62 protein-coding genes and 1 pseudogene (2 of these 63 running past the window's edge) are annotated in these 53548 nt (G+C 63.2%); 25 read left to right on the top strand and 38 right to left on the bottom strand.

Features of this window, described 5'->3' with window-relative positions; translation table 11 throughout:
• Positions 1-1320: the 5' portion of a long-chain-fatty-acid--CoA ligase FadD2 gene (gene fadD2, locus AC05QJ_RS09585; protein WP_476746631.1), read on the bottom strand. It extends 369 nt beyond the left edge of the window; only the first 1320 of its 1689 coding nucleotides appear in the window; it begins with the start codon at positions 1318-1320; its stop codon lies off the left edge, out of view.
• A gap of 213 nt (positions 1321-1533) precedes the next feature.
• On the opposite strand from fadD2, the gene AC05QJ_RS09580 reads away from it, so the two are divergent.
• Entirely contained in the window at positions 1534-2478 is a 945-nt protein-coding gene (locus AC05QJ_RS09580; protein WP_476746630.1) for a lysophospholipase, read from the top strand.
• 40 nt (positions 2479-2518) lie between these two features.
• Positions 2519-2989 (top strand): MaoC family dehydratase, encoded by a 471-nt coding sequence (locus AC05QJ_RS09575; RefSeq protein ID WP_476746629.1) that lies wholly within the window; start codon positions 2519-2521, stop codon positions 2987-2989.
• Here the strand turns inward: AC05QJ_RS09575 and AC05QJ_RS09570 are convergent.
• The 5 genes from AC05QJ_RS09570 to AC05QJ_RS09550 all read right to left on the bottom strand — a co-directional run bounded on the left by AC05QJ_RS09570 (position 2976) and on the right by AC05QJ_RS09550 (position 6117).
• Complete coding sequence (locus AC05QJ_RS09570) at positions 2976-4229, bottom strand: RNA polymerase sigma factor (protein WP_476746628.1); 1254 nt, start codon at positions 4227-4229, stop codon at positions 2976-2978. The two genes, AC05QJ_RS09575 and AC05QJ_RS09570, sit on opposite strands and share 14 nt — an antisense overlap.
• Complete coding sequence (locus AC05QJ_RS09565) at positions 4229-4720, bottom strand: SRPBCC family protein (protein WP_476746627.1); 492 nt, start codon at positions 4718-4720, stop codon at positions 4229-4231. Before AC05QJ_RS09565 ends, AC05QJ_RS09570 begins: the two co-directional genes overlap by 1 nt.
• Positions 4721-4738: 18 nt before the next feature.
• Positions 4739-5083, bottom strand: a complete 345-nt coding sequence (locus AC05QJ_RS09560; RefSeq protein WP_476746626.1) for a YciI family protein — start codon at positions 5081-5083, stop codon at positions 4739-4741.
• A 19-nt stretch (positions 5084-5102) separates the two neighbouring features.
• Positions 5103-5528, bottom strand: coding sequence for a YybH family protein (locus AC05QJ_RS09555; RefSeq protein WP_476746625.1), 426 nt, complete (start codon positions 5526-5528; stop codon positions 5103-5105).
• A gap of 103 nt (positions 5529-5631) precedes the next feature.
• Entirely contained in the window at positions 5632-6117 is a 486-nt protein-coding gene (locus tag AC05QJ_RS09550; RefSeq protein ID WP_476746624.1) for a GyrI-like domain-containing protein, read from the bottom strand.
• A 116-nt stretch (positions 6118-6233) separates the two neighbouring features.
• Here AC05QJ_RS09550 and AC05QJ_RS09545 point away from each other — a divergent pair, with 116 nt between their 5' ends.
• Positions 6234-7037: a helix-turn-helix transcriptional regulator gene (locus AC05QJ_RS09545; RefSeq protein WP_476746622.1), complete on the top strand. Its 804-nt coding sequence runs from the start codon at positions 6234-6236 to the stop codon at positions 7035-7037.
• On the opposite strand, the gene AC05QJ_RS09540 is transcribed toward AC05QJ_RS09545, so the two are convergent.
• Both AC05QJ_RS09540 and AC05QJ_RS09535 read right to left on the bottom strand, forming a co-directional pair.
• Positions 7015-7659 carry a LysE family translocator gene (locus AC05QJ_RS09540; RefSeq protein ID WP_476746621.1) on the bottom strand — a complete coding sequence of 215 codons (645 nt, stop codon included), beginning with the start codon at positions 7657-7659 and terminating at the stop codon, positions 7015-7017. The genes AC05QJ_RS09545 and AC05QJ_RS09540 overlap by 23 nt on opposite strands.
• Positions 7660-7803: 144 nt before the next feature.
• Positions 7804-8769 carry a threonine dehydratase gene (locus AC05QJ_RS09535; RefSeq protein ID WP_476746620.1) on the bottom strand — a complete coding sequence of 322 codons (966 nt, stop codon included), beginning with the start codon at positions 8767-8769 and terminating at the stop codon, positions 7804-7806.
• Between the two features lie 87 nt (positions 8770-8856).
• On the opposite strand from AC05QJ_RS09535, the gene AC05QJ_RS09530 reads away from it, so the two are divergent.
• Complete coding sequence (locus AC05QJ_RS09530; RefSeq protein WP_476747900.1) at positions 8857-10209, top strand: aminotransferase-like domain-containing protein; 1353 nt, start codon at positions 8857-8859, stop codon at positions 10207-10209.
• 93 nt (positions 10210-10302) lie between these two features.
• On the opposite strand, the gene AC05QJ_RS09525 is transcribed toward AC05QJ_RS09530, so the two are convergent.
• On the bottom strand, positions 10303-10557 hold the full coding sequence (locus AC05QJ_RS09525; protein WP_476746619.1) for a DUF2790 domain-containing protein: 255 nt from the start codon (positions 10555-10557) through the stop codon (positions 10303-10305).
• Positions 10558-10833: 276 nt separating this feature from the next.
• Between AC05QJ_RS09525 and AC05QJ_RS09520 the strand changes: the two genes are divergently transcribed.
• The gene (locus AC05QJ_RS09520) at positions 10834-11295 is read left to right on the top strand and encodes a GNAT family N-acetyltransferase (protein ID WP_476746618.1); all 462 of its coding nucleotides are present in this window, start codon (positions 10834-10836) and stop codon (positions 11293-11295) included.
• On the opposite strand, the gene def is transcribed toward AC05QJ_RS09520, so the two are convergent.
• The 3 genes from def to AC05QJ_RS09505 form a co-directional block, all read right to left on the bottom strand.
• Positions 11247-11786 (bottom strand): peptide deformylase, encoded by a 540-nt coding sequence (def, locus tag AC05QJ_RS09515; RefSeq protein WP_476746617.1) that lies wholly within the window; start codon positions 11784-11786, stop codon positions 11247-11249. The genes AC05QJ_RS09520 and def overlap by 49 nt on opposite strands.
• Positions 11776-12750 carry a YihY/virulence factor BrkB family protein gene (locus tag AC05QJ_RS09510; protein ID WP_476746616.1) on the bottom strand — a complete coding sequence of 325 codons (975 nt, stop codon included), beginning with the start codon at positions 12748-12750 and terminating at the stop codon, positions 11776-11778. The genes def and AC05QJ_RS09510 overlap by 11 nt, the downstream gene beginning before the upstream one ends.
• A 154-nt stretch (positions 12751-12904) precedes the next feature.
• Positions 12905-13084: a CsbD family protein gene (locus AC05QJ_RS09505; RefSeq protein WP_009405214.1), complete on the bottom strand. Its 180-nt coding sequence runs from the start codon at positions 13082-13084 to the stop codon at positions 12905-12907.
• Positions 13085-13254: 170 nt separating this feature from the next.
• Here AC05QJ_RS09505 and AC05QJ_RS09500 point away from each other — a divergent pair, with 170 nt between their 5' ends.
• Positions 13255-13632 (top strand): hypothetical protein, encoded by a 378-nt coding sequence (locus tag AC05QJ_RS09500; protein WP_476746615.1) that lies wholly within the window; start codon positions 13255-13257, stop codon positions 13630-13632.
• On the opposite strand, the gene AC05QJ_RS09495 is transcribed toward AC05QJ_RS09500, so the two are convergent.
• Entirely contained in the window at positions 13633-14469 is an 837-nt protein-coding gene (locus tag AC05QJ_RS09495; RefSeq protein WP_476746614.1) for a CvfB family protein, read from the bottom strand.
• A 157-nt stretch (positions 14470-14626) separates the two neighbouring features.
• Here AC05QJ_RS09495 and AC05QJ_RS09490 point away from each other — a divergent pair.
• Positions 14627-15493: pseudogene (locus AC05QJ_RS09490) on the top strand (DUF6279 family lipoprotein).
• A gap of 3 nt (positions 15494-15496) precedes the next feature.
• On the opposite strand, the gene aceK reads toward AC05QJ_RS09490, so the two are convergent.
• A complete protein-coding gene (gene aceK, locus AC05QJ_RS09485) occupies positions 15497-17227 on the bottom strand; it encodes a bifunctional isocitrate dehydrogenase kinase/phosphatase (protein ID WP_476746613.1) in 1731 nt (576 codons plus the stop codon).
• A 253-nt stretch (positions 17228-17480) separates the two neighbouring features.
• Between aceK and AC05QJ_RS09480 the strand changes: the two genes are divergently transcribed.
• Positions 17481-18389, top strand: a complete 909-nt coding sequence (locus AC05QJ_RS09480; RefSeq protein ID WP_476746612.1) for a DMT family transporter — start codon at positions 17481-17483, stop codon at positions 18387-18389.
• Here AC05QJ_RS09480 and AC05QJ_RS09475 read toward each other — a convergent pair.
• The 3 genes from AC05QJ_RS09475 to cysK all read right to left on the bottom strand — a co-directional run bounded on the left by AC05QJ_RS09475 (position 18346) and on the right by cysK (position 21681).
• Complete coding sequence (locus AC05QJ_RS09475) at positions 18346-19215, bottom strand: DMT family transporter (RefSeq protein ID WP_476746611.1); 870 nt, start codon at positions 19213-19215, stop codon at positions 18346-18348. The two genes, AC05QJ_RS09480 and AC05QJ_RS09475, sit on opposite strands and share 44 nt — an antisense overlap.
• 384 nt (positions 19216-19599) lie before the next feature.
• Complete coding sequence (locus tag AC05QJ_RS09470) at positions 19600-20535, bottom strand: aspartyl/asparaginyl beta-hydroxylase domain-containing protein (protein WP_476746610.1); 936 nt, start codon at positions 20533-20535, stop codon at positions 19600-19602.
• A 171-nt stretch (positions 20536-20706) separates the two neighbouring features.
• Positions 20707-21681, bottom strand: coding sequence for a cysteine synthase A (gene cysK, locus AC05QJ_RS09465; protein WP_476746609.1), 975 nt, complete (start codon positions 21679-21681; stop codon positions 20707-20709).
• Between the two features lie 127 nt (positions 21682-21808).
• On the opposite strand from cysK, the gene AC05QJ_RS09460 reads away from it, so the two are divergent.
• The 3 genes from AC05QJ_RS09460 (at position 21809) to AC05QJ_RS09450 (ending at position 25062) form a co-directional block, all read left to right on the top strand.
• Positions 21809-22882 carry a DUF748 domain-containing protein gene (locus AC05QJ_RS09460; protein WP_476746608.1) on the top strand — a complete coding sequence of 358 codons (1074 nt, stop codon included), beginning with the start codon at positions 21809-21811 and terminating at the stop codon, positions 22880-22882.
• 136 nt (positions 22883-23018) lie between these two features.
• The gene (locus tag AC05QJ_RS09455; protein WP_476746607.1) at positions 23019-23864 is read left to right on the top strand and encodes an AAA family ATPase; all 846 of its coding nucleotides are present in this window, start codon (positions 23019-23021) and stop codon (positions 23862-23864) included.
• A gap of 19 nt (positions 23865-23883) precedes the next feature.
• Positions 23884-25062, top strand: coding sequence for a vWA domain-containing protein (locus tag AC05QJ_RS09450; protein WP_476746606.1), 1179 nt, complete (start codon positions 23884-23886; stop codon positions 25060-25062).
• A 57-nt stretch (positions 25063-25119) separates the two neighbouring features.
• Here AC05QJ_RS09450 and AC05QJ_RS09445 read toward each other — a convergent pair whose 3' ends face one another.
• From AC05QJ_RS09445 to AC05QJ_RS09420, 6 genes are read right to left on the bottom strand one after another with little or no spacing between them, the layout of a single operon-like run.
• Positions 25120-26040 carry a 5-oxoprolinase subunit C family protein gene (locus AC05QJ_RS09445; RefSeq protein WP_476746605.1) on the bottom strand — a complete coding sequence of 307 codons (921 nt, stop codon included), beginning with the start codon at positions 26038-26040 and terminating at the stop codon, positions 25120-25122.
• A complete protein-coding gene (gene pxpB, locus AC05QJ_RS09440; RefSeq protein ID WP_476746604.1) occupies positions 26037-26732 on the bottom strand; it encodes a 5-oxoprolinase subunit PxpB in 696 nt (231 codons plus the stop codon). Before pxpB ends, AC05QJ_RS09445 begins: the two co-directional genes overlap by 4 nt.
• Positions 26729-27478 (bottom strand): 5-oxoprolinase subunit PxpA, encoded by a 750-nt coding sequence (locus tag AC05QJ_RS09435; protein WP_476746603.1) that lies wholly within the window; start codon positions 27476-27478, stop codon positions 26729-26731. Before AC05QJ_RS09435 ends, pxpB begins: the two co-directional genes overlap by 4 nt.
• A gap of 22 nt (positions 27479-27500) precedes the next feature.
• A complete protein-coding gene (locus AC05QJ_RS09430) occupies positions 27501-28022 on the bottom strand; it encodes a DUF2937 family protein (RefSeq protein WP_476746602.1) in 522 nt (173 codons plus the stop codon).
• Positions 28023-28034: 12 nt separating this feature from the next.
• Positions 28035-28814, bottom strand: coding sequence for a class II glutamine amidotransferase (locus tag AC05QJ_RS09425; protein ID WP_476746601.1), 780 nt, complete (start codon positions 28812-28814; stop codon positions 28035-28037).
• 19 nt (positions 28815-28833) lie between these two features.
• Positions 28834-29316 carry an MFS transporter gene (locus tag AC05QJ_RS09420; RefSeq protein WP_476746600.1) on the bottom strand — a complete coding sequence of 161 codons (483 nt, stop codon included), beginning with the start codon at positions 29314-29316 and terminating at the stop codon, positions 28834-28836.
• Positions 29317-29400: 84 nt separating this feature from the next.
• Between AC05QJ_RS09420 and AC05QJ_RS09415 the strand changes: the two genes are divergently transcribed.
• Positions 29401-31452 carry a S9 family peptidase gene (locus AC05QJ_RS09415; protein ID WP_476746599.1) on the top strand — a complete coding sequence of 684 codons (2052 nt, stop codon included), beginning with the start codon at positions 29401-29403 and terminating at the stop codon, positions 31450-31452.
• 84 nt (positions 31453-31536) lie between these two features.
• Positions 31537-32010 (top strand): Crp/Fnr family transcriptional regulator, encoded by a 474-nt coding sequence (locus tag AC05QJ_RS09410; RefSeq protein ID WP_476746598.1) that lies wholly within the window; start codon positions 31537-31539, stop codon positions 32008-32010.
• Here AC05QJ_RS09410 and AC05QJ_RS09405 read toward each other — a convergent pair.
• A complete protein-coding gene (locus AC05QJ_RS09405; protein ID WP_476746597.1) occupies positions 32007-32282 on the bottom strand; it encodes a hypothetical protein in 276 nt (91 codons plus the stop codon). The two genes, AC05QJ_RS09410 and AC05QJ_RS09405, sit on opposite strands and share 4 nt — an antisense overlap.
• A gap of 124 nt (positions 32283-32406) precedes the next feature.
• On the opposite strand from AC05QJ_RS09405, the gene AC05QJ_RS09400 reads away from it, so the two are divergent.
• The 3 genes from AC05QJ_RS09400 to AC05QJ_RS09390 all read left to right on the top strand — a co-directional run bounded on the left by AC05QJ_RS09400 (position 32407) and on the right by AC05QJ_RS09390 (position 33744).
• Complete coding sequence (locus AC05QJ_RS09400) at positions 32407-32781, top strand: YajD family HNH nuclease (protein ID WP_476746596.1); 375 nt, start codon at positions 32407-32409, stop codon at positions 32779-32781.
• Positions 32782-32842: 61 nt separating this feature from the next.
• Positions 32843-33313: an RNA methyltransferase gene (locus tag AC05QJ_RS09395; protein ID WP_075806095.1), complete on the top strand. Its 471-nt coding sequence runs from the start codon at positions 32843-32845 to the stop codon at positions 33311-33313.
• Positions 33314-33381: 68 nt separating this feature from the next.
• A complete protein-coding gene (locus AC05QJ_RS09390) occupies positions 33382-33744 on the top strand; it encodes a YgaP family membrane protein (protein ID WP_476746595.1) in 363 nt (120 codons plus the stop codon).
• A 158-nt stretch (positions 33745-33902) separates the two neighbouring features.
• Here AC05QJ_RS09390 and AC05QJ_RS09385 read toward each other — a convergent pair whose 3' ends face one another.
• Positions 33903-35123, bottom strand: a complete 1221-nt coding sequence (locus AC05QJ_RS09385) for a hypothetical protein (RefSeq protein WP_476746594.1) — start codon at positions 35121-35123, stop codon at positions 33903-33905.
• 54 nt (positions 35124-35177) lie between these two features.
• On the bottom strand, positions 35178-35627 hold the full coding sequence (locus AC05QJ_RS09380) for a YcgN family cysteine cluster protein (RefSeq protein WP_476746593.1): 450 nt from the start codon (positions 35625-35627) through the stop codon (positions 35178-35180).
• Positions 35628-35778: 151 nt separating this feature from the next.
• Between AC05QJ_RS09380 and AC05QJ_RS09375 the strand changes: the two genes are divergently transcribed.
• Complete coding sequence (locus AC05QJ_RS09375) at positions 35779-36372, top strand: nitroreductase family protein (RefSeq protein WP_476746592.1); 594 nt, start codon at positions 35779-35781, stop codon at positions 36370-36372.
• Positions 36373-36426: 54 nt separating this feature from the next.
• On the opposite strand, the gene AC05QJ_RS09370 is transcribed toward AC05QJ_RS09375, so the two are convergent.
• From AC05QJ_RS09370 to AC05QJ_RS09350, 5 genes are all read right to left on the bottom strand, one after another.
• Positions 36427-37359, bottom strand: a complete 933-nt coding sequence (locus AC05QJ_RS09370; protein WP_476746591.1) for a D-2-hydroxyacid dehydrogenase — start codon at positions 37357-37359, stop codon at positions 36427-36429.
• A gap of 78 nt (positions 37360-37437) precedes the next feature.
• A complete protein-coding gene (locus AC05QJ_RS09365; RefSeq protein ID WP_476746590.1) occupies positions 37438-37731 on the bottom strand; it encodes a YcgL domain-containing protein in 294 nt (97 codons plus the stop codon).
• Positions 37728-38861: a ribonuclease D gene (gene rnd / locus AC05QJ_RS09360; protein WP_476746589.1), complete on the bottom strand. Its 1134-nt coding sequence runs from the start codon at positions 38859-38861 to the stop codon at positions 37728-37730. The genes AC05QJ_RS09365 and rnd overlap by 4 nt, the downstream gene beginning before the upstream one ends.
• 123 nt (positions 38862-38984) lie before the next feature.
• Positions 38985-40619: a phosphoethanolamine transferase gene (locus AC05QJ_RS09355; RefSeq protein ID WP_476746588.1), complete on the bottom strand. Its 1635-nt coding sequence runs from the start codon at positions 40617-40619 to the stop codon at positions 38985-38987.
• Between the two features lie 195 nt (positions 40620-40814).
• Positions 40815-41180 carry a 5-carboxymethyl-2-hydroxymuconate Delta-isomerase gene (locus AC05QJ_RS09350; RefSeq protein WP_476746587.1) on the bottom strand — a complete coding sequence of 122 codons (366 nt, stop codon included), beginning with the start codon at positions 41178-41180 and terminating at the stop codon, positions 40815-40817.
• A 111-nt stretch (positions 41181-41291) separates the two neighbouring features.
• Here AC05QJ_RS09350 and AC05QJ_RS09345 point away from each other — a divergent pair, with 111 nt between their 5' ends.
• Entirely contained in the window at positions 41292-41522 is a 231-nt protein-coding gene (locus AC05QJ_RS09345; RefSeq protein WP_476746586.1) for an HP1242/YdcH family protein, read from the top strand.
• 35 nt (positions 41523-41557) lie between these two features.
• Here AC05QJ_RS09345 and AC05QJ_RS09340 read toward each other — a convergent pair whose 3' ends face one another.
• On the bottom strand, positions 41558-42367 hold the full coding sequence (locus AC05QJ_RS09340) for an aspartyl/asparaginyl beta-hydroxylase domain-containing protein (RefSeq protein ID WP_476746585.1): 810 nt from the start codon (positions 42365-42367) through the stop codon (positions 41558-41560).
• Between the two features lie 231 nt (positions 42368-42598).
• On the opposite strand from AC05QJ_RS09340, the gene AC05QJ_RS09335 reads away from it, so the two are divergent.
• The 3 genes from AC05QJ_RS09335 to AC05QJ_RS09325 all read left to right on the top strand — a co-directional run bounded on the left by AC05QJ_RS09335 (position 42599) and on the right by AC05QJ_RS09325 (position 45822).
• Positions 42599-43912, top strand: a complete 1314-nt coding sequence (locus AC05QJ_RS09335) for a glycosyltransferase (protein WP_476746584.1) — start codon at positions 42599-42601, stop codon at positions 43910-43912.
• 90 nt (positions 43913-44002) lie between these two features.
• Positions 44003-45124 carry a DegT/DnrJ/EryC1/StrS family aminotransferase gene (locus AC05QJ_RS09330; protein ID WP_476746583.1) on the top strand — a complete coding sequence of 374 codons (1122 nt, stop codon included), beginning with the start codon at positions 44003-44005 and terminating at the stop codon, positions 45122-45124.
• Positions 45121-45822, top strand: a complete 702-nt coding sequence (locus AC05QJ_RS09325) for a WbqC family protein (protein ID WP_476746582.1) — start codon at positions 45121-45123, stop codon at positions 45820-45822. The genes AC05QJ_RS09330 and AC05QJ_RS09325 overlap by 4 nt, the downstream gene beginning before the upstream one ends.
• A 3-nt stretch (positions 45823-45825) precedes the next feature.
• Here AC05QJ_RS09325 and AC05QJ_RS09320 read toward each other — a convergent pair whose 3' ends face one another.
• The 5 genes from AC05QJ_RS09320 to AC05QJ_RS09300 are packed head-to-tail and all read right to left on the bottom strand — an operon-like array spanning position 45826 to position 49697.
• Positions 45826-46551, bottom strand: coding sequence for a class I SAM-dependent methyltransferase (locus AC05QJ_RS09320; RefSeq protein ID WP_476746581.1), 726 nt, complete (start codon positions 46549-46551; stop codon positions 45826-45828).
• A gap of 2 nt (positions 46552-46553) precedes the next feature.
• The gene (locus tag AC05QJ_RS09315; protein WP_476746580.1) at positions 46554-47333 is read right to left on the bottom strand and encodes a phytanoyl-CoA dioxygenase family protein; all 780 of its coding nucleotides are present in this window, start codon (positions 47331-47333) and stop codon (positions 46554-46556) included.
• An 8-nt stretch (positions 47334-47341) separates the two neighbouring features.
• Positions 47342-48121, bottom strand: a complete 780-nt coding sequence (locus tag AC05QJ_RS09310) for a TylF/MycF/NovP-related O-methyltransferase (RefSeq protein ID WP_476746579.1) — start codon at positions 48119-48121, stop codon at positions 47342-47344.
• Positions 48114-49037 (bottom strand): glycoside hydrolase family protein, encoded by a 924-nt coding sequence (locus tag AC05QJ_RS09305; protein ID WP_476746578.1) that lies wholly within the window; start codon positions 49035-49037, stop codon positions 48114-48116. Before AC05QJ_RS09305 ends, AC05QJ_RS09310 begins: the two co-directional genes overlap by 8 nt.
• 3 nt (positions 49038-49040) lie before the next feature.
• The gene (locus AC05QJ_RS09300; RefSeq protein WP_476746577.1) at positions 49041-49697 is read right to left on the bottom strand and encodes an acetyltransferase; all 657 of its coding nucleotides are present in this window, start codon (positions 49695-49697) and stop codon (positions 49041-49043) included.
• Positions 49698-49813: 116 nt separating this feature from the next.
• Here AC05QJ_RS09300 and AC05QJ_RS09295 point away from each other — a divergent pair, with 116 nt between their 5' ends.
• Positions 49814-50659: a phytanoyl-CoA dioxygenase family protein gene (locus tag AC05QJ_RS09295; RefSeq protein ID WP_476746576.1), complete on the top strand. Its 846-nt coding sequence runs from the start codon at positions 49814-49816 to the stop codon at positions 50657-50659.
• Positions 50659-51498 carry a hypothetical protein gene (locus AC05QJ_RS09290; RefSeq protein WP_476746575.1) on the top strand — a complete coding sequence of 280 codons (840 nt, stop codon included), beginning with the start codon at positions 50659-50661 and terminating at the stop codon, positions 51496-51498. The genes AC05QJ_RS09295 and AC05QJ_RS09290 overlap by 1 nt, the downstream gene beginning before the upstream one ends.
• Here the strand turns inward: AC05QJ_RS09290 and AC05QJ_RS09285 are convergent.
• Complete coding sequence (locus AC05QJ_RS09285) at positions 51485-52261, bottom strand: IclR family transcriptional regulator (protein ID WP_476746574.1); 777 nt, start codon at positions 52259-52261, stop codon at positions 51485-51487. The genes AC05QJ_RS09290 and AC05QJ_RS09285 overlap by 14 nt on opposite strands.
• Before the next feature lie 169 nt (positions 52262-52430).
• Between AC05QJ_RS09285 and AC05QJ_RS09280 the strand changes: the two genes are divergently transcribed.
• Positions 52431-53189, top strand: a complete 759-nt coding sequence (locus AC05QJ_RS09280; protein ID WP_476746573.1) for an ABC transporter substrate-binding protein — start codon at positions 52431-52433, stop codon at positions 53187-53189.
• A 63-nt stretch (positions 53190-53252) separates the two neighbouring features.
• Positions 53253-53548: the 5' end (the start) of an amino acid ABC transporter permease gene (locus AC05QJ_RS09275; protein ID WP_476746572.1), read on the top strand. 361 nt of this gene lie beyond the right edge of the window; only the first 296 of its 657 coding nucleotides appear in the window; its start codon is at positions 53253-53255; its stop codon lies off the right edge, out of view.

Genomic DNA, 53548 nt, shown 5'->3' with positions numbered 1-53548 from the left:
CTCGGCATCGAAGGCTTCGGCAGTGGCCTCAGGGCGGTTCCAGTAGCCTTTCATCACTTGCGGGCCCTTGATGCACAACTCGCCACGCTCGCCCAAAGGCATTTCGTTGCCGTCATCGTCGGTGACCTTGAAACCGGTGCCCGCCACCGGAATGCCTACCGTGCCCAGCCGGGCCAACTGGCCGTAGGGGTTGGTGCTGGCTACCGGCGAGGTTTCGGTGAGGCCATAGCCTTCGACGATACGACAGCCGGTGATCTGCTCCCAGCGCTCGGCGGTGGCCTTGACCAAGGCCGTGCCACCGGAGTTGGTGACTTTCAGCGCGGAGAAGTCCAGGTCCTTGAAACCGGGGTTGTCCATCAGCGCGACGAACAGGGTGTTGAGCCCCAGCAGCGCCGAGAACCGCCACTTCTTCAGTTCCTTGACGAAGCCGGGAATGTCCCGCGGGTTGGTGATCAGCACGTTGTGGTTACCGGTGACCATCATGCACATGCAGTTCGCGGTAAAGGCATAGATGTGGTACAGCGGCAGCGGCGCGATCATCACCTCCTGGCCGTCCTTGAGCAGTTTCTGCCCGTCCGGGCCGATCTGCGAGAAGCACGCCAGCACCTGCAGCATGTTCGCCACCAGGTTGCCGTGGGTGAGCATCGCGCCCTTGGCGACGCCCGTGGTGCCGCCGGTGTACTGCAGCACAGCGATGTCGTCGTGACTCGACTGCACGGGCTTCAGCGCATGGCCCTTGCCCTGGCGCAGCACCTGCTTGAACGGCAATGCCTGGGGCAAGTGATAGTCGGGGACCATCTTCTTCACCTTGGCCACCACGGTATTGACCAGCCAGCCCTTGGCTGTGGGCAGCATGTCGCCCATCTTTGCCTCGATCAGCACCTCGATGCCGGTATCGGGCAGCACTTCCTGCACCAGCTTGCCGAACATGTTCAGGTAGACCAGTGCACGCGCGCCGGAGTCCTTGAACTGGTGGCGCATTTCCCGGGCAGTGTACAGCGGGTTGGTGTTGACCACGATCAGCCCGGCGCGCAGCGCGCCGAACACGGCAATGGGGTATTGCAGGACGTTGGGCATCTGCACGGCGATGCGATCGCCCGGTTTGAGATCGGTGTATTGCTGGAGCCAGGCGGCGAAGGCCGCGGAATAGCGGTCCAGTTCAGCGTAGGTGAGGGTCACGCCCAGGTTGGTGAAGGCCGGCCGGTCGGCGAACTTCTTGCAGGATCGCTCGAACACTTCGATCACCGATTTGTAGGTGCTCATGTCGATCTGCGAGGGGACGCCCGCGGGGCGCTTGTCGTTCCAGAAATCGGCGTGCATTTATTATTGTCCTCGTTCCTGAGCCTTTGGCGGGGCCGGATTGCCTGCTTGCAAAACGGCATTCTGCCGACGTTAGCAGCTATGCCACAGGTGGCAAATACGCCAAGGACCGTCATTGACCGTGTGAATCACCCCGCCCCGCGTGGCTCGATCCGGGCGCTGGCTATAGGCTATACAGTAGCTGCAACCGCGCGACCCACAGGGAACTCCGACATGCGCTACGACGCCTTCTGGCTGCCGGCCAGCAATCACTGCAGCCTGTATGTCCACCACTGGCTGCCCGCCACGCCCGTGCGCGCCGTGGTGCTGCTGGCCCACGGCATGGCCGAGCACGCCGGACGCTACCAGCGCCTGGGCGAAGCGCTCGCCGGTGCCGGATTCGCCCTTTACGCCCACGACCAGCGCGGCCATGGGCGCACCGCTGAGCTGGGCACCCTAGGCCTGTTCGCCCGGGACGATGGCTGGAACACCGTGGTCAATGACCTGGGACTGCTCAACCAGCACATCGGCCAGCAACACCCGGGCACTCCGGTTTTCCTGCTCGGCCACAGTATGGGCAGCTACATCGCACAGGCCTACCTGCTGCACCACAGCGCCAGCCTCCAGGGTGCGGTGCTCAGCGGTTCGAATTTCCAGCCTCCGGCGCTGTACCGTGCGGCACGACAGATCGCCCGCCTGGAAAGCTGGCGCCAGGGCCCCGACGGGCGCAGCGCACTGATCGAGTGGCTGTCGTTCGGCTCGTTCAACAAGGCCTTCAAGCCGACCCGCACGGCCTTCGACTGGCTCAGCCGCGATCCCGCCGAAGTGGACAAGTACGTGGCCGACCCGCTGTGCGGCTTCCGTTGCTGCAACCGGCTGTGGATCGACCTGCTCACCGGCCTTGAACAGATCAGTCGCCCGGCCAACCTGGCGCAGATCGATCCGAACCTGCCGATCCTGGTGATGGGCGGAGAATGTGATCCGGTCAGTGCCGGCAAGCGTCTGAAGGATCTGACCGGCGCCCTGCGGCTGTCCGGGAACCGGAACGTGCAACTGCGGCTTTACCCACAGGCCCGCCACGAACTGCTCAACGAAACCAACCGCGATGAAGTCACCGCGTATCTGATCGACTGGCTGGAGCAGACCCTGGCCCTTGGCCGGCCCGCCCGCAGCGAGTGATACTTGGCGCCTCCATCGAGACTTGAAGGAATCTGTCTGCATGACCCAGGTCACCAACACCCCTTACGAAGCCCTCGAAGTCGGCCAGAAAGCCAGCTTCAGCAAGACCGTCGAAGAACGCGATATCCAGCTGTTCGCCGCCATGTCGGGTGACCACAACCCCGTGCACCTGGACGCCGAGTTCGCCGCCAAGAGCATGTTCAAGGAGCGCATCGCCCACGGCATGTTCAGCGGCGCCCTGATCAGCGCCGCCGTCGCCTGCGAACTGCCAGGCCCCGGCACCATCTACCTGGGCCAGCAGATGAGCTTCCAGAAGCCCGTGAAGATTGGCGACACCCTGACCGTACGCCTGGAAATCCTCGAAAAACTGCCGAAATTCCGCGTGCGCATCGCCACCCGCGTGTTCAACCAGAACGAAGAACTGGTCGTGGATGGCGAAGCCGAGATCCTCGCCCCGCGCAAACAGCAGACCGTCGATCTGGTCAGCCCGCCTCCGATCACGGTTGGCTGAGGTCTCGCATCGCCCGCAGGCGACGTTCGATGAAGCGTCGCTCGGGCTCCTGGCGGGTCAGGTCCAGGGCCGTGCGGTAGGCGTCCGTGGCCTGTGCGTGGCGCCCCAACTGCCGGCACAACTCGGCCCGCGCGCAATGGGCCGGCTGATAGTCCCGCAACTCCCCCCGCTCGAGAATCGCTTCGACGGCTTCCAGCCCGATCGACGCACCATCTCGCCGGGCCAGCGCCGCCGCACGGTTGAGCTCGATCACCGGCGATGGCCAACCGCGCAGCAGCACGTCATACAGACCGACGATCTGCGCCCAGTCGGTATCCTGCGCACTGGCAGCCTCGGCATGCACCGCAGCGATCGCGGCCTGCAGACTGTAGAGGCCGAAACGACGGCTGCGCAGGGCCTGCTGCACCAGCCCGCAACCCTCGACGATCAGCGCCTGGTCCCACAGCGAACGGTCCTGCTCGTCCAGCAGCACCAACTCGCCCTCCTCCACGCTGCGCGCCCGCGAGCGCGAGGCCTGCAACAGCATCAGGGCCAAAAGGCCGAGCACTTCCGGGTCCGGCAACAACTGGCGCAGCAGGCGCGCCAGGCGAATGGCCTCGGCGCATAATTCGTCGCGTACCACGCTGGCCCCGGACGAGGCGCTGTAGCCTTCGTTGAACACCAGGTAAATGACCCGCAAGACGCTGTCGAGGCGCTCGGGCAATTCGTCCAGCGACGGCACCTGATAGGGAATGCCGGCCTCGCGGATCTTGGCCTTGGCCCGAACGATGCGCTGGGCAATGGTCGCCGGCGCCAGCAGAAAGGCCCGGGCGATTTCTTCGGTAGTGAGGCCGCAGACTTCCCGCAGCGTCAGCGGCACCTGGGCATCCGCGGCCAGCGCCGGATGGCAGCAGGTAAAGATCAACCGCAGCCGGTCGTCCTCCAGCTCTTCCTCGTTCACGTCCTCGGCCTCCAGACGCTCCAGGGCTTCACGCAGCAACGCCGGGGAACGCTCGAAACGGGCCCGGCGGCGCAGCCCGTCGATGGCCTTGAAACGCCCGGTGGATACCAGCCAGGCTCTGGGACTGGCGGGAATGCCGTCGCGCTGCCAGCGCTCCACGGCGATATAGAAGGCCTCGTGCATGGCCTCTTCGGCGAGATCGAAATCGCCCAGCAGACGGATCAGCGTGGCGAGGATACGCCGCGACTCGTCGCGATACACCGCCTCGACCCGTACCCGGACGTCCTCGGCCACCGTCATCAGTCGTCCAGCGGGCCGCTGACCAGAGCCACCAGGCGGTCGAGGCTTTCGCCCCAGCCGCGGTGGAAACCCATCGCTTCATGGGCCTGTCGGTCGCCGGCGCTCCAGTGCCAGGCGCGGGCGGTGTAGAGCGTTTTGCCCTGGAGGTCGTCAAGGGTCACCACGGCGGTCATGAAAGCCTTGTTCGACGGCACCCAGCCTGGGCCGAACGCGTCGGTGAAGACGATCCGCTCCGGCGCGACGATATCGAGGAAAACGCCCTGGTTCGGGTACTCGCTGCCGTCGGCAGCACGCAGGACGGTGCGGAACAGGCCGCCGACCCACAACTGCATTTCACACAACGGCGTGGTCATGCCCTCGGGGCCCCACCAACGGGCCAGCAGGTGCGGATCGGTCCAGGCGCGAAACACCCGGGTCCGTGGCGCATCGATCAGGCGGCTGATCGACAGTTCATGCGGCACCGCTCCCTGGCCCGTTTGCAGAGGGCTCATTGTTGTTCTCCTCGGTTGTCAGGGTTGCAACTCGCGCACCGGCCGCACCTCGACGCTGCCGACCCGCGCCGCCGGAATGCCCCTGGCGATGTTCAACGCCTCGTTGAGGTCACGGGCATCGACCAGGTAAAAGCCGGCCAGTTGCTCCTTGGTTTCGGCGAACGGGCCGTCGGTCAGGCTGACCCGGCCGCTGCGCACGCGCACCGTGGTGGCGGTCTGTACCGGCTTGAGCGCCTCGGCGGCGAGCATTCGTCCGCTGTCGTGGATCGAGCTGGCATACGCCAGGCATTCGGCGTCCTCGGGGCTCTCGGGCAGGCCATGCAACAGGGTTTCATCACAGTAGACCAGGCACAGGTATTTCATGGCGCTCTCCGACGCAGGGTCAGGGTTGCAGACTGAAAATGGCTTTCTGGGTTTCCATGTCGAACGGCGCCGACCAGTGCTCGTGGATCACCTGCCATTGCCCGCCGCTACGGCGATAGCCGACCGTGGCCCGCATGTAGCCACACTGGCTTTCGTCGTCAGCCGGGCCGCAGCGGTTGAGCCAGTGGGCGAGCGCCAGGTCGCCATCGGCGTGCACGGTCAGTTGCGCCACCTCGAACACCATGGGCCCGGTACAGAAGCCCATGCACATCTTCCAGTGCTCGCTGTAGGCGGCCTTGCCTTTGAATTGCAGCGCCTTGATGGCATCGAAGGCGACGATGTCATCGGCATAGGGGGCGACGATGCGCTCGATGTCGCGGTCGCGCACAGCGTCGATCCAGCGCTCGATGAGTTGACGGATTTCGGTTTCGGCTGCGGTGTTCATCGGTACGTCCTCCGAAGAAGCTTCAGTGCGGCGCCGGACAATTGCGGCGCCTTCCACACTGGTCGAACGGAGGCTCGATGAATCGACAGCGGCGGGAAAAAATTCAGGATTCCAGTGGAATCCAGATTTCCACCAGACCACTGGCGGTATGCGGATCGAATTCGCGGCCATAGCGCTCGAACTCCGGCGCATCGGCGGCCCGCTCGCCTGACTTCGGCAACCAGTGCTTCCAGATTTTTTCGAAGGTATGGCCCAGGCCGCTGACTTTGCCCCGGTGTTCGAACACCGCATAGCGCTGCGGCATCAGCGTCTGGACGGTGTAGTAGGAGGGCAGCACACTGGTACTGCGTACTTCCACTCCGGCGATATAGAGGAATCCGCCCCGGCCATCGAACTCGCAGCAAACGCCGTAGGTATCGTTATCGATCTGTCCCGGCACATTGCCGACGTGACTGGCGAATCGCTGCCACAGTGCGGGAATTCTGCCGTTGGTTTGCTGGGTGAAGCGCTCGCCGAACCCGGCGATGGTGAACGAGCGACCAGTCTCGATTCTGACGGGAGCGAACCCGGCTTCCGTAAGGGGCGACATATCCATGCCTCGCTAGATCTGTTTCAAGGATCCCACGGCGATCGGCGCTTGCCGTTGCCGCGCTTGCCATCATTGCGCTAGCGTATCTGGCTTGCGTTCTTCGGGAAACCTGCCAAATGGGATTAGTCAGCCAGCCGCTCCAGGCCTACGGTCTTGTGGAGTCGTCCTGGGTCAGGGCCAACGCAGCCAGTTTCGACCGGCACACCCATGACGAGTTCGTGCTGGGCGCGAACCTGCATGGCCATGAGCGCATCTGGCTGGACGGCCGCAGCCTGGAGGTGCCTGCCGGTGCTGTCACCCTGTACAACCCGCTGGCCGTCCAGGCATCCGAATTCGCTCCCCAGGGCGTGGAATACATCAGCCTTCACCTGGCTCCGGAGGCCCTGCGGCAGGTGTCTTCGGATAACAACTTGAAACAATTTGATGGCTGCCCGCGCTTCGAACAGGGGGTACTGCAGCACCCGGGGCTTTACCGTGCCATCGTCGGTTTTGCCCTCGCCGATCCCGCGCAACCGGCGCATCAGGAAGAAGCCCTGCTGGCCCTGTTCAGCCAGTTGCTGGAGCAACCCGCCGGCGCGGCCGTGGAGCAAGCCGGTGCACTGCGCCTGACGATGCAGTTCATGCGCGACACCCCGCACGGCAAACTGGCCCTGGACGACCTCGCGGCGGTGGCGGGCCTGAGCAAGTACCATTTCGTGCGCTGCTTCAAGAAGGCCACCGGACTGACGCCGCTGCAGTACCACATGCAAGTGCGCCTGAGCGAAGCCCGACAGCGCCTGCGTCGCGGCATTCATCCCGGCGAGGTGGCCGGTGCCCTGGGCTTCTACGACCAGAGCCACTTCATCAACGCGTTTCGCCGGGTCATGGGGGTGACGCCGAATACCTACTGGCAGGCGTTCAGAGGGCCGGGGCGAGGATGAACTCGCGATAGCCGGACACAATCACGTAGACCGCGAAGTAGCAGAAGATCCCTGCCGAGGCCAGGTACGACCAGGTCAGCAGCCGATCACCCAGCAAGCGCCCGCCATGGCTGGCCACCCCGCACACGGCCATGCACCACAGCACGCCAGCGCTGAAGAACCCACCGAGGAACAGCCCCGCCTCCACTGGCCCGCCAGCCCCGGAACGGGAAATCAGCACGCCCCCCACCGCCGCGAACCAGAGGATCGCACTGGGCGAAGACATCGCCAGGAAAATGCCGCGCAGGAATTCCCGCCAGGGCGACTCGCGCACCACCTTCACGTCGGTGTCCAGATGCGCGTCGCCACGAAGGGCCGCCAGCAACATCTTCACCGCGAACCACACCAGCAGCAGCGAACCGCCGATCCACAGCACCCAGCGCACGGCGCTGAATTGCAGCAGTACGGTCATGCCCGCCAAGGCCGCCAGGGCGTAGAGCAGGTCACCGATGCACGTCCCCAACCCCAGCCACATGCCCTGCATGAAACCTCGCTGCATGGCCAGGGTGATCATGGCGATATTGGCCACGCCGATATCCAGGCACAGCGACAGACTCAGAAGAAATCCATTTGAAAAAGGCATGAACGATCCACTACCGGCTACGAGAAAAGGCAGCCGGCATTAAAACGGATGATCGGGGGAATGTATTGGAAGAAATTGCGCGATCCACACCCGCGCGGCCTCTCCTCATGCCGGGCGCTGAGCCCGTTGTCCATGGCGACCCGCTCAGGCTATTTCAGCCCCTGCCAGCACCTGCGCATACCGCTCCCGGTCCACGTTCGCGCCGCTCAGCACCACCGCCACTTTGCGCCCACGCTGCCGTTCGCGTTCCTGACACAGCGCCGCCAGCCCCGCCGCACCGGCACCTTCGGCAGTGTTGTGAGTGTCTTCGTGGTAGATGCGCATCGCCTGGGCGATCTCATCGTCGGTGACCCGCACGATGCGCGCCGCGCCCTCGCGAATGATCTCGAAGGCTTCCGGCAGCGGCATGCGGCAGGCCATGCCGTCGGCGAAGGTGTCGGCGGTCTCGGTGGTGACGATACGGCCCTGCTCCACGCTCCGGGCGAAGGCATCGGCCTCGCTCGATACCACCCCGATGATCTCGGTGCTCAACCCGAGCAGGTCGCGGGTGCGGATCAGACCGCAGATACCCGAGCCCATGCCGATCGGCACATACACCGCATCCAGCGCCGACACCGCCTCGAACAGCTCCAGCGCGTAGGTGGCCACGCCACGGATCAGCTCGGGATGGAACGCCGGCACGCTCTCGTAGCCATGCAACTGCGCCAGCCGTGCCGCCTCGCCTCGGGCCTGGTCGAAGTCGCTGCCATGCTCCACCAGCTCGGCGCCCAACGCGCGCATGGCCGCGTTCTTCTCTCGGGAGTTGCCTTGCGGCACCACGATGATGATCGGCAGGCCAGCATTGCGTGCCGCCAGCGCCAGGCTCTGGCCATGGTTGCCACGGGTGGCCGTGACCAGACCACGCACCGCCGGGGTGCGGCCCGCCAGCGACTGTACATAGAGCAAGCCGCCGCGCACCTTGAATGCACCGGTCGGGGCATGGTTCTCATGCTTGACCCACACCTCGCAGCCCAGCCGCTCGGCCAGGCGCGGCCAGGCATATTGCGGGGTCGCGGGGACCTGGGCACGGACCAGGCGGGCGGCATCGCGCAGAGCAGGCAGATCGAACATGGAACACCTCGGGTCAGGGAATTTGACCCGATCCTATTCGCCACGCATTGTATGGGCCAAATCATAAATTGCATGGCCGACAATAAAATGTGGACGCCCACCCTCGCCGACGATGGACAACCGCGCTACCTCGCCCTGGTCGATGCCATCGCCCGGGCCATCGAAAGTGGCGAGCTGAAGGTGGGCGAACGCCTGCCTCCACAGCGCCGCCTGGCCTGGAACCTGGGCCTCAATCCGAGCACCACGCAACAGGCCTACCGCGAAGCCGCCGCCCGGCACCTGGTGTCCGGCGAGGTCGGCCGCGGCACCTACGTGCTGGCCGGCAGCAAGGAGGCCACGCTGTTTCGCCTCAAGCAACGGGACCAGGGCGCTCGCATCGACCTGTCCACCAACGTGCCGGTCGTGGACGACACCAACCGCGACCTGGAGCACAGCCTGCGCGAGCGGCTGCAGGATCCGGCCCATGTACTGGAGCATTACCTCGGCGCCGAACAGCTGCTGCAGGGGCGTGCCCACGGCGCCCATTGGTTGTCCCGTCGCGGCCTGCAATTGACTGCGGCGCAGGTACTGCTCTGCGGCGGTGCCCAGCAGGGCCTGTTCAGCGTGCTGTTGTCGCTGTGCCAGCCAGGCGAGGCCGTGATGGTGGAGGCCCTGACCGCTCCCGGCATCAAGGCGGCTTGCAGGCAATTGCGCCTGCCGCTGCACGGCATCGCCCTGGACCACGAAGGCATCCTGCCCGACGACCTCGACCGCGTAGCCCGAGCCTGCGGCGCCCGGGTGCTGGTGCTGACCCCGGCACTGCACAACCCCACCGGCGCCTGCATGGGCGAGCGACGCCGGCGCGAGATCGCCGCAGTGGTGGAACGGCTGGACCTGCTGGTGGTGGAAGACGATGTCTACGGCGCCCTCGGCGATCAGCCGCCCCTGCTGCCGCTGCTGGGGCACCGCGGCCTGCTGGTGAGCAGCCTGTCGAAGACCGTCTGCGCCGGCCTGCGCCTGGGCTGGATCGCTGGCGAGGCAGGTCTGCTGAGCCGCATCGATCCGTATGCCCAGGCCACCCATTGGCCCATCGCCCCGCTGATCCTGGATATCGCCTGCCGCTGGATCGACGACGGCACTGCGGCGCGCAGGCTGGCCTGGCAACGCGAGGAAGTCACCCAGCGCTGGCGCCTGGCGAGCAAGCTGCTGGGCCCCGCGCTGTCTCATCAGGACAGGCCCTCGCCGCATATCTGGATCAACGGCCCACGCCCCGGCGACGAACTGGCGGCGGCCTGCCGGGACAAGGGCGTGGAAGTGGTGCCGGCACAGGTGTTCGCGGTCAAGCAGGGCCAGTTGCCGGCGATCCGCGTGAGCCTCACCGCTGCCCGCAGCCGCGCCGAACTGAAACAGGCGCTGGAACGGGTGGCGACAGTACTGGATGAACTATCAACCGAGGATTAACAATCCCGACTTCTCCCGTCCAGCCACGCTATAAATTCCAGGCAATAAAAAGCCCCCATTTACCAGGGGGCTTTGAATGAACGATTACAACTTTCAGCCTTGGCTGCAACCATCACCCATCACACGGTATTCAACCGTATGACGCTGGCCTTGATGATCTTCATAGACCATGGTGGCCGGCACGACTTCACAGACATTGGCAACTTTCGACAGGCTGATGACCTTGGCGATATCCAGCGTGGTGCCATAGCTGTACTGCTCAACTGCAGGCTTTGCAGCGTCGGCGGCCTGGTCGGCAAGGGCGAACGAAGAAACGGCAACCAGAGCCAGTGCAATTAATGCTTTCATGATATAGGGCCTTTAAAGCAATCGAACCAACAGATTGACTTCATATGCCGAGGTGGCGCGGAGAAGTTGTTATATCAATCACAGGACATAACACGAAGTACCGATCCCGGTAGAGTTTTGTTCACTGGGGATGCGCTCAGTTTACTGATCTGCTAACTTCGTTGAATCGCGAAGCCTGACATTCACTGTTACCGTTTTCGCAACAATAACCTCAGATCCTTACCTGCCGCTGATCTGTCCGCCAGTCGCAAAAGCCCGCCCCAGAGCCATCGCCAAGTGCCCAACGCTGCTTCGATCTGCATCAATCCGCTGACCGCCACCGAGCGGCCATTGCTGAACAAATTCTACAAGGCCAATGGCTCGGCCATGCGTGCCGGCGAAGGCGGCACTGCCTGGGTGGCCCGTGCAGGGGAAATCGTCGCGGCGCTGAATCTCACGCCGGTGCCTGGCGGCCACTGGCTGACAGGTCTTCTGGTAGCGCCGTCCTGGCGCAATCGCCAGGTGGCGCGGCAACTGATCGAACAGGCCTGCCAGACTGCCGACGGCGTCATCTGGCTGTTCTGTCATCCGGATCTGCAGGGATTCTACGAGCGTCTGGGCTTCGCCATCGACGAAGCCCTGCCGGCCACCTTGAGCGACCGTCTGGCCCGCTACCGACGCAGCAAGCCGTTGCTGGCGATGGCGAGAAATCAATCGTCGCTGGCGGGATCCAGGCCAGGGAACAGCACCTCGGTGTAGCCGAAGCGGCTGAAATCGTGGATGCGCGACGGATACAGGCGACCGATCAGGTGATCGCACTCGTGCTGCACCACCCGGGCATGAAAGCCGTCGGCAGTACGCTGGATCGGCCGGCCATCCGGATCGACGCCCTCGTAGTAGATGCTTTTGTAGCGGCTGACTACCCCGCGCAGGCCAGGCACCGACAGGCAGCCTTCCCAGCCCTCTTCCAGTTCGGTGCCTGCGGGCGTGATGACGGGATTGAGCAGAATGGTCTGCGGCACCGGTTCGGCGTCCGGATAGCGCTCGCTGCGCTCGAAGCCGAAGATCACCAGTTGCAGGTCGACGCCGATCTGCGGCGCCGCCAGCCCCACCCCGCCGACATGGCGCATGGTGTCGAACATGTCCTCGATCAATTGCGCCAGCTCGGCACTGCCGAACAGTTCCGGCGGTACCGGCGGGGCGATGCGCAGCAGACGCTCATCGCCCATTTTCAGGATTTCACGAATCATGGGAGGCTCGATTGGCAGGTTCTGTCTCGTGAGCCAGGGCGTGATCGCGCCCCAACCCGGAAACCTGCTTTTTATCATGCTCGCCGGCGTTTTCCCCGGCTTCTTTTTCCCCGGGATTCTTGCCTTCGTCGGACATGTGCTCGATCACTGCATTCATTTCCGCGCCCAGCAGCAGCACCGCGGCGGAAATATAGAAATACAGCAGCAGCACGATGATCGCGCCGATGCTGCCGTACATGGCGTTGTAATCGGCGAAGGTCTTCACGTAATAGCCAAAGCCCAGCGAGGCAATGATCCACACCACCACCGCCAGCACCGAACCGGGGGTGATGAAGCGGAATTCCTGCTTCACGTCCGGCATCACGTAATAGATCAGCGCCACCGCTACCATCATCAGGATGACGATGGCGGGCCAGCGCAATACGGTCCAGACGGTGACGATGATCTCTTCCATGCCCACCTGGGACGCGACCCAGCTCATCACCTGCGGGCCGAGCACCATCAGCGCCGCGGCGGCCAGCAACATGCCGGCGATGCCAATGGTGTAGAAGATCGACAGTGGAATGCGCTTCCACACAGGACGCCCCTCGGGCACGTCGTAGGCGGCGTTCATCGCGCTCATCATCAGACGCACACCGGCCGAGGCGGTCCACAGCGCGATGACGATACCCACCGACAGCAAACCACCCTTGGACTGCTGCAACTGGTCGATCACCGGATTCACCTGCTCCAGCGCCTGGGGCGGCAGCACCAGTTCCGACTGCAGGCGCAACCAGGAGAAAAAGTCCGGTAGGTGCAGGAAACCGATCAGGGCGATCAGGAACAACAGGAAGGGGAACAGCGAGAAGAGCATCTGGTAAGCCAGCGCCGAGGCGTAGGTGGACATCTCGTCGTCGAGAAATTCACTGACGGTGCGCACCAGCACACGGTGAAGTGGCGTACCACGCAGATGGGGAACAATCATGGCGTCTCCTTTCGCTGCCCGAAGCTTATTCCCGGGTCGAAGTGGGAAAAGTTACAAAACAGTCTAATAGACCCCGGCGACAAGGTCGCGATTCCCTTTCCCCGGACAAAAAAACGGCCATCCGAAGATGGCCGTCATCCGGCAGGTACGCCGATCAAGGCTTCTTCACGGCATCCTTGACCTTGCCCACAGTTTGCTGGGCCTCGCCTTTCAGCTCCTGGGCCTTGCCCTCGGCGCGCAGGCGGTCGTTATCAGTCGCCTTGCCGACGCCTTGCTTGATGTTGCCGACCGCTTCGTTGGCCATGCCTTTGACTTTGTCTTTAGTGCCGCTCATGGGATTTCTCCTGCAAAGGGAACGTCAGAATTGACATGGTGGTTGAGTGGCGAGCGAAGCGGAGAGTTTCATTTTTTTTGCCGGACGGTTGGAGAACAGGCAGCTTTATGTTTCAGACCATTGCCAGCACAATAGCCGCCCCTCTCCAGCGTCACCCGTAGGAACCGCGCATGAAACTCGACAAAGCCACCGCCATCGCCCGCCGCAACGAGGCGCTGGGGATCCCCGTGCTGAACAGCGACAACACCCTGTTCGCCGTGCTCGACGGCAAGCGCAGCCTGTGGTGGTTCGATGTACCGGTGGCCTGGCTGCGCAACGGTGCCGGCTGGGTCAATCTGCTGCTGCACACCCCGGAAGGCGACAAACTGCAGCACCTGAAAGTGCCGGCGCGCTTCTTCAGCAACCATCTGAAGGAACTGGAAGTGCGCAACGCCGGCAAACGCCGCTCCACCATCAGCATCGCCCTGTCCGCCGACCGCGACTCGCTGCTGCGCGACCTGCGCCCAGGCGGCGAAAACCTGGACTTCTCCGGTTTCCGCCAGCGCTGATCAGGCCAGTTCGATGCGGTTGTCGTGGATCACGATCTGACCGCTCTTGTACAAGGCGCCGATGGCCTTCTTGAAGTTGCCCTTGCTCACCCCGAACATGTCGCTGATCACCTGCGGGTCGCTCTTGTCGCTCAGCGGCAGCACGCCATCGGCGGCCTTGAGCTTTTCCAGGATCTGCTCGTGCAGGCCCACCGCGGCATCCTGGCCCACCGGCTGCAGGCTCAGGGCGATCTTGCCGTCTTCGCGGATTTCCTTGATGTAACCCTTCTCCTGCTTGCCCGAACGCAGGAACTTGAACACTTCGTTCTTGTGGATCAGGCCCCAGTGCTTGTTGTTGATGATGGCCTTGAAGCCCATCGGGCTCTGCTCGACCACCAGCAGGTCCACCTGCTGGCCAACCCGATAGCTGGCCGGGGTCTTGTCCAGGTAGCGGTCCAGCTTGGCGGTGGCGGTGATGCGACGGGTGCGGCGGTCGAGGTAGACGTGCACCACGCAGTACTCGCCAGCCCGCATCTGGCGCTTTTCCTCGGAGTACGGCATCAGCAGGTCCTTGGGCAGGCCCCAGTCGAGGAAGATGCCGATGCTGTTGATCTCCACGACCTTGAGGCTGGCGAACTCGCCGACCTGGACCTTGGTCTTTTCCGTGGTGGCGATGAGCTTGTCTTCGCTGTCCAGATAGACGAAGACGTTCAGCCACTCGTCGACCTCGGTGGGGGTGTCCTTGGGGATGTAGCGGTTGGGCAGGAGAATCTCGCCATCCGCGCCGCCATCCAGGTACAGACCGAAGTCCGTGTGCTTGACCACCTGCAAAGTGTTGTAACGCCCAACTAAAGCCATGTCCGAAAATCCTCGCTGCGAGCCGCGCATTCTACACCCGAACGGCCAGTATCGCCCGACAGATAGGCGCCGTTCGCCACAACGGACATTCGGTTGAACCGGGTCTGCCCTGCCTGTTCTATAACCAGTAAGGATGACAACCGAAGGGACTCGCCCCATGTCCGCTCGTCTACTCCGCTGCCTGCGCCCTGTTCTGCTGCTCCTGTCGTGCCTCGCGCTGCTGTCGTGCACCCGCCTGGATCTGGCCTACCGCAACCTCGACGTGCTGGTGCCCTGGTCGCTGAATGACTACCTGGCGATGAACCGCCAGCAGAAGAACTGGCTCAACGACCGCCTCAAGCAACAACTGGCCTGGCACTGCAAGACGCAGTTGCCGGGCTATCTGGACTGGCTCGACGGCGTCCGACAGATGGTCGCCAGCAACACCGTCACCGAGCAGGGACTGGAAGAACGCACCGAGCAGGCGCGCCAGGCCGTGGCCCAGGTTGCCGAGCAGATCACGCCGTCGGCAGCGCAGTTGCTGCGCGGCATGAGCGACGAGCAGGTACGGGAAATGCGCCAGAACTTCGCCGACGACATTCGCGAGCGCCAGGCCAAATACGTGCAGACACCGCTGGCCAGACAGATCGAGCAACGCAGCGAGCGCATGGAAAAACGCCTGTCGCCCTGGTTCGGCGGCCTGAGTCCTGAACAACGCCAGCGGGTAGCCGCCTGGTCGGCGGGGCTGGGCGAGCAGAACCACCAGTGGATCGCCAACCGCGCCCATTGGCAGGCGCAGTTCAGCGCCCTGATGGATGAGCGGCAGAGTCCCGGCTTCGAACCGCGCCTGGGCCAGTTGCTCAAGGACCGCGAACAGTTCTGGACAACGGAATAACGCGCCGCCTTCCAGAACACCGAAGCGCAGTTGCGCAGCCTGCTGGTGGACCTGATGGCCCAGAGCAGCGCCGAACAGCGCGAGCACCTGGACAACCGCCTGGGCCAGGTACGCCGCGACTTCAGCGAGCTGAAGTGCCTGAAAGGCTGAGTGTCAGGCGCCCAGCTCTTCGCGGCCTTTGCGCCGGTACGGGAACACATCGATGATCTTGCCGGCGCGAATCGCCTCCTGCAGCCCTTTCCAGTAATCGGCGTCATACAGTTCGCCGTGCAGTTGGCTGAACAGCCGGCGCTGGGCCATGTCGGCGAACAGGAACGGCGGGAACTCCTCGGGGAACACGTCATGGGGGCCGATGGAATACCACGGCTCGCCCGACATCTCGTCCTCCGGGAAGCGCGGCGGCGGGATATGGCGGAAATTGGCCTCGGTGAGGAAGGTGATCTCGTCGTAGTCGTAGAACACCACCCGACCATGGCGGGTGACGCCAAAGTTTTTCAGCAGCATGTCGCCGGGGAAGATGTTGGCCGCCGCCAATTGCTTGATCGCCAGCCCGTAGTCGTCCAGCGCTTCGCGCACCTGAGCATCGTTGGCGTTTTCCAGGTAGAGGTTGAGCGGGGTCATGCGCCGTTCGGTCCAGCAGTGGCGCACCAGCACGGTGTCGCCTTCCACGGTCACCGTCGAGGGCGCCACCTCCAGCAGTTCGGCCAGGCACTCGGGCTCGAACTTGCTCACCGGGAAGCGAAAATCGGAAAACTCCTGGGTATCGGCCATGCGCCCGACCCGGTCGACGCTTTTCACCAGGCGGTACTTCTCGATCACCGTGGCGCGATCGACGTTCTTCGACGGCGAGAAGCGGTCCTTGATGATCTTGAACACGGTATTGAAGCCCGGCAGGGTGAACACGCTCATGACCATGCCGCGCACACCGGGGGCCATGATGAAACGGTCGTCGGTGCCGGCCAGGTGATTGATCAGGGCCCGGTAGAACTCCGACTTGCCGTGCTTGTAGAAGCCGATGGAGGTGTACAGCTCGGCGACATGCTTGCCCGGCAGGATGCGCTTGAGAAAACCGACGAACTCCGCCGGCACCGGCACATCCACCATGAAGTACGAACGGGTGAAGGAGAAGATGATCGACACATCGGCTTCATCGGTGATCAGGGCGTCGATCTCGATGCCCTGGCCCTCGCGGTGCAGCAGCGGAATCACCAGCGGCCACTGCTCCTCACGGGTGAACACCCGCCCCACTAGGTACGCCCCTTTGTTGCGGTAGAGCACCGGGGAAAACAGCTCCAGTTGCAGTTCCGGGTCCTTGCAGACCCAGTCCGGCAGGCTTTCGCGCAACTGCACCTCCATCCGCGCCAGATCACCGGGAAGGTCGGCGTAGGGCACCTCGAAACGGTAATCGTCGAAGATCTGCGCCAGCAGGCCGGCCAGTTGCCCGTTGGAGCGGTAGATGCGGGTCTGCGCCGCCCGTTCGTGGGCCCGCAGCGAGGGCCGGGTGGTGTGGATGAACATGCAGCCGTCGCTGATCAGGTCGTGGCTGAACAGGCTGCAGAAGATCGAGTTGTACCAGGTTTCCGACAGCTCATCGTCCAGACGCGGGTCGATCAGCCTGATGTAGGCACTCTTGACCAGCGGCCACAGCGAGACGTCCAGCAGTACGTCTGCCTCGAAGCTGGCACGCAAGCGCTCACTGACCTCGGTGACCTTCTCCTCGTAGAGGTTGATCCGCGCCGCCGCCGCCGTCTGGATCTGCTGCCAGAGGGCTTTTTCGAAACGCTCGCGGGCGCCATCGGTGATCTGGCGGAAGTGCTCGCGGTAATTGTCGAAACCTTCGAGGATCATCCGCGCGATATCGGCGGCCGGCCATTGCTGGGGCATATCAGGACCTCTGGCGCAAAGTGACGATGCGCTGAGAGTAACCCGTCGTGCTGCAGTGCTAAAGGCGTTTCATACGGGTGTATCGGCCAAAAGAAGACCACTGTGCCAGCAGCCTTCCGACAGCGGAAAAGTGCGGTTCGCGCACACTTCGCAGCATAAATCCCGTTGAACGGATTCAGCCCGCAAGAAAGCGGACGAGATCGACACGGCTTATGCCGTACACTCGCCTCCCGTTTCCTGCCAGGAGTATTCCGTGAGCCCCGTCGCCCTGTCCCGTCTGCTGATCCTCGCCGCCATCTGGGGCGCCAGCTTTCTGTTCATGCGCATCATCGCGCCCGTGCTCGGGAGCGTGCCGACGGCCTTCCTGCGGGTCTCGATCGCCTGCACCGGGCTTCTGGCAATCCTCGCCCTGATGGGGGTGCGCTGGGACTTTCAGGGCAAGTTCAAGGTCACCCTGATGCTGGGCGTGATCAACTCGGGGATTCCCGCCACCTGCTATGCCGTGGCGGCCCAGGTGCTGCCGGCGGGTTACTCGGCGATCTTCAACGCCACCACGCCGCTGATGGGCGTGCTGATCGGCGCGCTGTTATTCCATGAGGCCATGACCCTGCCCAAGCTCGGCGGCATCTTCCTCGGCCTGCTCGGGGTCGGCATCCTCAGCGGTGCCGGCCCGGTGGCCTTCGACCTGAAACTGATGCAGGGCGCCCTCGCCTGCCTGGGCGCCACGGCCTGCTATGGCCTGTCGGGCTTCCTGGCCCGTCGCTGGCTGGACCAGCGCGGCGGCCTCGACAGCCACCTGTCGGCGCTGGGCAGCATGATCGGCGCCAGCCTGTTGCTGCTGCCGCTGTTCGGCTACAGCGTCCTCAGCCATCCACCGGCCAGCTGGGGTGGCTGGTCGGTGTGGCTGTCGCTGCTGGGGCTGGGCCTGCTGTGCACCGCCTTCGCCTACATCCTGTATTTCCGCCTGATCAGCGAGATCGGCCCGGTCAAATCCTCCACCGTCACCTTCCTGATCCCGGCCTTTGGCGTGCTCTGGGGTGCCTGGCTGCTGGACGAGCCGCTGTCCACCGCACACCTGTACGGTGGACTGCTGATCGGCATGGCCCTGTGGCTGGTGCTCAAGCCCGCGACGGCTGGCGGAACACGAACAGCAAGCCGATGACGATCAGCGCCATGCCCAGCAGGCTCAAGACGGCCAGGCGGTTGCCGAAGATCAGGTAGTCCATCACCGCGGTCACCGCCGGCACCAAGTAGAACAGGCTGGTGACATTGACCAGGTTGCCGCGGGCGATCAGCCGGTACAGCAACAGGGTCGCCAGCACCGAGACCACCAGCCCCATCCAGGCCACCGACAGCAGAAACGGCGGGTTGAGCCTGGCCTCCAGCGGCTGGAACGGCGCAAACAGCGCGCACAGCAACAGCCCCGCCAGGTACTGCAACGGCAGCGTGCCGAGCGGGTCACGGGTGATGCGCTTCTGCATGATCGAGCCGCCGGTCATGCTCGCCAGTGCCAGCAACGCGAAGGCCATGCCGGCCAGCGAAATCCCGCCCAGACCGATGCCCTGCCAGACCACCAGGACCAGCCCCGCCAACCCCAGGCACAGGCCGAACAGGCGGCTGAACGAGCGTCGCCGCTCCATCAGCGCCACGGTGAGGATGGGCTGCACGCCCATGACCGTGGCCATGACCCCGGGGGTGACCTTCAGGTCCAGCGCCAGCAGGTAGAAGATCTGGTAGGCGCCGAGCAGAACCGCGCCGGTGAGCACCGCCTGGCGTATCGCGCCCCTTTCGCGGGGCCAGCGCAAGCCGAGCAACGGACCGAGCAACAGCAAGCCGGCGAAGGCGATGAGAAAGCGGATCAGCAGGAAGGCGAACGGTGTCGCCTGGGCCAGCCCCAGTTTCGAGACGATCGCCCCACTGCTCCACAGCAGGACGAACAGGCTAGTGGTGGCCGCCGAGGCCACGGATGCTTTGGAAAGAACAGACATGAAATTGCCACCTGTATTCGGGCAAACAAGCCGAACGGCCACGCGGGCCGCATTCAGTAGATCGGGAGGGGGTACGGGCGGGTCAGCCCACTACCACCACAACGACGCTGCTGACAGGTGATGGAGGACTGACGGCCGCCGGCGCACGCACGACCACGACCGCGCTGGGCACGGTGTCGACTACGGTGGTGAGCGGGGTGACGGACATGAAGAGTCTTCGAATGAGGTGAAGTGCGGGGAACTATAGGCTTGGCGATTTGATAGCACAAGCCCCTGGGGTGCTGTGCGGGCCTCATCGCCGGCAACGCCGGCTCCCACAGTATTCGCATGCACCGCCAACCTGTGGGAGCCGGCGTTGCCGGCGATGAGGCCCTCAAGGGCGAATCAGAACAACCAGCGGTACAGCAAGTAAGCAACCACCACTGCCAGCACCGGCCGCAGCACGCGGTAGGCCTTGGGGTTGGCGCGCTTGAAGGTCTTCACCCGCGCGCTGATGACATTGCTGAACTTCTTGCTCCAGGCATAGGCCTGGTTGATCCCGCCCACGCGCTCGTCGTCGGTGTTCTGCGGCGCGGTGGCGCGCCCGAGGAAGGCACTGACCTTGCGGTTGATACGGGTCATCAGCGGGCTGCTCAGCGGACGCTCGACATCGCAGAAGAGAATCACCCGGGTGGTCTCGGTCTCGTTCTTCACCCAGTGTACGTAGGTCTCGTCGAACATCACGTCCTCGCCATCGCGCCAGGCATACGGCTGGCCGTCGACGTAGATGCGGCAGTTGTCGGAGTTAGGCGTGGACAGGCCCAGGTGATAGCGCAGGGAACCGGCGAACGGGTCACGGTGCGGGTTCAGGTGGCTGCCGCCGGGCAGCAGCGCGAACATCGCGCCCTTGACGTTGGGGATGCTGTTGACCAGCTCGACCGTCTTGGGACACAGCGCCTCGGCCGATGGCAGGGCTTTGTCGTACCACTTGAGGTAGAAGCGCTTCCAGCCCTTCTTGAAGAACGAGCCGAAGCCGGCGTCGTTGTCCTTCTCCGCGGCGCGGATGTAACCCTCGTCGAACAGGTGCATGGCCTCTTCGCGGATGGTTTCCCAGTTGTTCTTCAGCACATCCAGTTCAGGGAAGCGCTCGCGGTCCAGGTACGGCTTGGACGGCACGCCGGAGAACAGGTACATCAGCGAGTTGTAGGGTGCGAACAGCGCCGAATGGTTGACGAACTGGCGCAGCACGGGAAGACGCGCCTTGCCCCGCAGGTGCACGAACAGGACGCTGCCGAAGAACAACAGCAACACGCCTGCCTTGGCGACAAAGGAAAAAGTCATGCAACACTCCTGGAAGTTTCGTTCTGGCTCGCCGCCGGAAACCGGCAATGATAAACCGAACAGGCCCCGGTAAAAACAACCGGGGCCTGACATACAGTGTTAAGGATTGTGCAACAACGACAGGTTGAAGACCTTGCCGGAGATCAGAACGAAGGGCGAAGGCCCACCGGGTTACTGCAGGTTTTCCTGATCAGTGAACAGATCGCTGAACAACATGCTCGACAGGTAACGCTCGCCCGAGTCCGGCAGGATCACCACGATGGTCTTGCCCTGCATCTCCGGTTTCTCGGCCAGACGCACCGCTGCCGCCATGGCGGCGCCACAGGAGATACCGCAGAGAATCCCTTCTTCCTGCATCAGGCGCAGGGCCATGGCCTTGGCTTCGTCATCGCTGACCAGCTCGACCTGGTCGACGATGGACAGGTCGAGGTTCTTCGGCACGAAGCCGGCGCCAATGCCCTGGATCTTGTGCGGGCTCGGCTTGATTTCCTCGCCGGCCAGTGCCTGGGTGATGACCGGGGAGACGATCGGCTCGACTGCCACCGACAGGATCGCCTTGCCCTGGGTCTGCTTGATGTAGCGCGACACACCGGTAATGGTGCCGCCAGTGCCGACGCCGGCCACCAGCACATCAACCGCGCCATCGGTGTCGTTCCAGATTTCCGGACCGGTGGTCTTTTCATGGATGGCCGGGTTGGCCGGGTTGTCGAACTGCGCCGGCATGAAGTATTTCTCCGGATCGCTGGCGACGATTTCGTTGGCCTTCTCGATGGCGCCTTTCATGCCTTTTGGCGGCTCGGTCAGCACCAGCTCGGCCCCCAGGGCCTTGAGCACCTTGCGCCGTTCGATGCTCATCGACGCCGGCATGGTCAGCAGCAGCTTGTAGCCACGGGCGGCGGCGACGAAGGCCAGGCCGATACCGGTGTTGCCGGAGGTCGGCTCGACGATGGTCATGCCCGGCTTGAGCTTGCCGCTGCTTTCGGCGTCCCAGACCATGTTCGCGCCGATCCGGCATTTGACCGAGTAACCCGGGTTGCGCCCCTCGATCTTGGCCAGGATGGTGACCCCGCGCGGGGCGATGCGGTTGATCTGCACCAGCGGCGTATTGCCGATGGAATGGGCGTTGTCTGCGAAGATACGGCTCATGGCAGGTTGTCCTTTTGGCACCGAGCGAAAACCTCAAGGGTAAGCCTGCCATGGGGGTGCGTCTACCCCGGTCGAACTCCACGCCATTGACAGCGGTCAACCCTTCATCCGGGACCTGGAGAGACCGATGAAACGCCGCTATCGCTGGCCGCTGATAGGCCTGGCCAGCCTTGTCCTGCTGCTGCTCGTCCTGCACCTGTCACTGCCCTGGCTGGTGCGCGACTACCTCAACGGCAAGCTCGCCGACATGGGCGACTACCGCGGGCAGATCACTGACGTCGACCTCGCCTGGTGGCGCGGCGCCTACAAGATCAATGGCCTGACCATCGTCAAGACCAGCGGCAAGGTGCCGGTGCCGCTGCTGGAGGCGCCGCTGATCGACCTGTCGGTGAGCTGGCACTCGCTGTGGTACGACCATGCCGTGGTGGCGGAAGTGACCTTTCTGCGCCCCGAACTGAACTTCGTCGATGGTGGCAACAAACAGGCCTCCCAGACGGGCCAGGGTACCAACTGGCGCCAACAGCTGGAGAAACTGCTGCCCATCACCCTCAACGAGGTGCTGATCCAGGACGGCACCCTCACCTTCCGCAACTTCAATTCCAAACCGCCGGTAGACCTCAAGGCCACCCAGCTCAACGCCAGCCTCCACAACCTGACCAACGTGGTGGACAAGGAAGGCCGCCGCGACGCCAGTTTCGAAGGCAAGGCCCTGCTGCTGGGGGACGCCGCGGTGGAAAGCAACGCCACCTTCGACCCGCTGAGCAACTTCGAGGACTTCGAATTCCGCCTGCGCGCCACCGACATCCAGTTGCGCCGCCTCAACGACTTCGCCAGTGCCTATGGCAAGTTCGACTTCAATGCCGGCCACGGCGACGTGGTGATCGAGGCCAAGGCGGTCAAGGGCCGGCTCACCGGCTACATCAAGCCGCTGCTGCGGGATGTCGAGGTGTTCAACTGGCAGCAGGACGTGGAGAACAAGGACAAGGGCTTCTTCCGCTCGATCTGGGAAGCCCTGGTAGGCGCCAGCGAGACCGTGCTGAAGAACCAGCAGAAAAACCAGTTCGCCACCCGCGTCGAGCTGTCGGGCAGCGTGCACAAGAGCGATATCAGCGCCTTCGAAGCCTTTTTGCAGATCCTGCGCAACGGCTTCATCCAGGCGTTCAATGCACGTTACGAGCGTTCGCCGCCCAAGTCTGACTGAGTCACCGAGTGACGGCCCATTCAGAGACTGAATGGGCCGTCTGCGTTCACAGCCCCACGGGGTGCGCGTTATAGTCGCCCATGACAATTTTTCCGCCAGGGCCATGCCCCCTGGCTTCTGCATCGAGGATGGACAGATGAAGTTCGAAGGCACCAGCGCTTACGTCGCCACAGACGACCTGAAACTGGCGGTCAACGCGGCGATCACCCTGGAGCGGCCCTTGCTGGTCAAGGGCGAGCCCGGCACCGGCAAGACCATGCTCGCCGAACAACTGGCTGCCTCCTTCGGCGCCAGGCTGATTACCTGGCACATCAAGTCCACCACCAAGGCGCACCAGGGCCTCTACGAATACGATGCGGTCAGCCGCCTGCGCGACTCCCAACTGGGCGTGGACAAGGTCCACGACGTGCGCAACTACCTGAAGAAGGGCAAGCTCTGGGAGGCCTTCGAGTCCGAGGAGCGGGTGATTCTGCTGATCGACGAGATCGACAAGGCCGACATCGAATTCCCCAACGACCTGTTGCAGGAACTCGACAAGATGGAGTTCTACGTCTACGAGACCGACGAGACCATCAAGGCTAAGCAACGTCCGATCATCATCATCACCTCCAACAATGAAAAAGAACTGCCGGACGCCTTCCTGCGCCGCTGCTTCTTCCACTACATCGCCTTCCCCGACCGCGACACGCTGCAGCAGATCGTCGATGTCCATTACCCCAACATCAAGAAAGACCTGGTCAGCGAAGCGCTGGACGTGTTCTTCGACGTGCGCAAGGTCCCGGGCCTGAAGAAAAAGCCGTCCACCTCCGAACTGGTGGACTGGCTCAAGCTGCTGATGGCCGACAACATCGGCGAAGCGGTGCTGCGCGAGCGCGATCCGACCAAGGCCATCCCGCCGCTGGCCGGCGCCCTGGTGAAGAACGAACAGGACGTGCAACTGCTTGAGCGCCTGGCCTTCATGAGCCGTCGCGGCAACCGCTGAGCCAACGGGGGCGAATGCCATGCTGCTCAACCTGTTCAATGAAATGCGCGCGGCCAGGGTGCCGGTGTCGGTGCGCGAGCTGCTCGACCTGATCAATGCGCTGAAAGCGCGGGTCACCTTTGCCGACATGGACGAGTTCTATTACCTGTCGCGGGCGATCCTGGTGAAGGACGAACGGCACTTCGACAAATTCGACCGCGCCTTTTCCGCCTACTTCAAGGGCCTGGAGAACCTCGACCGGCATCTGGAAGCGCTGATTCCGGAAGACTGGCTGCGCAAGGAGTTCGAGCGTCAGCTGACCGACGAGGAACGGGCACAGATCCAGTCCCTCGGTGGGCTGGACAAGCTGATCGAGGAATTCAAGAAGCGCCTGGAAGAACAGAAGGAACGCCACGCCGGCGGCAACAAGTGGATCGGCACCGGCGGCACCAGCCCGTTCGGCTCAGGCGGCTTCAACCCCGAAGGCATCCGCGTCGGCGACGCCGGCAAGCGCCAGGGCAAGGCGGTCAAGGTCTGGGACCAGCGCGAGTACAAGAACCTCGACGACCAGGTGGAACTGGGCACCCGCAACATCAAGCTGGCCCTGCGCCGGCTGCGCAAGTTCGCCCGGCAGGGCGCGGCAGACGAGCTGGACATCGACGGCACCATCGACCACACCGCCCGCGACGCCGGCCTGCTCAACATCCAGATGCGTCCGGAGCGGCGCAACAGCGTCAAGCTGCTGTTGCTGTTCGACATCGGTGGCTCGATGGATGCCCACGTGAAGATCTGCGAAGAACTGTTCTCGGCCTGCAAGACCGAGTTCAAGCACCTGGAGTACTACTACTTCCACAACTTCGTGTACGAGTCGGTGTGGAAGAACAACCTGCGCCGTACCTCGGAGCGCACCTCGACCCTGGACCTGCTGCACAAGTACGGCGCCGACTACAAAGTGGTGTTCGTCGGTGACGCGGCCATGGCGCCCTACGAAATCACCCAGCCGGGGGGCAGCGTCGAGCACTGGAACGAGGAAGCGGGTTATGTGTGGATGCAGCGCTTCATGGAGAAATTCAAGAAGCTCATCTGGATCAATCCGTATCCGAAGGACACCTGGAACTACACCGCCTCGACCAATATCGTGCGCGAGTTGATCGAAGACCGCATGTACCCGCTGACGTTGCGCGGGCTGGAAGAAGGGATGCGGTTCCTTTCCAAGTAGGCTGTTTGGCCTGATCGCTGGCCGGGCGGCGCTCCGCTGGCCAGCGATGGGTCTCTGTCAGCCAGCAAACCTCTCGAACCAATCCTGCATCCCGGCCCAGGCCAGTTCCTGCACCACCGCCCGAAACCTGACGCGCTCCCCCGGCAGGCATTGCGCCAGCCGCGCCAGCGCCAATGGCGTCAACGCCCCCAGCCGCGGATAACCGCCAATGGTCTGCCGGTCATTGAGCAGCACGATCGGCTGCCCATCCGGCGGCACCTGCACCGCCCCCAGCGGGATGCCTTCGGAAATCATCGGCCGCCCCTGATACTGCAACGCCGGCCCCAACAGGCGAATGCCCATGCGGTCGGCGCGGCTGTCCAGTTCCCAAGGGCTGTTGAACGCATCGAACAGGCTTTGCCCGGCGAACTCGCCCAACTGCGCGCCCATTACCAGGTCCAGCAGGGCCTCACCCTCGAACGACGGCCTCAGCGCCGGCGGCACCTCGCTCCGCCCTGCCGACTGGCCGGCGAATGTCAGCACATCACCCTTGACCAATGCCCGCCCTTCTCCATCCAGTCCGCCCAGCCCTTCGCGGATCACCGTGGCGCAACTGCCCAACACCCGCGGCGCATCGAATCCGCCCGGTGCCGCGAGATAAGCCCGGGCGCCCAGCACCGGCTGATTGAAACGCAGACGCTGACCACGCTTGATCGCAAAACTACGCCACGGCAGTAACGGCTGGTCATCCAGGCGAGTATCCAGGTCGGCGCCCGCCACTGCCAGGCAGCAATCCGCCTCGGCCACCAGCGCAAAGCCGCCGAGGGTGATTTCCACCACCGCCGCATCAGCCGGATTGCCCAGCAACCAGTTGGCCCAGCGCGCCGACGCCCAGTCCAGCGCTCCGCCCTGAGTCACGCCCAGATGACGCACGCCGAAACGCCCGGTGTCCTGCACCTGGCACAGCGGCGTGCTGGCCTCGATCGTCAGCCGGCTCATGGCTGTTCCTCCAGCGGCGTGTCATCACCGCCCAGTTTCAGGAATTCATCATGCCCGATCGCCACGAACCGCACCCGGTCGCCCGGCTGCAGCAGGCTGTAGCCGTCACGCTGGCGATCGAACAGCGGCGCCGGGGTCCGGCCGATCAGGTTCCAGCCACCGGGAGACAGGGCCGGATAGGCCGCGGTCTGGCGCTCGGCGATGCCGACGCTGCCAGCGGCCACGCGCTTGCGCGGCGTCGCCAGGCGCGGCGAGGCAAGGGACTCTTCCACCAGCCCCATGAAGGCGAAGCCGGGTGCGAAGCCAAGGGCGAAGACCTGATAGTCGCGGCCACTGTGGCGACGAACGATCTCCTCGTCCGTCACCCCGCAGCGGGCCGCCAGTACGGCAAGCTCGGGCCCGACGCTGCGGTCGTACCACACCGGAATTTCCATCAGGCGCCCGCCCTGGCCGCTGTCCGGGCGCAGGTCACGCAAGGCTTCACCGATCAGGCTGCGCGCTTCGGCAGGCGGGCAATCGAACTGCACCATCAGCGTGGTGTAGGACGGCACCAGCTCCACCAGGCGCTCACCGAACACCTCGCGCAGGCGATGGCTGGCGGCGAGCATCCAGGGCATGTGGGCTTCGTCGATGGCCTCGAAAAGACGGACCATCAGGCAATCGATGGCCACCACTTCGATACGCGGGGTCATGAGGCCAGGGCGTCCAGCGCTTCGCGGATCTGTCGCACCGCCGCCACCGAGCCTTGGTTGTCGCCATGCACGCAGAGGGTCTGCGCCCGCAATTGCACACTGCTGCCGTCGCTGGCCGTCAGCGGCTCGCCCCGGGCCAGGCGCAGGGCCTGCTCCACCACCAGCGCCGGATCGTGATGCACCGCGCCCGGCAGACGCCGCGACACCAGCCGGCCAGCAGCATCGTAGGCGCGGTCGGCGAAGGCTTCGAACCACAGGGTCACACCCAGTTCGGCACCCAGGGCACGGGCCGCGCTGTCGTCGGCGGTGGCCATCAGCATCACGGGCAATGTGCGATCGTAGGTGGCGACCGCCTGCAACACCGCACGCAGCTTTCCGGGGTCGGCCATCATGTCGTTGTACAGCGCTCCATGGGGTTTGACGTAGGCCACACGCGTGCCCTGGACCCGGCACAGGCCATCCAGCGCACCGATCTGGTAGTGCAGCAGGTCACGGACTTCTTCATCGCTGCAGGCCATCGAGCGACGGCCGAAGCCCTGCAGGTCGGGATAGGACGGATGAGCGCCAATCAGCACCTTGCTGGCCACGGCCAGAGCCACCGTATGGCGCATGATGCCCGGGTCGCCGGCGTGGAAGCCGCAGGCGATGTTGGCGCAATCGATGAAGGGCATGACCTCGGCATCCAGACCCATTGTCCAGTTACCGAAGCTTTCGCCCATGTCGCAGTTCAGTAGCAGACGGCTCACACGGGCCTCCCGATTCAACGATTCAACGCCAGCTCGGCTGTACCGCCTTGCGCCGGCCGCCCATGATGATCCAGCCAACCAGCAGCAGCACGCTTTCCACCAGCAAGGCGAACAGCACCGCGCAGCCCAGCCCCCAGGCGCCAGCTTCGGGCGTCAGGAGTATCTGGTAGCTGTAGCCCTTGAGGGTCTCTTCGCGGATCGCCGGATCAGGCCGGGTCAGCACATGCAGGGTGCGGCTCAGCCAGCCACCTTGCAGTGCCTGCCATTCGCCTTCCAGCATGCGGTTGCGGCTGAGCAGGCTGTCGATACTGTTGGCGTCGCTGTTGAAGACCGGGTCGTCACTGGACCGGTAATGCCGCACCAGCGCTTCGAGGTCGCCATTGAAGAAACGCTGTGCGGTCTGCTGGAAGCCCTTGAGGCCCTCCCGCGACTCCAGCAGATGGGCCTCGACCCGCTGGCTGTAGTCATTGATCAGGCCGGGAATCTGTACCCCCAGCAGCAGGCCGCAGGTGAACAGGATCAATCGCAGGTAGCTTCTGAGCATGGCGCCTCTTCCTCAGGCTTGGGTCTGGCCCTTGGCGATGCATTCGCCCTTGCGCCACAGGCCCCACTGGCCGGGCTCGTAGCGGTGCCAGGTTTCGTTCTCGGTGAGCGCCTCGGTGGCGATGACCGTGACCACGTCGTTGGGCGTGGTTTCGGCCTGGAAGTCGACGATCATGTCGACATCCTTGAGCCTTGCCGGGCCGAAGGGCGCGCGCCGGGTGATGTGGACCAGCTTGGTCGAGCAAAAGCAGAACAGCCAGTCCCCATCGCTGAGCAGGCAGTTGAACACGCCCTTGCCGCGGTATTCGCTGCAGGCCTGTTCCAGCACCGGGATCAGCTCCTGCACCTCCACCGGCTCCGGGAAGGCTTCGCGGATGCGGTTGAGCAGGTCGCAGAAGGCCGCTTCGCTGTCGGTGTCGCCCACCGGACGGTAGAACGTGGTCAGGCCATCGAGTTCAGCCAGTTGCCCGTTGTGGGCGAAGCACCAGTTGCGGCCCCACAGTTCGCGGACGAAAGGATAGGTGTTGGACAAGCAGACCTTGCCGACATTGGCCTGGCGGATATGGCCGATCACCACTTCGCTCTTGATCGGATAGCGCTGCACCAGATTGGCGACTTCCGACTCGCAGCTTGCCGCCGGGTCCTGGAACAGGCGCAGGCCGCGGCCTTCGTAGAAACCGATGCCCCAGCCGTCGCGGTGCGGGCCGGTGCGGCCGCCACGCTGCATCAGTCCGGTAAAGCTGAACACGATGTCGGTGGGGACGTTGGCGCTCATGCCCAACAGTTCACACATGCTCGATCACTCCAGGGTGTTACAGACGCGGTTCGAGGCGCTGGCGGCTACCGCCCAGCGGCGGCTCCGGCGGCTCGTTGCGATAACGGTCGCGGCTCGGCACAGGGTCGGCCATGACCTCCTCGGCCTCACGCTGGGCGGCGGCTTCGGCGCGCTCGCGACGGGCACGGGCGCGGGCCTCCAGCGGCAGGCGAATGGCGACGAAGATCAGGTACAGGGCGAAAGCGATCATGCCGTACATGGCCAGATCGGAAACCGCACGCCAGACGTTGTTGCCGACCTTGAACGCAAGGTCCAGGGCGGTGATGGCGATGGCCGGGGCGTAGATGTCCTTGGCCGGGTCGATGATGGTCGGGGTCAGCAGCAACACCGCGATCAGCACCCGCAGCGGCTCGCGCAGCCAGCGCCACATCCAGCCGGTCATGCGAAAGCCCACCCACAGGCAACCCAAGGCGGCCAGGGCGTACAGGCCCCAGGCGAACAGATAGTCGTTTTCGGTCATGGCGTCCGTGGAAAGGTAGGCAAACAGGCGCTTATGATAACGACTTTTCCGCGCTCAGGCGCCCCCCAGCCAAGAGAACACCGCATGCCAGCCACTCTCCCTGCTTCCCACGCACCGATTGCCCGACAGGGCGACGGGCCGGATCCCTACGCCTGGCTGCAGGAACGCGATGCGCCGGAGGTGATGGCCTACCTGGAAGCGGAGAACGCCTGGCAGCAGGCGCAACTGGCCGACCAGGCCGAATTGCGCGAGCAGTTGTTCCAGGAGATCAAGGGCCGCATCCTCGAGACCGACCTGTCGCTGCCCTCGCCCTGGGGGCCGTACCTGTACTACACCCGCACCACAGCGGGCGACGAATACCCACGGCATTACCGCTGCCCGCGTCCGGCGGACGACTCCAATACCGTCGATGAAAGCCGCGAAGAACTGCTGCTCGACCCCAACGAACTGGCCGCCGGCGGCTTCCTCAGCCTCGGCGCCTTCAACGTCAGCCCCGACCACCAGCGCCTGGCCTACAGCCTGGATACCAGCGGCGACGAAATCTACACCCTGTACGTCAAGGAACTGGCCAGCGGCGTGGTCAGCGAGCTGCCCTTCGATGACTGCGACGGCAGCATGACCTGGGCCAACGACAGCCAGACCCTGTTCTTCACCGAGCTGGACGACACCCACCGGCCGTTCCGCCTGTACCGCCACCGCCTGGGCGACAGCACTGCCGAAGCGGTGTTCGAGGAGGCCGACGGGCGTTTCTTCCTGCACTGCTACCGCGCCAGCTCCGAGCGCCAGTTGATCCTGCTGCTCAACAGCAAGACAACCAGCGAAGCCTGGGTGCTCGACGCCGACACTCCACAGCAACCATTCACCTGCCTCGCCCCGCGGGTCGAGGGCCACGAGTACTACCCCGACCACGGCCAGCTCGACGGCCAGTGGCGCTGGTTCATCCGCAGCAACCAGGACGGCATCAACTTCGCCCTGTTCCATGCGCCAAGCGATACGGTTCCGGCCCGCGCCGACTGGCAGGTGCTGGTGCCGCACCGCAACGACATCATGCTGGAGGGCCTGACCCTCAACGCCAGCGCCCTGACCCTGAGCCTGCGTGAAGGCGGACTGCCGGTCATCGAAATCCGCCCCTCTGGCCTGCCCGCCTACCGCGTGCAACTGCCGGACGCCGCTTACAGCCTGTACGTGCAGGACAGCCTGGAGTTCATCAGCCCGCGTATCCGCCTGCGCTACGAAGCGCTGAACCGCCCGGCCCAGGTGCGCCAACTGGTGCTGGCCGATGGCGAGCAGACCGTGCTCAAGCAAACCCCGGTGCTCGGCCCGTTCGATGCCGATGCCTACGTCAGTCGCCGTCTGTGGGCTACCGCTGCCGACGGCACGCGCATCCCGGTCAGCCTGGTGCAGCGCCGCGAAGACCTCGGCAAGCCGGTGCCGCTCTACCTCTACGGCTACGGCGCCTACGGCGAAAGCCTCGACCCGTGGTTCTCCCACGCCCGCCTGAGCCTGCTGGAACGCGGCGTAGCCTTTGCCATCGCCCATGTGCGTGGCGGCGGTGAGTTGGGCGAGTCCTGGTACCGTGCGGGCAAACAGGAACACAAGCAGAACACCTTCGACGACTTCATCGCCTGCGCCGAACACCTGATCGCCGAAGGCGTGACCAGCGCCGGGCAACTGGCGATCAGCGGCGGCAGCGCCGGCGGCCTGCTGATCGGTGCGGTGCTCAACCAGCGCCCGGAACTGTTCAGGGTCGCCATCGCCGAGGTGCCCTTCGTCGACGTGCTGAACACCATGCTCGACCCCGAACTGCCGCTGACCGTCACCGAATACGACGAGTGGGGCAACCCGGAAGAACCCGAGGTGTACGCACGGATCAAGGCCTACGCGCCCTACGAGAACGTGAAGGCCCAGGCCTACCCGGCCATGCTGGTGATCGCCGGCTACAACGACAGTCGCGTGCAGTACTGGGAAGCGGCCAAGTGGGTAGCGCGCCTGCGGGTGACCAGGACCGACAGCAACCCGCTGCTGCTCAAGACCGAACTGGGCGCCGGCCACGGCGGCATGAGCGGGCGTTATCAGGGCCTGCGGGATGTGGCACTGGAATATGCCTTCGTTCTGAATGAGCTGGATGTGGTGTAAATCGCGTTTTTCGTTGTCAGAGCTTGCGCCGCGACACCAGTCGCGGTGCGATCACACAACGACTGACAACAAAGACGGAACGCGATGCCCGAGACCACGCTGCTCAACACCGAAATCCGCGACCTGCTGATGGACTGCGGCCTGTTCGACCACCTGCAACCCGGCGACTTTGCCACGGCCGCCGGCTACTTTGCCCTGAGCACCACCGCCGCGGGCCAGGACATCTTCCGCGAAGGCGATGCCGGCACCTTCATGTGCATCATCGTTTCCGGCCAGGTTTCGGTGCGCAAGACTGATGCCGACGGCCAGGAAGTGGAAATCGCCGTATTGCGCAAGGGCCGCGCCTTTGGCGAGATGGCGGTGCTGGACGGCGAACGGCGCTCCGCCTCGTGCCAGGCCGCCAGCGATTGCCAGTTGCTCAGCCTGGGCAAGGACGCACTGGAAAAGATGCTCAACGAGGCGCCGAAGATCGCCGCGAAGATCATCCGTGCCCTGGCCGTGGCGTTGTCGAAACGCCTGCGGATGCTCGACGGGCAGCGCTTGTCGCAGCAGGTTTAATCGTCTTTTTCCCTGTCCCTGGCAGCGTCTGGCGCCAGCCCTGGCAGTGGCTGGTCTTTCGGCGGGCTGGGCAGCGGCATCGGCGGCAGCAGCGGCGCGCCGGGCGTGCCGTCATTGGCCCGTGGTACGCCGGGTGGTGATACCTGCGGGTAAGGCGTTGGCGTGGCGGTGCCTGGCGCGCCGGGCACCGGGGCGATAACCCGCGGTTGCAAGTCGGCGGCCTGGGCACTGGTCAGCGCGGCAAGGCACAGCAGGATACTCGTCAGACGCATGCGGGGCTCCTGGTCGAGGTACTGCACTACAGACTACTCCGCCGTGTGGCAGTTCGCCTGCCCAGCAGGCGGAACTGGCGTTAAACTGACGTCAACCGTAATACGCCTGAGCAGGACTACAACAATGACTTCGTCTGATTCCGCCGCCGCCACTGCGCGGCTCGACCGCATCCTCGCCGACGCCAAGCGCGACGACGAGATGGGCTACCGCCGCAAAGCCCTGAGGATGTATCCCCACGTCTGCGGCCGCTGCGCCCGCGAGTTCGAAGGCAAGCGCCTGAGCGAACTGACCGTGCACCACCGCGACCACAACCACGACAACAACCCCCAGGACGGCTCCAACTGGGAACTGCTGTGCCTGTACTGCCACGACAACGAGCACGCCCGCTACACCGACCAGCAATACTTCAGCGACGGCTCCCTGAGCACGCCGAGCATCGCCAAGGCCACCCACAACCCGTTCGCCGCCCTGGCCGGCATGCTCAACAAGAAGGACTGAATCCTGCCCGCCAGTGCCGGCAGCCCGTATAATCGCGCTTTTTTTGCGAAGGGCCCGGCACGTGGCGAACAAACGATACAGCTGCATCGGCCTGTACAACCCCAAATCTCCTGAAAACGTCGGCTCGGTAATGCGCGCCGCAGGCTGCTATGGCGTCAACTCGGTGTTCTACACCGGCAAGCGCTACGAGCGCGCCCGCGACTTCGTCACCGACACCAAGCGCGTGCACTACGACATCCCGCTGATCGGCATCGACGACCTGCAGAAAATCATTCCCCTGGGCTGCACGCCGGTAGCGGTGGAACTGGTGGACGGTGCCCGCCCGCTGCCGGAGTACACCCACCCGGACCGCGCTATCTACATCTTCGGCCCCGAGGACGGTTCGCTCGACGACGACGTCCGCGCCTGGTGCGAGGAAACCATCTACATCCCCACCAACGGCTGCATGAACCTGGCGGCCACCGTCAATGTGGTGCTCTACGACCGCATGGCCAAGGGTCTGAACACCCGCTCCGGCCCGCGCTTCAAGTAAATGCGATGGAACGGCAGCCGCCGCAGGGCGGTCTGCTGACTATCACGCACCCCACAGGAGAACCGGCCATGCGCCAGAAGATCGAGATCCCGGCTACGCCTTTCCAGAGCAAGCCTGAACAGAACGTACACGGCTGGGAACGGGCCGGCTCCGTCGCCACCGGCGTGGTGATGGTCGGCAAGGGCCTGCGCCGCGGCGGCCTGCTGGGTCTGATCCAGATGGCGATTGGCGGCGCGGTGCTGGCCCGCGGCGTGACCGGGCGCTGCTCGGCCAAGAGCCTGATGGAGCGCGGTCGCGCCGATCTCGACCAGATCCGTTCGCGGATCGAGCGCAGCGGCAGCGAGCTGACAGCGTTGAAGGCGAGCGCAGAGGCGGCCACGCGTGAGGTAACAGTCACAGGGAATGAGTCGCTGGCCGATCCCAAACCTTGAGCGGATGGCACGAATCCAGGTGGGAGCGGCTTCAGCCGCGATTGGCCGCGCAGCGGCCATAAAACCTGAACTCCCGGTATTCCTGAAACATCGCGGGCTCAGGCTATACGGCGGCTGCGCCGCCGATCGCGGCTGAAGCCGCTCCCAAAAGATCGGTGCTATTTCAGCAACGAGCTGCGCAACACTTCCGACTCCCGCCCCAGCACGCTCTCGGCCAATTGCACGAACTCCTCGGTGGTGACGCTGTTCAGGCGCATCAGCGCCTGGGTCAGGTCGTCCAGCGAGCGCTTGTTCTGGCTGTGGATGCGGATCTCCCGGTCCAGTGCCTGCAACAGCAATACCGCACGGGCTACGGTCGCACCGCTGATCTGTTCGCCACGCAGGCTGGTGACCGCCTTGCCTTCCTTGTTCAGTCGCGTCTGCACCGCCTGGTAGCGGTCGTCGCTGATACCGCCGGCCCGGCGCAGCAACTCGATGGCGTAGTACTCCGCCAGCCCTTCACCGATCCAGTCGCTGCGCTCGCGGTCGTTGATCCGCGCGAACACCCGCACCAGCTCGCGCAACAAAGGGCTGCTGCCATTCTCGCTGACCAGCGGCGTGGCGCTGTTGAGGTAGATCGAGTTGTTCGCCGCCCGCGCGCCACGCCACAACTGCTCGCGGGCTCCGACCAGCAGCAGCTTGGGCGGATTGCGGGGGAACACCGCCTGGTACTGCGGCCAGACGAAGGTAAGCAACGTCAGTGCATCCATCCGCCGCAAGCCCTGGCCGAACGGTCCGGCCACGCTGACTTCGGTCTCGCCCAGGCGGGCGCGTCGCGAGCCGATGTTGCCGGCGAGCATCCAGCCGGTCGGCCGATCGAACAGGCGCGAGACGTTGTCGATGCGAAAACGCTGCTTGCCCACCCGCGGCCAGGCGGTCTCGATGCTGTTCCAGCCGGCGGGCAGGTCCACTTTCAGGCGTGCCACCAATTCGGTGCCGTCCTGCTGGTCGAGCCGTGCGGGCGGCACCAGGTCGTCCCCGCGAAACAGCGCCCACTGCGCGGACAAGCGGCTGTCATGGCTGCCGTTCTTCAACCGGTGATTGAGATTGACCTTGTAGCTCAGGCTCGCCTTGCCGGCCGCCGGATGCCAGACCCCGCGCTGGCGGTCTGCCGCCTGCTGCCAGGGACCATCGGCCTTGAAGTCGCTGTAAAGCCCGTCCTTGCCCAGATCGAAATCCAGGCTGCGCACCTGCGCGCCATCGGCCAGGGTCAGGCTCACCTCGGCCTGGCCGCTCTGCGGCAGCAGACGGACGTGATAATCCAGATCGACTTTCTTCGCCCAGGCCACATTGCTCGCCAGCAGCAACAGGGCCCACGCCAGAGGGTGACGCACAGGCATCGCCTGACTCCTTGCTTGAATACGACCACCGCGCAAGCCGGCCTGGCCTAAGCCTCAGCTGGCGCGGAAGATCAGATAGTCTTCCCAGTCATCCTCGGCCACGCTCGTCTCACTGAGCATGCGCCCGGATTGTGAAATCCGCTGCTTGTGCACCTGTTCGCGATCACCGCACACCAGGTGATGCCAGCGCGGCAGGTCCTTGCCTTCGCTGACCAGGCGATAGCCGCAGGTGGGCGGCAGCCATTTGAACTGATCGGCCTTGCCCGGCGTGAGCTGGATGCAGTCGGGCACATGCTCGAATCGGTTGGGGTAATCGCTGCACTGACAGGTCTTGAGGTCCAGCAGTTTGCAGGCGATCCGTGTGTAGTAGACGCTGTTGTCGTCTTCGTCCTCGAGCTTCTGCAGGCAGCACAGGCCACAGCCGTCGCACAGCGACTCCCACTCGCCACGATCGAGCTGATCGAGGGTCTTGCGGGTCCAGAAGGGTTCGGCGTTTGCCTGCATGTCGCGGTGATCCTGTTTCAAAATTCTTCTGCTCGGTGGAGCGGCGCCAGTCTAGGACGAGTGCTGCGCCTTTGCCAGACCGCTTGTCAGGGTGTGTAGGACAGTTGTAGTTTTGCAAATCATTTCACCCACGCCCTTTGTCAGGAATCCCATGAGCGCCAATCCTCGCACTGCCGAATACGCCATCAATGAACAATTCATCCAGCGCTGGTCGCCTCGCGCCTTCACCGCCGAGCCGATCGCCGAAGAAACCCTGCTGAGCTTCCTCGAAGCCGCCCGCTGGGCGCCGTCGGCCTACAACTCGCAGCCGTGGCGGTTCCTCTTCGCCCGTCGCGACACGCCGAACTGGGAGCGCTACCTGGGCCTGCTCAACGAATTCAACCGCAGCTGGGCGCAACACGCCTCGGCGCTGGTGATCGTGCTGTCCAAGACCACCTTCACCGCACCAGGTGCCAGCGAGGAAACCCCGGCGCTGTGGCACACCTTCGACACCGGTTCCGCTTGGGGCCACCTGGCGCTGCAGGCGAGCCTGAGCGGCTGGCACACCCACGGCATGGCCGGCTTCGACCAGGAGCTGACCCGCAAGGAACTGAAAATCCCCGAGGAGTATGCCCTGCACGCCGTGATTGCCATCGGCAAGCTGGGTGACAAGGCGACCCTCGCCGAATACCTGCAGGCCCGTGAAGTACCAAGCCCGCGTCGTCCGCTGAACGAGCTGGCGGCCGAGGGTGATTTCACCCTGTAAGGCGTCAGGCCCTCATCGCTGGCCGGGCGGCGTTCCGCTTGCCAGCGATGCCTTTCAATACCCCCGGGTGAAATCCACTTCCCCGCGCAACGACTCTCCTGCCCCATACGCTCCCAGGTTCTCGACAAACAACCGCACCATCGCCACCGGCGAGGTCGGCGCCGAGCTGTGCCCGGTCAGCAGCAGGCCCAGGGCGGTCCAGAACGGGTGATTGCGCGGCAACGGCTCCTGCCGGCACACGTCGATCACCGCGCCCGCCAGTTGCCCCTTGGCCAGGGCGTCCACCAGGTCGCCATCGACCACAGCCGCGCCACGGCCGGCGTTGATGAACAGCGCGTCCGGGTTGAAACGGGCGAACAGGGCGGCGTTATAGAGATCGTGGGTGGCCGGGGTGTCCGGCAGCAGGTTGACGATGTAGTCCACCTCCCCCACCAGACGGCCAAGATCATCCAGCCCCGCCACTTCGATGAATGGCGCCTGCTCCCGCGGCTGGCTGGCGATACCGTACAGCTTGACGCCAAACGGAACGAGGAATCCGGCCACCTGGCAACCGATATCGCCGGTGCCGACGATCAGCACGCGGCGCCCGTCCAGGCTGCGGCCGGGACGTCCATCCCACTTGCGCTCGACCTGGCTCATCAGGCGGGTCAGCACTTCGCGCTCATGCCCCAGCATGTAGGTCAGCACGTACTCGGCCATGACCTGGCCGAAGATGCCCACGGCCCGGGTCAGACGGTAGTCACGGCTCAGGCCATCGGCCAGCAACGGGGTGATTCCGGCCCAGGTCGACTGCACCCAGTCCGGGCGGTGCCCCTGGCGCAGCAGGGTCGCCAGCAGGTCTGGCTGGCCGAGCCAGACCGGACAGCTCGCCGCCTGGCGCGACAGTTCGGCGGAGTCGCCGCTGGTGAGCACTTCAAGATCCGGCAGGGCCTCGCGCAGCAGGCGGGCGTAGAGGGCGTGATCCTGTTCGGCGATCAATACACGCATGTCGAATACAACCTTGGAAGACGACGAAGCGGCCAGCCCGGCAGGGCCGACCGCGGGGAGAAGAAAACAGAGGCGGGATCAGACCGGGTCGTTGCGGCGCAACAGCTCCTCGGGCAAATGCTCGATGTACTCTTCCTCGGCCGGCGGCATCTGCAGGTGATAGCCCTGGGTGTCGAGGTTCTCCAGAACCTTGGCAATGTCCTCGCGGGCCAGCGTGCGCTCCGGGGTCAGCACCAGGTCGAAGGCGTGCTGGGGCGTGCCGAAGAACGGCAGCAAGCCTTCCGGCACCTTGTTCAGGCCATCGGCCTTGAGCACGTACAGGTACATTTCGTTCTTGCGCGGGCTTTTGTAGATCGAGCAGATGCGAATCAAGACGGTTCTCCAGCAGCGGCCAGGCAGTCCAGCAGGGCCTGGCCCATCCGTTCGCGGCGCCAGCCGCGCAGCGAGTCGGGCAATTGATAAGGGCCATCGGGGTAGCCGCTCTTGAGCAGCGCCTCGAGGGTTTTCTTGCGCAGCATCAGTTCGGGGGCGATGCTCAGGCGCTCGGCCTCGGCCTGGCCGATGGCACGCAGTTGCTTGAGCAGTGCCGACGCTTCGATCGGCAGCGGCTCGGGCACCGCCGGCGGCCACTCGGAGGGCGGCAGGCTGCCCGTGCGCTGGATCAGTTCGAGGAGGAATTCACCATCCTGGCGCAGGGTACGCGGGTGCATGTCTTCGATGCGGGCCAACGCCACCAGGTTGTCAGGTTGGGTCCGTGCGATCGGCCACATGGCGTGCTCGCGCAGGATGCGGTTGCGCGGCAAGTCACGGGCACGGGCCTCGGTTTCGCGCCAGGCGCAGAGTTCGCGCAATACGGCCAACTGGGCGCGGGACAGTTTCCAGGCCAGCTTGGCATCGCGGTACAACTCGTAGGGATCGGTTTCGCGGCGCAGTTGCAAGACCAGTTCGGCGCCGTCTTCCAGCACCCAGGCGTTCTTGTCGTCGCTCAGTTGCGGACGCAGCCGATCGTAGAGTTCGGCCAAGTGCACGGCGTCTTCCGCGGCGTAGCTGACCTGAGTCTCAGAGAGCGGGCGTTGCAACCAGTCGGAACGGGTTTCGCCCTTGGGCAGTTCGATACCCAGCACCTCTTGCACCAGCCGCGAGTAGCCCATGGAGAAACCGAGGTTGAGGTAACCGGCGGCCAACTGGGTGTCGAACAACGGGGCCGGCAGGCTGCCGGTCAGGCGCAGCAGCACTTCGAGGTCTTCGCTGCAGGCGTGCAGCACCTTGGTGACCGCGGGGTCTTCGAGCAGTTCGGCCAGCGGCTGCCAGTCGTTGACCAGCAGCGGGTCGATCAGAAAGGCGCGTTGTCCGTCGCCGACCTGGATCAAACCGGCTTTGGGGTAGAAGGTGTCGACCCGCATGAACTCGGTGTCGAGTGCCACGAAGGGCAGTTGACGCCACAACCGGCAATGTTCCGCCAGGCTGCGGTCGTCGCAAATCCAGTGAATATCGATGGCCACAAGGCTCTCCCACGAACAATGGCGCGCAGTATATACGGCGCGGGCCGTCGCCGGGAAACCGCCCGACGGCCCTCTCCTATTGGTTTGTAAGAGAAGTAGACAGCCCGCGTTTTTACAACTGGATCAGCCCGTGGTCCCCTTCGGACGACAGGAGGCGAAAAGATCCAGGTCGGGGTTGTACAGCGAGGTGTTCACCTGCAGCAGGCCGAGCATGGAATGGAACAGGTTGTCCTGGCTCAGCGACCGCTCGCGGCGCTGTTGCAGGCAATCGACGTCCACGCCGAAGCGCTGGCGATAGCTGTCGGAGAACCAGGCCAGCATCGGCACGTGTTTCTGCTGCTCCGGCGCCACCATGTACGGCGTGCCGTGGAGGAACAGGTTGTACTCGCCCAGCGACTCGCCGTGGTCGGACAGGTACAGCATCGCGGTGTCCACCTTGCCCTGCTTGCTGCGCAGCACATCGATCAGCGAGGCGAGCACGTGGTCGGTATAGACCAGGGTGTTGTCGTAGCCGTTGATGATGCTCTGGCGGTCGCACTGGTTCAGGGCATTGCTCTGGCACACCGGGGTGAAGCGTTCGAACTGCCTGGGGTAGCGCTTGAAGTAGTCCGGGCCATGGCTGCCCATCTGGTGAAGCACCAGCACGGTGTCCTCCTTGAGGTCGTCGATGCGTGCCGCGAGGTCCTTGAGCAGGATTTCGTCGTGGCATTCGCTGTCGGCACACAGCCCTGGCTCCTTGAGGTTGCTCACGTCCTCGAAGTGGACGCGGTCGCAGGTGCCCTTGCAGCCGGACTGGTTGTCGCGCCAGTACACCGCCAGGCCCGCACGCTTGAGGATGTCGAGCAGCCCTTCCTGGTTCTTCGCCGTATTGGCGTCGTAGGTCTTGCGGGTCATGCCGGAGAACATGCAGGGCACGGAAACCGCTGTCTCGGTACCACAGGAGGTGACGTTGCTGAACGCCACCAGCCCGTTCTCCTTCGCCAGCTCAGGCGTGGTATCGCGCGAGTAACCCAGCAGGCCGAAGTTCTCCGCCCGGGCGCTCTCGCCCACCACCAGTACGGTCAGCGACTTGCGCGGGTGGTTGGCCCAGCCTGGCGCCAGGGTCGCGTCCTCGCCGATCTTGCGGAACGACTGCGTGGCGCCGCCCACTTTTTCCCGCACGTAGTTCACCGAAGCGCCGATGTAGTTACTCGGCACCACCATCAGGCGCAATTCGTGATGGTTGCGAAACAGCGAGGCCAGCCCCTGATAGTTGAGCATTGCCACCGCTGCCAGCAGGATCAGACTGGCGAGGCCGACCCAGAGCTTGCGCAACAACTCCCGAGGCAGACTGCGAAAGTTGATCGGTGTCCTGAAAAGAACATAAGTGGGCAGCACGCCCAGCACCACGATATAAACCAGCAACTTCAACGACAACAGATCTCGAACTTCCGTGGCATTGGTTTCCACGGTATTGCGCAACATGCCGATATCAATCAATACGCCGTATTGATTCATGAAGTACGCCACGGCGGCACTGATGATGAACAGGCCCGCCAATAACGGTTTGAGCGTTTGACGAAACGCCAGCAGGGTCAGAAAGAAGTTGAATGCGCAAAACAGCAGCACGCCGAACGCCAGCCTCAACAGCAGGGCGTGGCCGTCCCCCTGCAGCACCGTGCTGACATGCTCCCACAGCACCGAGTTGAAGCCGAGCAACAGATAGGCACTGGCCAGCAGCGTCACCCATTCGGGACGCAGGGATTTTAATTTCAGCATGATGTTTCGCTTATGAAGTAGGCCACGCTAATGCCGTTTCGGCATCAGCCTTTTATGGCGGTGGACTTTAAGCAGCGATTCATCAATTTTCCGTGAAAAAAGCGCGAACAAACAATGGCCGTGGATGAAGCTTTGTTAATGTGCGCATCGTGTTCAGCCGCCGTTCAGAAAACAGCGGCCTGAAGTCATCGCAGATCAACCGGGCAAACGCACTTTCGAATAAGAATCACGATCAATATCAAGTAACTCGACGCACAACTGGATATCCAGGCCGGCCTGGGCCGGGACGCTGTCTTTCAACACCTCCAGCAGGCTTGCGGACAATTGCCGCTTGATCTGCGGCGAGCGCCCGCTGAGCAGCGCCAGTTTCACATGCACGAAGGCCCGCTCGACCGGAGCGATGCCGACGCGGAAATCCTCGAAGGCCACGGCACGGCTCTTGATGTCCACTTCGTCGCTGAATTGGCCGCTGGCCACCAATGCATTGTTCAAGCGCAGCAGCGCCTTGTCGGTTTCCAGGTTGCGCAGATTGGCGCTGTATTCCAGGTGCAGTTGCGGCATGTCAGGTTTCCTGAAGCGAGACAAAGAGCCACAGCCTACTCCAGCTACCCAACCCGGCAAAGGCAACTATCCTCAAGGTTCATGCCCCGACCTGACTGAGGAGATCAACATATGCCGGTCAAGCACAACCTGTACGCCGACCTGGGCGTTACCGCGGACGAATTCGAGGCGCAGAAGAGGGCCCACTCCCAGCTGGCCGATCTGGAAGCGAAATACCTGAGCAAGGACCGGGACGTCGTCGACGCCGAGGAGAGCAGCAGCGCTGACGATCTGGTCAACAAGCTGCGCAAGGAGCGTCTGGCAATCAAGGACGACATCGTCAAGTTGCTCAAACGCGGTTGAGCCGCGCTCCCGCTGACGCGCGGCCCGCCCTCGCGTCAGCTCATCACCTGGCGCCGCAAGCGTCGACGGAATGCCGCCAGCGCCTGGTCCGGCGAAAAAACGAAACCTTGCTCCCGCCCCAGCGCCAGGCAACGCTCGATGAACGCCTGGCGCTCGAGCAGCGCGTCCAGTTGCGCACTGGCTTCGGGCTGGTCTTGCAGCCAGCGCTCGAACCCGGCGAACGCCGTGGCGAAGCGGCCACTGCCAGGGGCCGGCGTACTGCCTTGTCCGCGTTCGATCGCCGCCTCCAGCCAAGGCCCGGGGCGACAGTCGATAACCAGATGGATCCGCGGATCGTCGCCATGGTTATTGACGCTGTGGGGCTGATACAGGTCGAGGAACCAGCATTCTCCGGCACGCATGGGCATGCGCTGGTTGTCGAGCATGAAATCGACATTTTCCGGCGCCAGCAATGGCACGTGCAGGCGCATATCGGCGTCCGGTCCGCCGAGGTCGTAGTCACGGTGCTCGCGGATATGGCTGCCCGGCCCGAGCCGCAACAGGCGGGCATTACAGATCTCCACGTCCAGCTCCCGCAGCCCCTGTTCCCAACGCGGGTCGCGCAACCAGGGTTGCCGCTTGATCGCAGGGCCTGTTCCGTGCAAAAGCTCGACCGCAGAGTCGGTGGAAACCAAGGCCACACCGCTCCAGTCCCCCTGGTAGTAATCACGGTTGAAGTGCGGCTGCCACGCCGATTCGTCGATAGCGGCCAGCGCTGCCTGAAGCAGCTCGGTATCGATCGTCAGCGGCAGACGCGAGAAAGCGGGACGACGACGAACGCCATCCTGGGAAAGTCCGGAATCCATACCCTGGCCCCTGTGCGAGTCCCGTTTGCAGTGCGGCCCAGTCTAAGTTCCACGCGCTGGCCGTCAAGCACAATGCCATCACCCGCAGTTGCCCGGTTGTCGCACCCTTCACGGTTGTGACAGGCGGTCGCCTGATGCATGCTGCGCCACGGTCATGAAAGCGCCAGACCGGCCGATACAACGGTTACAGCCTTTGCGTGGACGTACCACGCCCTATTCGAAGCGATGCCTATGCACCCTACCTACCTGAACCTCGGTTGCGCCGCTCACTACCGCCAGGGTTTCCTGAATGTCGACCTCGATGCCCCACAGGCGGACCAGCATCTGCAGCCCGACGCAGCACTGCCCTGGGAGCGCGGCACGGTGCCGGGGATCTACAGCGCCAACCTGCTCGAGCGACTGCCGCGCAACCAGGGAATCCGCCTGCTGCATGAGTGCCGACGGGTGCTGCAGCCGGGGGGCGTGATTCGCATCGTCACCACCGACCTCAAGGCATTGCTCGACGATTACCTGAGCGATCGCCAGCACCCCGAGGCGCCAGGTGTCTTCCGTGGCCAGCGGCTGAACGAAGTCCTGCGTGGCCAGGCCTGGACCTATGACGCCGAGGAACTGACGCGCATCTGCAAGATGATCGGCCTGGAGCCGGTTACCGACACGCCGGATGGCACCAGCAGCGACCCGGTACTGAACGGGCTGGAGGCGCCAGGTACAGGGCAACTGGTGCTGGAGTTCCGCAAGCCGCAGCGCCAGTTGGCGCAGGGGGATCAGCCGCTGGTCAGTATCGTCATGCCAACCTTCAACCCCAGCTACCTGCACTTCGCACTGCAAAGCGCACTGAACCAGACCTACACCCATCTGGAAATCCTCCTCTGCGACGACTGCCCCACGGACGCGATCGAACGTATCGCTGCGGAGTACGGTAAATTCGACTCGCGCATCCGTTACATTCGAAACCCGGACGCCGGCAAGGACATCGGTCGCCTCAACCACGTGCTCTGCCTCAACGAGGCTCGTGGCGAGTTCATCAAATTCCTCAATGACGACGACCTGCTCGACGTCGAATGTGTCGAGCGCATGATCAATAGCTTCAGCACCTACCCGGATATCACCCTGGTGACCTCCAAGCGCCAGCGCATCGACCAGGACGGCACGCCGCTCGGCGATATTCCCGCGACGCAGGCGCCGGTGGCCGCAGACTCGACGATCGAGGGGCTATCGCTGGGCACTGCGCTGATGCTTTCGCAGGTCAACTTCGTCGGCGAACCGAGCACCGTAATGTTCCGCCGCGACGATATGCTCGGAGTCATGCCCGATTTCATGTCAGTGGACGAGCAGCCAATCGCCTGGGCATCGGATGTGGCGATCTTCCTGAACCTGGCACTGAAGGGGAACACTGTCTATCTGGTCGAGCCACTAAGCAGCTTCCGCATCCATGGCGAACAATGCCAGGTATTGTACGGCGCTGCCGCCCAAAGCGAATCGCGGCGCTGCTGGGGCATCATGCGCGATTTCTGGACCCGCCATGAATTCGACAAATCACTGTGAACGAACCCGGCCCGACCCGGTTCAGACGAGAGACAGGCCTACCGGCACGGATCGGTGGCCAGGGAAACACACCATGACAGTGCGCAGTCTATGAGCGACCGGGACCCGATTTTCGTTACCCAGCCCGCGCTTCCCGACCTGGAAGCCTTCATCCCCCACCTGCGGGAGATCTGGGACCGGCGCATGCTGACCAACGGCGGACCGATGCACCAGCGGCTCGAAGCGGCCCTGTGCGAGCATCTCGGCGTCGAGCATATTTCGCTGTTCTGCAACGGCACCCAGGCGCTGATCACTGCGGTACAAGCCGCAGGGCTCAGCGGCGAGGTGATCACCACGCCCTACTCCTTCGTTGCCACGGCACATTCACTGCTGTGGAATCACCTCACGCCGGTGTTCGTCGACATCCACCCGGAGACCCTGAACCTCGATCCGGCGCGGATCGAGGCAGCAATTACCGAGCGCACCACGGCAATCATGCCCGTCCACTGCTACGGCCACCCGTGCGACGTTCCTGGTATCCGCCAGGTCGCCGAACATCACGGACTCAAAGTGATCTACGACGCCGCCCATGCCTTCGGCGTGCGCGATGCTGGCGGCAGCTTGCTACGCCATGGCGACCTGTCGGTGCTGAGTTTCCATGCCACCAAAGTGTTCAGCACCTTCGAAGGCGGTGCCATCGTCTGCCCCGATGAAACCACCAAGCGCCATATCGACCAGTTGAAGAACTTCGGCCTTTCCCCCGACGGCAGTACGGTGGAGTTCACCGGCACCAACGGCAAAATGAGCGAGATCCACGCCGCCTTCGGCCTGCTCCAGCTGGAGCACCTGAGTGAAGCTCTGGAACGGCGTCGGTCGATCGACCAGCGCTACCGTGAGGGGCTGGCGAAGGTCTCAGGCATCCGCTGCATAGACGGCGTCAGCGAGCATCAGGCCAACCATGCCTACTTCCCGATTCTGGTCGAACCCTCTTACCCGCTGAGCCGCGATGCGCTGTTCGAGCATCTCGCGGCCCATCAGATCCATGGGCGGCGCTACTTCCAGCCACTGATCAGCAGCCTGCCCATGTACCGCGACCTGCCTTCGGCCAGCCCGGCCAATCTGCCGGTGGCCAACCGCATAGTGAAACAGGTGATCTGCCTGCCGATCTATCCCAACCTGGAACACGAGACCGTGGACTTCATCATCGGACTGATCGCCGGAGCCACTGCATGACCGCTGTGGCGATCATGCAGCCGTACCTGTTTCCCTACATCGGTTACTGGCAACTGCTGCAAGCATCGGATTGTTTCGTGGTCTACGACGACGTGAACTACATCAATCGCGGCTGGATCAACCGCAACCGGATCCTCGTCAACGGCGAACCACTGCTCGTCACCCTGCCACTGCTCCAGGCGTCGCAGAACCGCAGGATCCGCGACATTGAAATCGCTCCCGCCGCACAGTGGCGATCGCGCCTGCTACGTACCGTGGAAATGGCCTACCGCAAGACGCCCTGTTTTGATCAAGTATTTCCGCTGGTCGAGCGCATTCTCGGTCACGATGACACCAATCTGGCAGGTTTCCTTGGACACCAGTTGCACTGCCTCGCCCGCTTCATGGGCCTGGAAACCAGGATCGTGGCCAGCAGCACTGCCTATCAGAACAGTCAACTGGCAGGGCAGGAACGTATTCTCGATATCTGCCGTCAGGAGCGGGCGTCGACCTACATCAACGCCCAGGGCGGACGTTCGCTGTATGAGCCGACGGCGTTCGCCAGCCAGGACATCGACCTGCGCTTCATTGCAATGCGCCCGCTCCCCTACCCGCAGCGCAACGCAAGCTTCACGCCCTACCTGTCGATCATCGATGCCCTGATGGAGGTTGGACCGCAAGGCATAGAGCCGCACCTGAAGGCCTTCGATTACCTTTGAGGATCAGGCCTCGCAGACCACGAAGACACTGGCCGTCAGGTCCGGATACTTCATCCCCAGCTTGTAGCAGCCCTCGAAGAAGGCGTCATCAATGATGCCGGCGCTGTAGGCTGCATCGAACTGGAAGTTGGCCAAGGGTTTGAAAAGGATACCGCCACGCTGTGGTACCTGGAATCCAGCTCTCAACGCTTCATGCTCGAGGGTGTCGAGACTGTAGGTGCAGCGGTGACCATGGCTGCGTTCGCCTTCGGTGACAGCAGCGTTGAAGTCGATCATTCCCATGCCTACCGCGATCTGCCTCGAGGCGGCATTGGCGTTGGGCACCACGATGAACAACCTGCCACCGGGCGCAAGCCACTGGCGGATCTTCTCCAGCACTGGCTGCGGTTCGCTCAGGTGTTCAAGTGTGTGGATCAGGAAAATGTTGTCGAAACGCTGCTCCAGCTCGACGTCTTCGAAGCGCCCCAGGATAAACCTCGCCTGATCTCCGACGTTGCTCCGGGCAATTTCGATCAAATCCGACGCGCCCTCGATCACGGTCACATCAGCGAAGACCTGCAGAAGCCTTCGGGTGAATTCGCCGTGATAACAACCCATCTCCAGCGCATTGCCGGGACGGAAATGGCAAGCCAGCGCCTTGATCATGTAATCGCGGTGGATGTAGTCGAAGTCGTAGGCGTACCGGCGGTTTTCCGTGTCCTGGTACTCGGTATTCAGATCGCGTGACATGGTCAGCCCTGGTTGGAATGGTACATGCGCTTGGCCGGCGGCTGGTACCACTCGTCCAGCGTGGCAGGCACGCGTGCGTTGTAGCCGATGACCTGGCGCAGCATGTCGTCGAACTCCGGCCCTCGCTCGTAACCCAGCGCGCGAGGATAGTCGAACTGCTGCTTCATGAACGGCCGGGAAAACATCGGCGTCACCGAACGACGCAGTTGATCGGCCTCATTGGTGCCACCCGCGTGCCAGAGATTGGAGTTGAACATCAGAATGCTGCCGGCCGGCGCAATGGCCTGTTCGGCGTGGATCTTGAAGTACTCGTCGGTGGGTTTGGCCTCGTTCTTGTGCGAGCCAGAGAGCAGCCAGGTCGCGCCGTTTTCTGCAGTGAAGTCGTCGAGCATCACCAAGGTATTCAACAACAACGTGGTCTCGCCGGAGTATGAGCGGATGTCCCGGTGTACCCGCTGGGCGTAAGACACGCTGTTGCGGGTGTTGATGGCCCCGCCAAAGGAATTGAGGATAAACAGGCCGCCGAAATATCGTTCGATAAACGGGTAGATCGGATAGGCTCCCAGGCAATCCAGAAAGCTGTCGAACAGTCCGAGCAGATGATGCACGGTGAAGCTGGTGTCTTGGTCAATGCCGTTCTTGATTTGGTAATCACGGCAAATGGTGTAGGCCTTATGAATATCCTCACGCATCTGCTCGACGATAGACATCGGAATGGCGCGCTCAAAGATGACCCAGCCCTTTTCCGTCATGAGCCGGTCGAATTCCTCGATGGAAATCATGGTCGTCTCTACTTGATGGTAACGATGCATTTGGAGGGGTACAGCTCACACTTCTCCAAGGTGTACTCGCCAGGCTTGAAGACCTCCTTGAATGCCAGGGCCTCGCCCGGGGATTCAGACCAGGTCAGTTCGTCCATCAGCAGGATGCTACCACTGACCAGATTTGGCCTGACCGCTTTCAGCGCAGCCAGCGTCGGCTCGTACAAGCCCATGTCGAAGTAAGCGAAGGCAACGATGGCTGAAGCATTGGTCTTGAAATACTCCGGTGCGGTTTGACACACGTCACCTGCTATCAACGAATGGATCCCGCGCTTGTGGCCGAGCACGTTGTTGCCTTCGTGGACCTGCAGCAATTCGTTGAGGTAGTCCTTGTAGTCAGCCTTGGTCGAATAGGAGTTTTCTGCCCAGACACCACTTTCCTTGCGGTCTTTCTCGCCCGGCGCCGAGTAGCCCTCGAACGTGTCGAAGCCGACGATCTGCCGTTGCTTGTTGAACGGCTCATACATCGCCCGGAGGTTTTCCAGCAAGACCAGGTTATGGCCGTACCAGGTACCAAACTCGCAGATAATTCCAGGGATGTGCTTGAAGCGCTTGTACAGGTCGCTCAAGACGATGAACTTCACCAGCACCGAACTGCGGGTGTACAGACCAATGTTGAACAACAGGTCATCATCGGACAGCGGACTGTTGAGGAACAGGTCGCGCAGTTTGTCGCGGAAGGCATATTGCAGGTCCGAGGCAGTCGACTCGAGCTTGTAGACGTCGTCCTGGGTATTTGAATTACTCATCATCACTCCACAGCGCCAGGCCGAAGCCGGTGGTGCCGAAACGGTTGCCGTTGTACAGCATGTATTTTTTGCCGTCGGTCTCGAAGACGAACGGATAGCAGGTCATCAGCGAGTCCCAGCCTTCATTGGATGACGGGATGACATCGTCGTCGAACCGTGTCCAGCGCTTGCCGTCGACGGACTCAGCGTAGCGGATACGATAGGAGCCAGATCCATTGCGAAAATCCTCTGACGCCCGCGAGCAGTACCACATCTTGAACAAACCGTTTTCCTTGATCACACAGGGACGGGAGAACGCTTCGGTGGGAAAACTCGACTCCAGGCACTGCTCTGGAAAACGGGTGTACTCGTAGCCATCCCTGGACTCCGCGTACTTGATCACATACAGCGGTTCGTACTTGCCGTTGACTTCCAGCCAGCGGGTACCGGAGACGTACCACATCTTCCACAGCCCCTCGTCGAACAGCACCGTGGGGGTGACCGCAAGGTAAGGCTCGGTCGCAGTACGGTCCATGATCGGCCCCTCGAACAGCTTTTCGAAGTGCAACCCGTCGTCGTCGGAAACCGCCACGCCCATGGCGTTGTGATAAGGCACGGTGACGCGCTGGTTCCAGCCGCTGTAGTACAGATAGGTGCGGCCGTCCTTCTTGACGGCGTAACTAGGCATCACGCCTTCGTCATCGAAGGTGCCGGGCCGGCCGAAACCGAGGCACGGCTCGCGATGGCGGGCAACCACTTTTCCCGGGTCGTGGCGGTCCAGGTCCACGGCGTAGCACAGGCTCTTGCCTGCGGCGTTACGGGTGGAGATGAAGACCCTCACCACATCGTCAAGCACCAGACTCGTGGGCACCTGAGCATGGGAGCCGACCCAATCGCTGTCGGGGTCGAAAGTTCTACCGAGTTTTTTCCATGCCATGTTCTAGAAGTCCAGTTCCTGACTACTCTTCACTGCCCGCGCAGGAGCGCCGATATAGAGTTGCCAGGGTTGTGTGTCTTTGGAAATCAACGCGCCCATGGCGACACAGGTGCCTTCGCCGATGGTGCAGTCGTTGGTGATGGTCGAGTTGACGCCGAACCAGGCGTAGGAATTGACCAGGCAATGCCCGGACAGCACCACGTGAGAGGTAAAGAACACGTGATCCCTGATCTCGCCGTGATGACCAATATGGTTGCCACTCCACATCACCACGTTGTTGCCGATGGTGGTAAAGGGCTGCAGGGTATTGTCTTCGAAAATGAAACAGTTCTCACCGATGACGTTGTCATTGACTGTGGCATTCGGGCTGACATACGAAATGAAGTCGTAGCCCTTGTCCTTGCCTTGCAGGTACACCGATTCGCGCAGGCGATTCATCTTGCGCCCGGTCATTGGGGCGAAGAGCTTGTACTCACTGCTCGGGAACCAGTCATTGAGGGTTTCGAATGGCACCACCGGCAGTCCTTCGAACAGCTTCGACTCGGGGATGTAACGTTCGTGCACGGTAAAGGCGACCACCTCCACCGTCGGGTCTTTCTTCAGGTAGTAGTGCGCCAGTTGCGCGGTGTCCAGCACCCCGAAAATCACAACTTTCTGCATCGTGGTCTCCAAGGTCTTCAAAAATGAGACAGGTCAAAAGGGCCTGCATTACGGGCTGTGTATACTGCCCACACCTTAACATTGTCATTCGTGTAACGAGACGGGACGACAGGCAGATGGGCAAGATTCTTGATCAGGGCCAAATCCGTTTCTACAAGGAAAATGGCTATCTGGTGGCCGAGGACATTTTCGACCCGCGGCACCTGGACGAAACACTGGAACACTTCAACCTCTCCTTCACCCAGCAGCTTGAAAGGATGGGCCTGCCGATTGCCCAAGGGCCGACGCTGAGCGCTCTGCACCAGAACATGGCCGCGCTGCTCAACGCCAGTATCCCGCTGTACCTCGCCACCCTGCGCATGTGCTCGAAGCTCTACGGCATCTACCGCCTCATGACGGCCGAACGTCTGCGCGACGCGACCGCTGATCTGGGCATCGCCACGCCACTGTTCCAGACCACGCCGGTGCTGCACCTGATGTCGAAACGGCTGGTCATTCCCGGCGGCTACCAGGGGTTCGACGTGCATCAGGACTGGACCTCGGTACAAGGGAGCCTGGACACCATCACTACCTGGATTCCGTTCATGGACATTGACGCCCGGCTGTTCACGATGGAGGTCGTCCCGAAAAGCCATTTGCAGGGTCTGCTTAGTGGAACCCAGGAACAGCATGTGTTGCGGGTCGACGACCAGCACTTCAGCGACAAGGATTTCATACCTGTCTGTGTCGGCAAGGGCGGCGTCTGCTTGATGTCGAATTTCACCATTCATCGCTCTTCACGCGACGGCGATGAACGTATCCGCATCTCCGTCAGTGGCCGTTACGAGAATGCAAGCGAACCGACATTCATCGAGCGCGAGTATCCATTCACTCAGCACAAGTCGATGCAGCGCGGATTCATTACCCAGCACTTCCCCAACATCGAACAAGTGCGCCACACCTATTCTGCAGAGAACACATGATGGATAACGGCAACCCGTTTCCAGGCCTGATCGCCTATTTCGCCGCCAAGCGCGCGATGTTCCAGCGAGAACAGCACAGTCTCACCCGCCTCGCCCTGGGATCCTCGCACGGCGACTTCGCATTCGATCCTGCGTATTGTCCCGGCTCGTTCAACCTGTGCAGCCGCTCCCAGGACTTTCGCCATTCCCTGGCGCTCTACCAGTACGCCGCCCGCCAGGCGCCGAACCTGGATACGCTGATCGTCTTCTACTCGCTGTTCTCGTCCGGCAACGTGCTTGAGCAGTCCCCCTCCGAGAAGACCCTGGCGCCGCTGATGAACGAAGTGTTCCGGCTTGGACTGCGCTATGAAGATGAGCAACTGAGTCAGATTGCCTCGCAACTGGAGGGCAGACTGGAAGGAATCGACGACACGCTTGGCGGGATGTCCGGTTTCCTGCCGCATCATCAGAAAGCCTTCATGTCGGCGGACTACGGCGTGCAGCGACGTGTCGAAGATCATCTGCGACTCAACCACAAGGAAGACGGCAACCAGCACCTGGCCCAGTTACTGATACTGGCTGCCGAATTCGGGCATCGTGTGCTGCTGGTCATTCCACCGATGCACACCGACTACCGGGCCGTCGCCGGCCCCGACTCAGCCCACCTGTTCCGTGGCGCGCTCGAGTTGCAGCAACTGATGGCGTGCCTGCGCCCGGGCTTCAGCATTGAAGTGCTCGACTGTTACGCCGACCCCGACTTCGTCGATTCTTACTTTGGCGACTACGACCACCTGATCCCCACCGGTGAAGGCACCCGCCTTCTGTCGGCAAAGATCGACCAGGCCCTCACAACGTCCTGATCGACGTACTGATCGCCCGCGCACATTCGATCGCTGCCGGCGCCAGTCGGCGCTCGGCCTCTTCCCGACTCCAGCGGCTGGTGGGCGCCACCACATGCACCGAGGCCACCGGTCGTCCCTGACTATTGCGCACCGGCGCAGCCACTGCCATGTCCCCCAGGAACAATTCCTCACTGTTGATCGCAAAGCCCTTGCGGCGGATCTCGGCAATCACCGCGAGGATTTCGTCCAGCGAGGTGCGGGTGAACTGGGTATGACTCGACAGATCACTGGCCCGCAGCACCGCCATGACTTCATCGTCGTCCAGCGCACTCAGGTAAGCCCGGCCGGAAGCGGTGCAGTACATGGGAATGCGGCTGCCGATCGGCAAGTGGATGGGAATGAACTTGGGGCCGACGAACCGCGCGACATAGAGCATGTCGCCGCGCACCGGCTCGGTGAGGTTGGTGGTTTCGCCGGTGGTCTGCGCCAGTTCGGCAAGGAAGGGATTGGCGACGTCCACCAGGGTATCGGCAGCCAGGTAGTTGTAGCCGATCTCCATGACGTGCGGGGTGAGCTGGAAGCGCTTGGTCTGCGGATGCTTGCTGACGTAGCCGAGGGCTTCGAGGGTATGAATCATCCGTTGCGCCGAGCTTTTGTTGATGCCGGCGGCCTCGGCCACTTCGGCCAGGTTCATGGTGCGGTTGCGCGCATTGAAGGATCGCAGAACCGCCAGGCCTTTCTCCAGTGACTGGTTGAACAGGCTGTTGTCGTTGTCGCTCATAGGTCGTCCTTGGTCAGGATCAGGCTTTGAATATCGATATTCGATATTTATAAATCTCTTTACGATTTATGTAAATCATATTTATAGTGCGATCACCGCCTCCTGCCGCTCCATGAGGCCATCCATAACGCACAACTATAAAAAACCGCGTCAAATGGGAGTAATCGCCATGCATTCTCGCCTTCGTGTGTTGACCTGCGCTGTCGCTCTGATAGCCAGTTGCGCCACCTCGCTGGTTGCCCAGGCCGAGACCTACAAGGTCGGCGCCACCGCTACCGGTATCCCCTTCACCTTCCTCGACATCAAGACCAACAGTATCCAAGGCATGATGGTCGACTCCGCCCAGGCCGTGGCCAAGGCCGCCGGCTTCGAAGTGGAAATCGCCCAGACCACCTTCGCTGCTCTGATTCCCTCGCTGACCGCCCGCAAGATCGATCTGATTTCGGCCGCGATGCTGCGCACCCCAGAGCGGGAAAAGGTCGTGCAGTATTCCGACCCGGTATTCGAATACGGCGAAGGCCTGATCGTCCGCGACGACGACACTGCCGTCTACACCAGCATGGATGACTTCAAGGGCGAAGTGGTCGGCGCCCAGGTCGGCACCATCTTCATCGACAAACTCAACGAACGCGGGATCTTCAAGGAAGTGCGCGGCTACGATTCCTTGGCCGATCTGACCCGCGACCTGGCCCTGGGCCGGATCAAGGCCGGCTTCGGCGACCATCCGATCCTCGCCTACCAGATGTCCAAGGGCACCCTGAAGAAGGTGCGCCTAGTGGACGGTTACCAGCCGCAGATCAAGGGCGAGGTCTGCATCATCCTGCGCCAGGGCGATCAGCAGATGCTCAGCCGGGTCAACCAGGGCATCGCCAGCATCAAGGCCGACGGCACCCTCGCCGGCATCATCGACAAGTGGCACCTCGACTGACGCTCGACCTCCGCGCCCCGCCAGCGGGGCGCGCTTCCTGACTTCCCGCTACGGACCTATCCCATGTTTCTCCAGAACGCTCTGGACTTCCTGCCCATTCTCCTGAATGGCGCGGTGGTCACCGTGCAGGTCACGATCGCCTCGTTCCTGCTCAGCTCGGTCATCGGCCTGGCCTTCGCCTTGATGATGGTGTCGAACGTACGCGCCATCGCGCTGATCGGCATCAGCGTGGTCAACGTCATCCGCGGCCTGCCGATCATCGTGCAACTGTTCTACATCTACTTCGTGCTGCCGGAGTTCGGCGTGCAGCTCACCGCCCTGCAGGCCGGCATCATTGGCCTGGGCATCGCCTATTCGGC

The organism is Pseudomonas sp. TUM25319, assembly GCF_056388475.1.
Note: the sequence above shows the minus strand (reverse complement) of the source record. Positions and strands in the feature narration are given on the sequence as shown.

Coding starts and splice junctions, on each gene's coding strand:
- AC05QJ_RS09325 (WP_476746582.1), top strand. CDS start 45,121: ATGACCGCTGTGGCGATCATGCAGCCGTACCTGTTTCCCTACATCGGT.
- AC05QJ_RS09550 (WP_476746624.1), bottom strand. CDS start 6,117: ATGTCGCCCCTTACGGAAGCCGGGTTCGCTCCCGTCAGAATCGAGACT.
- AC05QJ_RS09450 (WP_476746606.1), top strand. CDS start 23,884: ATGCTGCTCAACCTGTTCAATGAAATGCGCGCGGCCAGGGTGCCGGTG.
- AC05QJ_RS09350 (WP_476746587.1), bottom strand. CDS start 41,180: ATGCCGCAACTGCACCTGGAATACAGCGCCAATCTGCGCAACCTGGAA.
- AC05QJ_RS09355 (WP_476746588.1), bottom strand. CDS start 40,619: ATGCTGAAATTAAAATCCCTGCGTCCCGAATGGGTGACGCTGCTGGCC.
- AC05QJ_RS09510 (WP_476746616.1), bottom strand. CDS start 12,750: ATGATTGTTCCCCATCTGCGTGGTACGCCACTTCACCGTGTGCTGGTG.
- AC05QJ_RS09385 (WP_476746594.1), bottom strand. CDS start 35,123: ATGCCTGTGCGTCACCCTCTGGCGTGGGCCCTGTTGCTGCTGGCGAGC.
- AC05QJ_RS09470 (WP_476746610.1), bottom strand. CDS start 20,535: ATGACTTTTTCCTTTGTCGCCAAGGCAGGCGTGTTGCTGTTGTTCTTC.
- AC05QJ_RS09455 (WP_476746607.1), top strand. CDS start 23,019: ATGAAGTTCGAAGGCACCAGCGCTTACGTCGCCACAGACGACCTGAAA.
- AC05QJ_RS09340 (WP_476746585.1), bottom strand. CDS start 42,367: ATGGATTCCGGACTTTCCCAGGATGGCGTTCGTCGTCGTCCCGCTTTC.
- aceK (WP_476746613.1), bottom strand. CDS start 17,227: ATGCCCCAGCAATGGCCGGCCGCCGATATCGCGCGGATGATCCTCGAA.
- AC05QJ_RS09415 (WP_476746599.1), top strand. CDS start 29,401: ATGCCAGCCACTCTCCCTGCTTCCCACGCACCGATTGCCCGACAGGGC.
- AC05QJ_RS09560 (WP_476746626.1), bottom strand. CDS start 5,083: ATGAAATACCTGTGCCTGGTCTACTGTGATGAAACCCTGTTGCATGGC.
- AC05QJ_RS09500 (WP_476746615.1), top strand. CDS start 13,255: ATGAAACTCGACAAAGCCACCGCCATCGCCCGCCGCAACGAGGCGCTG.
- pxpB (WP_476746604.1), bottom strand. CDS start 26,732: ATGACCCCGCGTATCGAAGTGGTGGCCATCGATTGCCTGATGGTCCGT.
- AC05QJ_RS09345 (WP_476746586.1), top strand. CDS start 41,292: ATGCCGGTCAAGCACAACCTGTACGCCGACCTGGGCGTTACCGCGGAC.
- AC05QJ_RS09380 (WP_476746593.1), bottom strand. CDS start 35,627: ATGCAGGCAAACGCCGAACCCTTCTGGACCCGCAAGACCCTCGATCAG.
- AC05QJ_RS09400 (WP_476746596.1), top strand. CDS start 32,407: ATGACTTCGTCTGATTCCGCCGCCGCCACTGCGCGGCTCGACCGCATC.
- AC05QJ_RS09505 (WP_009405214.1), bottom strand. CDS start 13,084: ATGAGCGGCACTAAAGACAAAGTCAAAGGCATGGCCAACGAAGCGGTC.
- AC05QJ_RS09555 (WP_476746625.1), bottom strand. CDS start 5,528: ATGAACACCGCAGCCGAAACCGAAATCCGTCAACTCATCGAGCGCTGG.
- AC05QJ_RS09430 (WP_476746602.1), bottom strand. CDS start 28,022: ATGCTCAGAAGCTACCTGCGATTGATCCTGTTCACCTGCGGCCTGCTG.
- AC05QJ_RS09425 (WP_476746601.1), bottom strand. CDS start 28,814: ATGTGTGAACTGTTGGGCATGAGCGCCAACGTCCCCACCGACATCGTG.
- AC05QJ_RS09315 (WP_476746580.1), bottom strand. CDS start 47,333: ATGATTTCCATCGAGGAATTCGACCGGCTCATGACGGAAAAGGGCTGG.
- AC05QJ_RS09495 (WP_476746614.1), bottom strand. CDS start 14,469: ATGGCTTTAGTTGGGCGTTACAACACTTTGCAGGTGGTCAAGCACACG.
- AC05QJ_RS09530 (WP_476747900.1), top strand. CDS start 8,857: ATGTGGACGCCCACCCTCGCCGACGATGGACAACCGCGCTACCTCGCC.
- AC05QJ_RS09300 (WP_476746577.1), bottom strand. CDS start 49,697: ATGCAGAAAGTTGTGATTTTCGGGGTGCTGGACACCGCGCAACTGGCG.
- AC05QJ_RS09535 (WP_476746620.1), bottom strand. CDS start 8,769: ATGTTCGATCTGCCTGCTCTGCGCGATGCCGCCCGCCTGGTCCGTGCC.
- AC05QJ_RS09545 (WP_476746622.1), top strand. CDS start 6,234: ATGGGATTAGTCAGCCAGCCGCTCCAGGCCTACGGTCTTGTGGAGTCG.
- AC05QJ_RS09280 (WP_476746573.1), top strand. CDS start 52,431: ATGCATTCTCGCCTTCGTGTGTTGACCTGCGCTGTCGCTCTGATAGCC.
- AC05QJ_RS09405 (WP_476746597.1), bottom strand. CDS start 32,282: ATGCGTCTGACGAGTATCCTGCTGTGCCTTGCCGCGCTGACCAGTGCC.
- AC05QJ_RS09525 (WP_476746619.1), bottom strand. CDS start 10,557: ATGAAAGCATTAATTGCACTGGCTCTGGTTGCCGTTTCTTCGTTCGCC.
- AC05QJ_RS09475 (WP_476746611.1), bottom strand. CDS start 19,215: ATGTCTGTTCTTTCCAAAGCATCCGTGGCCTCGGCGGCCACCACTAGC.
- AC05QJ_RS09390 (WP_476746595.1), top strand. CDS start 33,382: ATGCGCCAGAAGATCGAGATCCCGGCTACGCCTTTCCAGAGCAAGCCT.
- AC05QJ_RS09285 (WP_476746574.1), bottom strand. CDS start 52,261: ATGAGCGACAACGACAACAGCCTGTTCAACCAGTCACTGGAGAAAGGC.
- AC05QJ_RS09295 (WP_476746576.1), top strand. CDS start 49,814: ATGGGCAAGATTCTTGATCAGGGCCAAATCCGTTTCTACAAGGAAAAT.
- AC05QJ_RS09375 (WP_476746592.1), top strand. CDS start 35,779: ATGAGCGCCAATCCTCGCACTGCCGAATACGCCATCAATGAACAATTC.
- AC05QJ_RS09460 (WP_476746608.1), top strand. CDS start 21,809: ATGAAACGCCGCTATCGCTGGCCGCTGATAGGCCTGGCCAGCCTTGTC.
- AC05QJ_RS09305 (WP_476746578.1), bottom strand. CDS start 49,037: ATGGCATGGAAAAAACTCGGTAGAACTTTCGACCCCGACAGCGATTGG.
- AC05QJ_RS09335 (WP_476746584.1), top strand. CDS start 42,599: ATGCACCCTACCTACCTGAACCTCGGTTGCGCCGCTCACTACCGCCAG.
- AC05QJ_RS09575 (WP_476746629.1), top strand. CDS start 2,519: ATGACCCAGGTCACCAACACCCCTTACGAAGCCCTCGAAGTCGGCCAG.
- AC05QJ_RS09445 (WP_476746605.1), bottom strand. CDS start 26,040: ATGAGCCGGCTGACGATCGAGGCCAGCACGCCGCTGTGCCAGGTGCAG.
- AC05QJ_RS09290 (WP_476746575.1), top strand. CDS start 50,659: ATGGATAACGGCAACCCGTTTCCAGGCCTGATCGCCTATTTCGCCGCC.
- AC05QJ_RS09330 (WP_476746583.1), top strand. CDS start 44,003: ATGAGCGACCGGGACCCGATTTTCGTTACCCAGCCCGCGCTTCCCGAC.
- AC05QJ_RS09580 (WP_476746630.1), top strand. CDS start 1,534: ATGCGCTACGACGCCTTCTGGCTGCCGGCCAGCAATCACTGCAGCCTG.
- AC05QJ_RS09410 (WP_476746598.1), top strand. CDS start 31,537: ATGCCCGAGACCACGCTGCTCAACACCGAAATCCGCGACCTGCTGATG.
- AC05QJ_RS09540 (WP_476746621.1), bottom strand. CDS start 7,659: ATGCCTTTTTCAAATGGATTTCTTCTGAGTCTGTCGCTGTGCCTGGAT.
- def (WP_476746617.1), bottom strand. CDS start 11,786: ATGATTCGTGAAATCCTGAAAATGGGCGATGAGCGTCTGCTGCGCATC.
- AC05QJ_RS09320 (WP_476746581.1), bottom strand. CDS start 46,551: ATGTCACGCGATCTGAATACCGAGTACCAGGACACGGAAAACCGCCGG.
- AC05QJ_RS09310 (WP_476746579.1), bottom strand. CDS start 48,121: ATGAGTAATTCAAATACCCAGGACGACGTCTACAAGCTCGAGTCGACT.
- AC05QJ_RS09370 (WP_476746591.1), bottom strand. CDS start 37,359: ATGCGTGTATTGATCGCCGAACAGGATCACGCCCTCTACGCCCGCCTG.
- cysK (WP_476746609.1), bottom strand. CDS start 21,681: ATGAGCCGTATCTTCGCAGACAACGCCCATTCCATCGGCAATACGCCG.
- AC05QJ_RS09570 (WP_476746628.1), bottom strand. CDS start 4,229: ATGACGGTGGCCGAGGACGTCCGGGTACGGGTCGAGGCGGTGTATCGC.
- AC05QJ_RS09565 (WP_476746627.1), bottom strand. CDS start 4,720: ATGAGCCCTCTGCAAACGGGCCAGGGAGCGGTGCCGCATGAACTGTCG.
- AC05QJ_RS09420 (WP_476746600.1), bottom strand. CDS start 29,316: ATGACCGAAAACGACTATCTGTTCGCCTGGGGCCTGTACGCCCTGGCC.